The 55,390-nt window shown below is 69.8% G+C and carries 62 protein-coding genes, 1 pseudogene and 1 riboswitch (2 of these 64 cut by a window edge); of the genes and pseudogenes, 29 read left to right on the top strand and 34 right to left on the bottom strand.

What is annotated here, in order from left to right; all coding sequences use genetic code 11:
• The 5 genes from BN1701_RS02490 to BN1701_RS02470 form a co-directional block, all read right to left on the bottom strand.
• Window positions 1-280, bottom strand: partial view of a hypothetical protein gene (locus BN1701_RS02490; RefSeq protein WP_054045074.1) — the 5' portion only. Its footprint begins 260 nt before the window's first position; only the first 280 of its 540 coding nucleotides appear in the window; its start codon is at window positions 278-280; its stop codon lies off the left edge, out of view.
• Window positions 277-1,119 carry a transglutaminase family protein gene (locus BN1701_RS02485; RefSeq protein WP_054045072.1) on the bottom strand — a complete coding sequence of 281 codons (843 nt, stop codon included), beginning with the start codon at window positions 1,117-1,119 and terminating at the stop codon, window positions 277-279. Before BN1701_RS02485 ends, BN1701_RS02490 begins: the two co-directional genes overlap by 4 nt.
• Window positions 1,116-2,063 (bottom strand): alpha-E domain-containing protein, encoded by a 948-nt coding sequence (locus BN1701_RS02480; RefSeq protein ID WP_054045070.1) that lies wholly within the window; start codon window positions 2,061-2,063, stop codon window positions 1,116-1,118. Before BN1701_RS02480 ends, BN1701_RS02485 begins: the two co-directional genes overlap by 4 nt.
• Window positions 2,044-3,693 carry a circularly permuted type 2 ATP-grasp protein gene (locus tag BN1701_RS02475; protein ID WP_054045067.1) on the bottom strand — a complete coding sequence of 550 codons (1,650 nt, stop codon included), beginning with the start codon at window positions 3,691-3,693 and terminating at the stop codon, window positions 2,044-2,046. The genes BN1701_RS02480 and BN1701_RS02475 overlap by 20 nt, the downstream gene beginning before the upstream one ends.
• A gap of 221 nt (window positions 3,694-3,914) precedes the next feature.
• On the bottom strand, window positions 3,915-4,295 hold the full coding sequence (locus BN1701_RS02470; protein WP_054045065.1) for a VOC family protein: 381 nt from the start codon (window positions 4,293-4,295) through the stop codon (window positions 3,915-3,917).
• 215 nt (window positions 4,296-4,510) lie between these two features.
• On the opposite strand from BN1701_RS02470, the gene BN1701_RS02465 reads away from it, so the two are divergent.
• The 3 genes from BN1701_RS02465 to BN1701_RS02455 all read left to right on the top strand — a co-directional run bounded on the left by BN1701_RS02465 (window position 4,511) and on the right by BN1701_RS02455 (window position 6,165).
• Window positions 4,511-4,948 carry a type II toxin-antitoxin system PemK/MazF family toxin gene (locus BN1701_RS02465; RefSeq protein ID WP_054045062.1) on the top strand — a complete coding sequence of 146 codons (438 nt, stop codon included), beginning with the start codon at window positions 4,511-4,513 and terminating at the stop codon, window positions 4,946-4,948.
• A gap of 63 nt (window positions 4,949-5,011) precedes the next feature.
• On the top strand, window positions 5,012-5,965 hold the full coding sequence (locus tag BN1701_RS02460; protein WP_054045060.1) for an SPFH domain-containing protein: 954 nt from the start codon (window positions 5,012-5,014) through the stop codon (window positions 5,963-5,965).
• Window positions 5,965-6,165, top strand: coding sequence for a hypothetical protein (locus BN1701_RS02455; RefSeq protein WP_054045058.1), 201 nt, complete (start codon window positions 5,965-5,967; stop codon window positions 6,163-6,165). Before BN1701_RS02460 ends, BN1701_RS02455 begins: the two co-directional genes overlap by 1 nt.
• Before the next feature lies 1 nt (window position 6,166).
• Here the strand turns inward: BN1701_RS02455 and mscL are convergent, their stop codons facing one another.
• A complete protein-coding gene (gene mscL / locus BN1701_RS02450) occupies window positions 6,167-6,613 on the bottom strand; it encodes a large conductance mechanosensitive channel protein MscL (RefSeq protein WP_197672035.1) in 447 nt (148 codons plus the stop codon).
• A 232-nt stretch (window positions 6,614-6,845) separates the two neighbouring features.
• Here mscL and rpsT point away from each other — a divergent pair, with 232 nt between their 5' ends.
• Together rpsT and BN1701_RS02440 are read left to right on the top strand one after the other, a co-directional pair.
• Window positions 6,846-7,109: a 30S ribosomal protein S20 gene (gene rpsT, locus BN1701_RS02445; protein WP_054045054.1), complete on the top strand. Its 264-nt coding sequence runs from the start codon at window positions 6,846-6,848 to the stop codon at window positions 7,107-7,109.
• Window positions 7,110-7,182: 73 nt separating this feature from the next.
• On the top strand, window positions 7,183-7,677 hold the full coding sequence (locus tag BN1701_RS02440; protein ID WP_054055560.1) for an acyl-CoA thioesterase: 495 nt from the start codon (window positions 7,183-7,185) through the stop codon (window positions 7,675-7,677).
• Window positions 7,678-7,728: 51 nt separating this feature from the next.
• Here BN1701_RS02440 and BN1701_RS02435 read toward each other — a convergent pair whose 3' ends face one another.
• A complete protein-coding gene (locus tag BN1701_RS02435) occupies window positions 7,729-8,682 on the bottom strand; it encodes an alpha/beta hydrolase (RefSeq protein WP_054045053.1) in 954 nt (317 codons plus the stop codon).
• Between the two features lie 85 nt (window positions 8,683-8,767).
• Window positions 8,768-9,745: a DNA polymerase III subunit delta gene (gene holA / locus BN1701_RS02430; RefSeq protein ID WP_054045050.1), complete on the bottom strand. Its 978-nt coding sequence runs from the start codon at window positions 9,743-9,745 to the stop codon at window positions 8,768-8,770.
• Between the two features lie 108 nt (window positions 9,746-9,853).
• A riboswitch (SAM riboswitch) is annotated at window positions 9,854-9,984 on the top strand.
• Between the two features lie 11 nt (window positions 9,985-9,995).
• On the opposite strand from holA, the gene thrC reads away from it, so the two are divergent.
• A complete protein-coding gene (gene thrC, locus BN1701_RS02425; RefSeq protein WP_054045048.1) occupies window positions 9,996-11,264 on the top strand; it encodes a threonine synthase in 1,269 nt (422 codons plus the stop codon).
• Window positions 11,265-11,328: 64 nt separating this feature from the next.
• Here thrC and BN1701_RS02420 read toward each other — a convergent pair whose 3' ends face one another.
• From BN1701_RS02420 to nadD, 7 genes are all read right to left on the bottom strand, one after another.
• Window positions 11,329-13,614 carry a DNA internalization-related competence protein ComEC/Rec2 gene (locus BN1701_RS02420; RefSeq protein WP_157368376.1) on the bottom strand — a complete coding sequence of 762 codons (2,286 nt, stop codon included), beginning with the start codon at window positions 13,612-13,614 and terminating at the stop codon, window positions 11,329-11,331.
• Between the two features lie 71 nt (window positions 13,615-13,685).
• Entirely contained in the window at window positions 13,686-14,435 is a 750-nt protein-coding gene (locus BN1701_RS02415) for a ComEA family DNA-binding protein (protein WP_054045043.1), read from the bottom strand.
• 140 nt (window positions 14,436-14,575) lie between these two features.
• Complete coding sequence (locus BN1701_RS02410) at window positions 14,576-15,424, bottom strand: DegV family protein (RefSeq protein ID WP_054045041.1); 849 nt, start codon at window positions 15,422-15,424, stop codon at window positions 14,576-14,578.
• A 51-nt stretch (window positions 15,425-15,475) separates the two neighbouring features.
• Window positions 15,476-16,192: a diglucosylglycerate octanoyltransferase gene (gene octT / locus BN1701_RS02405; RefSeq protein WP_054045039.1), complete on the bottom strand. Its 717-nt coding sequence runs from the start codon at window positions 16,190-16,192 to the stop codon at window positions 15,476-15,478.
• Between the two features lie 3 nt (window positions 16,193-16,195).
• Window positions 16,196-16,810 (bottom strand): histidine phosphatase family protein, encoded by a 615-nt coding sequence (locus BN1701_RS02400; RefSeq protein ID WP_054045036.1) that lies wholly within the window; start codon window positions 16,808-16,810, stop codon window positions 16,196-16,198.
• Window positions 16,807-17,193, bottom strand: a complete 387-nt coding sequence (rsfS, locus tag BN1701_RS02395) for a ribosome silencing factor (RefSeq protein ID WP_054045034.1) — start codon at window positions 17,191-17,193, stop codon at window positions 16,807-16,809. Before rsfS ends, BN1701_RS02400 begins: the two co-directional genes overlap by 4 nt.
• 57 nt (window positions 17,194-17,250) lie before the next feature.
• The gene (nadD, locus tag BN1701_RS02390; protein WP_082859619.1) at window positions 17,251-17,841 is read right to left on the bottom strand and encodes a nicotinate-nucleotide adenylyltransferase; all 591 of its coding nucleotides are present in this window, start codon (window positions 17,839-17,841) and stop codon (window positions 17,251-17,253) included.
• A gap of 251 nt (window positions 17,842-18,092) precedes the next feature.
• Here nadD and BN1701_RS02385 point away from each other — a divergent pair, with 251 nt between their 5' ends.
• From BN1701_RS02385 to BN1701_RS02365, 5 genes are read left to right on the top strand one after another with little or no spacing between them, the layout of a single operon-like run.
• Window positions 18,093-18,776, top strand: a complete 684-nt coding sequence (locus BN1701_RS02385) for a nitroreductase family protein (RefSeq protein ID WP_054045030.1) — start codon at window positions 18,093-18,095, stop codon at window positions 18,774-18,776.
• 43 nt (window positions 18,777-18,819) lie between these two features.
• Window positions 18,820-19,488: a hypothetical protein gene (locus BN1701_RS02380; protein WP_054045028.1), complete on the top strand. Its 669-nt coding sequence runs from the start codon at window positions 18,820-18,822 to the stop codon at window positions 19,486-19,488.
• On the top strand, window positions 19,485-20,219 hold the full coding sequence (locus tag BN1701_RS02375) for an isocitrate lyase/phosphoenolpyruvate mutase family protein (RefSeq protein WP_054045026.1): 735 nt from the start codon (window positions 19,485-19,487) through the stop codon (window positions 20,217-20,219). Before BN1701_RS02380 ends, BN1701_RS02375 begins: the two co-directional genes overlap by 4 nt.
• Window positions 20,220-20,271: 52 nt before the next feature.
• Window positions 20,272-22,362, top strand: a complete 2,091-nt coding sequence (locus BN1701_RS02370; RefSeq protein WP_054045025.1) for a RecQ family ATP-dependent DNA helicase — start codon at window positions 20,272-20,274, stop codon at window positions 22,360-22,362.
• Window positions 22,363-22,381: 19 nt separating this feature from the next.
• A complete protein-coding gene (locus BN1701_RS02365; RefSeq protein WP_054045024.1) occupies window positions 22,382-23,116 on the top strand; it encodes a methyltransferase domain-containing protein in 735 nt (244 codons plus the stop codon).
• Window positions 23,117-23,166: 50 nt separating this feature from the next.
• Here the strand turns inward: BN1701_RS02365 and BN1701_RS35205 are convergent, their stop codons facing one another.
• The 7 genes from BN1701_RS35205 to BN1701_RS02335 all read right to left on the bottom strand — a co-directional run bounded on the left by BN1701_RS35205 (window position 23,167) and on the right by BN1701_RS02335 (window position 30,913).
• Window positions 23,167-23,553 (bottom strand): hypothetical protein, encoded by a 387-nt coding sequence (locus BN1701_RS35205; RefSeq protein WP_157367738.1) that lies wholly within the window; start codon window positions 23,551-23,553, stop codon window positions 23,167-23,169.
• 54 nt (window positions 23,554-23,607) lie between these two features.
• On the bottom strand, window positions 23,608-24,723 hold the full coding sequence (proB, locus tag BN1701_RS02360) for a glutamate 5-kinase (protein WP_054055559.1): 1,116 nt from the start codon (window positions 24,721-24,723) through the stop codon (window positions 23,608-23,610).
• A gap of 53 nt (window positions 24,724-24,776) precedes the next feature.
• A complete protein-coding gene (gene obgE / locus BN1701_RS02355) occupies window positions 24,777-26,225 on the bottom strand; it encodes a GTPase ObgE (RefSeq protein ID WP_054045022.1) in 1,449 nt (482 codons plus the stop codon).
• An 88-nt stretch (window positions 26,226-26,313) separates the two neighbouring features.
• On the bottom strand, window positions 26,314-26,577 hold the full coding sequence (rpmA, locus tag BN1701_RS02350; RefSeq protein WP_054045020.1) for a 50S ribosomal protein L27: 264 nt from the start codon (window positions 26,575-26,577) through the stop codon (window positions 26,314-26,316).
• Between the two features lie 14 nt (window positions 26,578-26,591).
• Window positions 26,592-26,903: a 50S ribosomal protein L21 gene (rplU, locus tag BN1701_RS02345; RefSeq protein WP_054045018.1), complete on the bottom strand. Its 312-nt coding sequence runs from the start codon at window positions 26,901-26,903 to the stop codon at window positions 26,592-26,594.
• Between the two features lie 177 nt (window positions 26,904-27,080).
• Window positions 27,081-29,978 carry a translation initiation factor IF-2 N-terminal domain-containing protein gene (locus tag BN1701_RS02340; protein ID WP_054045016.1) on the bottom strand — a complete coding sequence of 966 codons (2,898 nt, stop codon included), beginning with the start codon at window positions 29,976-29,978 and terminating at the stop codon, window positions 27,081-27,083.
• A gap of 179 nt (window positions 29,979-30,157) precedes the next feature.
• Window positions 30,158-30,913 (bottom strand): TIGR03936 family radical SAM-associated protein, encoded by a 756-nt coding sequence (locus tag BN1701_RS02335; RefSeq protein ID WP_054045014.1) that lies wholly within the window; start codon window positions 30,911-30,913, stop codon window positions 30,158-30,160.
• Between the two features lie 236 nt (window positions 30,914-31,149).
• Here BN1701_RS02335 and BN1701_RS02330 point away from each other — a divergent pair, with 236 nt between their 5' ends.
• Window positions 31,150-32,520: a S8 family serine peptidase gene (locus BN1701_RS02330; protein ID WP_231949461.1), complete on the top strand. Its 1,371-nt coding sequence runs from the start codon at window positions 31,150-31,152 to the stop codon at window positions 32,518-32,520.
• On the opposite strand, the gene BN1701_RS02325 is transcribed toward BN1701_RS02330, so the two are convergent.
• The 7 genes and pseudogenes from BN1701_RS02325 to BN1701_RS35195 all read right to left on the bottom strand — a co-directional run bounded on the left by BN1701_RS02325 (window position 32,517) and on the right by BN1701_RS35195 (window position 39,265).
• Complete coding sequence (locus BN1701_RS02325; RefSeq protein WP_054045012.1) at window positions 32,517-34,484, bottom strand: TIGR03960 family B12-binding radical SAM protein; 1,968 nt, start codon at window positions 34,482-34,484, stop codon at window positions 32,517-32,519. The genes BN1701_RS02330 and BN1701_RS02325 overlap by 4 nt on opposite strands.
• 242 nt (window positions 34,485-34,726) lie before the next feature.
• Window positions 34,727-35,566: an ABC transporter permease gene (locus tag BN1701_RS02320; protein WP_054045010.1), complete on the bottom strand. Its 840-nt coding sequence runs from the start codon at window positions 35,564-35,566 to the stop codon at window positions 34,727-34,729.
• Complete coding sequence (locus tag BN1701_RS02315; protein WP_054045008.1) at window positions 35,567-36,373, bottom strand: ABC transporter permease; 807 nt, start codon at window positions 36,371-36,373, stop codon at window positions 35,567-35,569.
• Entirely contained in the window at window positions 36,373-37,299 is a 927-nt protein-coding gene (locus tag BN1701_RS02310) for an ABC transporter ATP-binding protein (RefSeq protein ID WP_054045006.1), read from the bottom strand. Before BN1701_RS02310 ends, BN1701_RS02315 begins: the two co-directional genes overlap by 1 nt.
• A gap of 105 nt (window positions 37,300-37,404) precedes the next feature.
• A pseudogene (locus tag BN1701_RS02305) lies at window positions 37,405-37,659 on the bottom strand (nucleoside-diphosphate kinase); the annotation flags it as partial.
• Window positions 37,660-37,722: 63 nt separating this feature from the next.
• Window positions 37,723-38,133, bottom strand: a complete 411-nt coding sequence (ndk, locus tag BN1701_RS02300) for a nucleoside-diphosphate kinase (RefSeq protein ID WP_054045004.1) — start codon at window positions 38,131-38,133, stop codon at window positions 37,723-37,725.
• Between the two features lie 214 nt (window positions 38,134-38,347).
• Window positions 38,348-39,265, bottom strand: a complete 918-nt coding sequence (locus BN1701_RS35195; RefSeq protein ID WP_157367735.1) for a hypothetical protein — start codon at window positions 39,263-39,265, stop codon at window positions 38,348-38,350.
• Window positions 39,266-39,500: 235 nt separating this feature from the next.
• On the opposite strand from BN1701_RS35195, the gene BN1701_RS02290 reads away from it, so the two are divergent.
• Entirely contained in the window at window positions 39,501-40,352 is an 852-nt protein-coding gene (locus BN1701_RS02290; protein WP_054045000.1) for a phosphotransferase, read from the top strand.
• Here the strand turns inward: BN1701_RS02290 and BN1701_RS02285 are convergent.
• From BN1701_RS02285 to BN1701_RS02275, 5 genes are all read right to left on the bottom strand, one after another.
• Window positions 40,344-41,558 carry a JmjC domain-containing protein gene (locus BN1701_RS02285; RefSeq protein WP_054044998.1) on the bottom strand — a complete coding sequence of 405 codons (1,215 nt, stop codon included), beginning with the start codon at window positions 41,556-41,558 and terminating at the stop codon, window positions 40,344-40,346. The genes BN1701_RS02290 and BN1701_RS02285 overlap by 9 nt on opposite strands.
• Before the next feature lie 73 nt (window positions 41,559-41,631).
• On the bottom strand, window positions 41,632-41,790 hold the full coding sequence (locus BN1701_RS36295; protein ID WP_172803175.1) for a hypothetical protein: 159 nt from the start codon (window positions 41,788-41,790) through the stop codon (window positions 41,632-41,634).
• Window positions 41,791-41,905: 115 nt separating this feature from the next.
• Window positions 41,906-42,325: a hypothetical protein gene (locus tag BN1701_RS35190; RefSeq protein ID WP_157367734.1), complete on the bottom strand. Its 420-nt coding sequence runs from the start codon at window positions 42,323-42,325 to the stop codon at window positions 41,906-41,908.
• An 815-nt stretch (window positions 42,326-43,140) separates the two neighbouring features.
• A complete protein-coding gene (locus tag BN1701_RS02280) occupies window positions 43,141-44,352 on the bottom strand; it encodes a helix-turn-helix domain-containing protein (protein ID WP_054044995.1) in 1,212 nt (403 codons plus the stop codon).
• A gap of 633 nt (window positions 44,353-44,985) precedes the next feature.
• Window positions 44,986-45,360 (bottom strand): hypothetical protein, encoded by a 375-nt coding sequence (locus tag BN1701_RS02275; protein WP_054044993.1) that lies wholly within the window; start codon window positions 45,358-45,360, stop codon window positions 44,986-44,988.
• A gap of 511 nt (window positions 45,361-45,871) precedes the next feature.
• Here BN1701_RS02275 and BN1701_RS02270 point away from each other — a divergent pair.
• The 16 genes from BN1701_RS02270 to BN1701_RS02200 form a co-directional block, all read left to right on the top strand.
• Window positions 45,872-46,210, top strand: coding sequence for a hypothetical protein (locus BN1701_RS02270; RefSeq protein WP_157367732.1), 339 nt, complete (start codon window positions 45,872-45,874; stop codon window positions 46,208-46,210).
• The gene (locus BN1701_RS02265) at window positions 46,207-46,662 is read left to right on the top strand and encodes a hypothetical protein (protein ID WP_054044989.1); all 456 of its coding nucleotides are present in this window, start codon (window positions 46,207-46,209) and stop codon (window positions 46,660-46,662) included. The genes BN1701_RS02270 and BN1701_RS02265 overlap by 4 nt, the downstream gene beginning before the upstream one ends.
• Window positions 46,659-46,919, top strand: coding sequence for a hypothetical protein (locus BN1701_RS02260; RefSeq protein ID WP_054044987.1), 261 nt, complete (start codon window positions 46,659-46,661; stop codon window positions 46,917-46,919). Before BN1701_RS02265 ends, BN1701_RS02260 begins: the two co-directional genes overlap by 4 nt.
• A complete protein-coding gene (locus BN1701_RS02255) occupies window positions 46,909-48,135 on the top strand; it encodes a hypothetical protein (RefSeq protein ID WP_054044984.1) in 1,227 nt (408 codons plus the stop codon). The genes BN1701_RS02260 and BN1701_RS02255 overlap by 11 nt, the downstream gene beginning before the upstream one ends.
• The gene (locus BN1701_RS02250) at window positions 48,132-48,677 is read left to right on the top strand and encodes a hypothetical protein (protein WP_054044982.1); all 546 of its coding nucleotides are present in this window, start codon (window positions 48,132-48,134) and stop codon (window positions 48,675-48,677) included. Before BN1701_RS02255 ends, BN1701_RS02250 begins: the two co-directional genes overlap by 4 nt.
• The gene (locus BN1701_RS02245) at window positions 48,674-49,441 is read left to right on the top strand and encodes a hypothetical protein (RefSeq protein ID WP_054044980.1); all 768 of its coding nucleotides are present in this window, start codon (window positions 48,674-48,676) and stop codon (window positions 49,439-49,441) included. Before BN1701_RS02250 ends, BN1701_RS02245 begins: the two co-directional genes overlap by 4 nt.
• Window positions 49,442-49,929: 488 nt before the next feature.
• Window positions 49,930-50,394 (top strand): hypothetical protein, encoded by a 465-nt coding sequence (locus BN1701_RS35185; protein WP_054044978.1) that lies wholly within the window; start codon window positions 49,930-49,932, stop codon window positions 50,392-50,394.
• Entirely contained in the window at window positions 50,394-50,777 is a 384-nt protein-coding gene (locus tag BN1701_RS35180; protein ID WP_054044976.1) for a hypothetical protein, read from the top strand. The genes BN1701_RS35185 and BN1701_RS35180 overlap by 1 nt, the downstream gene beginning before the upstream one ends.
• On the top strand, window positions 50,774-51,064 hold the full coding sequence (locus tag BN1701_RS02230; RefSeq protein ID WP_054044973.1) for a hypothetical protein: 291 nt from the start codon (window positions 50,774-50,776) through the stop codon (window positions 51,062-51,064). Before BN1701_RS35180 ends, BN1701_RS02230 begins: the two co-directional genes overlap by 4 nt.
• Window positions 51,061-51,744, top strand: a complete 684-nt coding sequence (locus BN1701_RS02225) for a hypothetical protein (protein WP_054044971.1) — start codon at window positions 51,061-51,063, stop codon at window positions 51,742-51,744. The genes BN1701_RS02230 and BN1701_RS02225 overlap by 4 nt, the downstream gene beginning before the upstream one ends.
• Window positions 51,741-52,148 carry a hypothetical protein gene (locus tag BN1701_RS02220; RefSeq protein WP_054044969.1) on the top strand — a complete coding sequence of 136 codons (408 nt, stop codon included), beginning with the start codon at window positions 51,741-51,743 and terminating at the stop codon, window positions 52,146-52,148. The genes BN1701_RS02225 and BN1701_RS02220 overlap by 4 nt, the downstream gene beginning before the upstream one ends.
• Before the next feature lie 16 nt (window positions 52,149-52,164).
• Window positions 52,165-52,377, top strand: a complete 213-nt coding sequence (locus BN1701_RS02215) for a hypothetical protein (RefSeq protein WP_054044967.1) — start codon at window positions 52,165-52,167, stop codon at window positions 52,375-52,377.
• A 289-nt stretch (window positions 52,378-52,666) separates the two neighbouring features.
• Window positions 52,667-53,794: a DUF932 domain-containing protein gene (locus tag BN1701_RS02210; protein WP_082859614.1), complete on the top strand. Its 1,128-nt coding sequence runs from the start codon at window positions 52,667-52,669 to the stop codon at window positions 53,792-53,794.
• Window positions 53,794-53,949 (top strand): hypothetical protein, encoded by a 156-nt coding sequence (locus BN1701_RS35175; RefSeq protein ID WP_157367731.1) that lies wholly within the window; start codon window positions 53,794-53,796, stop codon window positions 53,947-53,949. The genes BN1701_RS02210 and BN1701_RS35175 overlap by 1 nt, the downstream gene beginning before the upstream one ends.
• Window positions 53,950-54,653: 704 nt before the next feature.
• The gene (locus tag BN1701_RS02205) at window positions 54,654-54,890 is read left to right on the top strand and encodes a hypothetical protein (protein ID WP_054044963.1); all 237 of its coding nucleotides are present in this window, start codon (window positions 54,654-54,656) and stop codon (window positions 54,888-54,890) included.
• Window positions 54,891-54,938: 48 nt separating this feature from the next.
• Window positions 54,939-55,390, top strand: the 5' portion of a protein-coding gene (locus BN1701_RS02200; RefSeq protein ID WP_197672034.1) for a hypothetical protein. 253 nt of this gene lie beyond the right edge of the window; only the first 452 of its 705 coding nucleotides appear in the window; its start codon is at window positions 54,939-54,941; its stop codon lies beyond the right edge, outside the window.

Raw genomic sequence — 55,390 nt, 5'->3', positions numbered from 1 at the left:
CATCGACGGCGTAACCGCCGAACGGGTCGCTCCACGCGGCTTCCATGACCGCTGAGACCTCCGCGGGATGCGTCGGCTGTCGGTAGATGAACTCCTGCCAGCCGTCGTCATAGAGGACATTTCTCGGCGCTACCAACCTGCCGGTGACGCAGGTGTCGGTCGCCGCGGCGTAGAACGGGCCGGGGACATTGCGCCAGTTGCACTCGTCCCACTTCCCTGCCAGGTTCGTCCCGTCGGACCACCGCGAAACCGCGGGCAGCGGGTTCCAGTAGGCACTCATGCCAGCCGGGTCACCGCCACCGACACCTCGATCGCCGATGCCGCTCCCCCGCTATAGGTCCCCTTCACCGGCGACACGTCCGAGTAGTCCCGTCCCGTCGCCACCCAGATATGCCGAGGTCCGATCTCGACATCGTTGGTCGGGTCGAACCCCCACCACCCACCCGTCCACGCCTCGATCCACGCGTGGCTCTCGCCCTGGACGGCCTCGCCGATCTTCGCCTCGGGTTTGGTGTGCAGGTATCCCGACACGTACCGCGCGGGCACCCCGATCGCCCGCAGCATGCTCAGCGTCAGGTGGGCGTAGTCCTGGCACACGCCCTCCCGCGCATCCCACGCGTCGACCGCCGAGCTGTGCACACCCGTGGTTCCCCGTCGATATGTCAGCCGGTCGTGCACCAGTTCCGACACCGCCAGCACCGCCTCGAACGGCTTCCTCCCCTTGCGCATCGATCGGGCCAGCTTCCCCAGCTCCCGGTGCCGCGGCACGTACCGCGTCCACTCCAGGAACTCCGCGTACCGGTCGAGCACGATCGGGTCGCGCAGGTCGGCCCAGGTCGCGGCGTCGACCGGCTCGACGGTGTCGCCGGTCTCGACCACCGACGACGCGACTATCTTCAGCTCGGTGTGCGGCGCGTGCAGGTCGAACGAGGTGACCTCGGTGCCCCAATAATCGGTGTACCGGTAGGACCGCGTCGGCGGCGTGGTCTCGATCCGGCTGACCACCAGGTTCTGCCTGCGGTCACTGCGCGGGGTCAGCCGGGCCTCGTTGAACGACTGCACGACCGGCGCCTCGTACTGGTAGCCGGTCGTGTGCACCACCCGGATCCGCCAGGTCACAGACTCACCTCCGCGTTGGTCCACGCCACCCACGGCACGGAGTGGAAATACTGCTGCGACACGGCCTCGCCGACGTCGCGGACCGTGGTCTGCAGGTCGAGGAGTCGGCCGGTCAGGTTCTCCAGCAGCTCGTCCGGCCGCAGGAACTCCAGGTCGCTGCGCGCCTTGCCGAGCAGCCGGATCGCCTCGGCCTTGGCGCCGACCCTGGTGACCGGCCGGTGGTCGAGCTGCTCCAGGCACGACTCGGCCTGCCGCAGCGCGTGGAACACCGAGCGCGGGAACAGCCGGTCGAGCAGCAGGAACTGCACGACCCGCCGCGCGTCCAGCGCGCCCCGATACGTCCGCAGGTACGTGTCGTGCGCACCGGCGGACCGCAGCACCGTCACCCAGCCAGGTGAGGACGGCTTGTCCCCCACCCGTGACATCAGCAGCCGCACGATCATGTCGACCCGCTCGACCGACCGGCCCAGCACGAGGAACCGCCAGCCGTCGTCGCGGCTCATGGTCGAGTCGGCCAGGCCCGCGAACATCGCCGCGCGTTCCTCGACGAAGGAGAAGAACGAATGCGGTCCGGTCCGCTTGGCCGCCTTCTGCCGGTCGGGCAGGGCGATCCACATCGCGTTGATGCACTCCCACAGCTCCGTCGACACCACCTCGCGCGCGACCCGGGTGTTCTCCCGTGCGCTGGTGATCGAGGAGACGATGGAACCCGCGTGCTCGCGGGAGAACGCCACCAGGTCGGTCAGCGGCCGCACGTCGAGCGTGGCGCCGTCGGGCGGGGTGATCCCCAGGACGGCGAGCAGCTGGCGGCTGGTGGCGTCGGCGTCGACCGTCGCGTCCTCCAGCAGGTGGTGGACGGAGACGTCGAGGATGCGGGCGGTGTCGTCGGCCCGCTCGACGTAGCGGCCGATCCAGTACAGCGACTCAGCGTTGCGCGCGAGCATCGGTGGCCTCCCTGGACTGTTGCTGCTGTTGTTGCTGCTGCGCCGAGCTCAGCTCGGGTCCGCGCTCCGGCGCGATGTCCTCGCGCGGCCCGCCGACGCCGAGCCCAGCGCCGCTCAGCTCGCTGTCCACAGTGGACGACCGGGCGGCGAGCACCCAGGTGTCCTTGGACCCGCCGCCCTGCGACGAGTTGACCACCAGCGACCCCTCCGGCAGCGCGACCCTGGTCAGGCCGCCGGGAAGCACGAACACGGACTTGCCGTCGTTGACCGCGAACGGCCGCAGGTCGACGTGGCGCGGCTTGAGCCGCTGCCCCACCTTCGTCGGCACCGTCGACAGTTGCACCACCGGCTGCGCGATCCACCCGCGCGGGTGCGCCCGCACCTTCGTCCGCAGCGACGCCAGCTCCTTGGCCGAGGCGTTGGGCCCGAACACGATCCCGTAGCCGCCCGACCCCTCCACCGGCTTGACCACCAGTTCGGCCATCCGGTCGAGCACCTGCTCCTGCTCGTCGGCCAGCCAGCAGCGGAAGGTGTCGACGTTGGGCAGCAGCGGGGTCTCGCCCAGGTAGTACTTCAGGATCTCCGGCAGGTAGGTGTAGACGAGCTTGTCGTCGCCGACCCCGTTGCCGACCGCGTTGGCGATCACCACGTTGCCCGCGCGGGCGGCGTTGAGCAGGCCCGCGACCCCGAGCACGGAGTCCGGCCGGAACTGCACCGGGTCGATGAACTCGTCGTCGATGCGCCGGTAGATGACGTCGACCTGCCGCTCGCCCTCGGTGGTCCGCAGGTAGATCACATTGTCGCGGCAGAACAGGTCACGGCCCTCGACCAGCTCGACGCCCATCTGCCTGGCCAGCAGCGAGTGCTCGAAGTACGCGGCGTTGTGCACGCCAGGGGTCAGCACGACCACGGTCGGGTCGGCCACGTTCGCCGCAGCGGCCGCGCGCAGCGAACGCAACAGGTGCACCGCGTAGTCGCCGACCGCGCGCACCCGGTGCTTGGCGAACAGGTCGGGGAACACACGCGCCATCGTGCGGCGGTTCTCCATCACATAGGACACCCCGGACGGGTTGCGGAGGTTGTCCTCCAGGACCCGGAAGGTGCCCTCCTCGTCGCGCACGACGTCGATCCCGGACACGTGGATGCGCACCCCGTTGGGCGGCACCAGGCCCGCGGCGTTGCGGTGGAAGTGGTCGCAGGAGGTGATCAGGCGCCGGGGCAGCACCCCGTCGCGGATGATCTGCTGGTCGCCGTAGATGTCGGCGAGGAAGGCCTCCAGCGCCCGCACCCGCTGCACGATGCCCTTCTCCAGTCGCGCCCACTCGGCCGCGGTGATGACCCGCGGCACCAGGTCCAGTGGGAAGGGGCGCTCCTGGCCGGACAGCGAGAACGTGATGCCCTGGTCGACCAGCGCGCGGTCCAGCGCCTCCGACCGCGCCTGCAGGTCGACCGCCTGCGACGCCGCGAGCTGCTCATGGAGCCTGCGATAGGCCTGACGGATCCCCGCGTCGACGGCGAACATCTCGTCGTAGGCACCGGCGTGCGGGCGCCTCGGGTCGAGGTAGCCGTCGAAGAGCCCGCCGAGGTCGGGACCGGCGGATCGGCGACGTGGCCTGGCTGAGCGCTCCATCCAGGAATCTTCGCTCACCGGACACTTCTTGGCACTAGACATCTGATCAAGCGACGCAGCAGATCACCCTCGGGGACGGACGCCGGCTGGACGTGGGCGGCCCCCAGGACAAGGACATGATGATCCGCGTCGCCGATGAGCTGCGGATAGCCCCGCTGGTCTCGATGCCCTGGATCGGAGAGTCCTGATTCGCGTGGCGCCGGGCACCTGGGTGCCCGGCGTCACGGCGTGCGGGGGTCCAGCCGCATCGGGTGCTCGGCTGGCACCTGCACAAGCACGATCCGCACGCCGTCCGGGTCGGCCAGCCACGCCTCGTGCAGGCCCCACGGCTCCAGCCGCGGCTCCCGGGTGATCTCGGCGCCACGCTCGCGCAGTTCGGCCACGCTCCCGGCCAGGTCGCGGACCTGGAGCCACAGGGCGAGGTCGGGACCGGCGCGCGTGCTGCCCTGGCTCGACACCTCCAGGTGTCCGCCGCCGAGGAAGAACACGGTGCCGCCGGGGAACTCACGGAACACCGCCAGGCCGAGCACGTCGCGGTAGAAGGCCAGCGACCGCGGCGGATCGACCGGATGGATGATCAGTCGGCTGCTCAGGAACTCCATCCCTCAAGTCCTACCGGCGATCGGGCCCGCGCGCGACTAGGGCGTGTCCTGTGGATCACGGTAGGCGGGATTCGTGATCCGCGTGGTTCCTGGCCGCGCCGCAGGGGCGGTCGCGTACTGGTTGTCCGTGGCCGTCCCTGCGGTGCGGCCAGGGGCCGCGCGGGCGCGGATAGCGCCTACCGTGATCCACAGGACACGCCCTAGGCTCGCCAGCCGTGCACGCCACTTCCGATGACCCACGCCCCGCCCGCGGCGCGGTGCGGCAGGTGCCCACCGCCGACCGCCCCGACGCCGTCGCCTACGCCCCTGACCTGGACGGCGCCGCCGATCCGGGCGAAATCGTGTGGGCCTGGGTGCCCTACGAGGACGACCCGGAGCGGGGCAAGGACCGCCCCCTTCTGGTCGTCGGCCGCCAGGCGACGACCCTGCGCGCGCTGATGCTGTCCAGCAAGAGTCCGCACGACCGCGAGCTGGACGACTGGCTCCCGCTCGGCTCCGGCACCTGGGACCGCGACGGCCGTGAGTCCTATCTGCGGCTGGACCGGCTGTTCGAACTCGGTGAGCGCGACATCCGCCGCGAGGGCGCGATCCTCGAGGCCGACCGCTTCGCACTGGTCGCCGCGGCGCTGCGGGAGCGCTTCGGCTGGCGGTGACTGGACTTCCACCCCGGAAAAGTGATATCACTTTGATAGGCAAGTGCTAACCGGGGAGGAACCATGGCCACACCGACGGCTTCCACTGACTTCGACCGACCGACGCTGCCCACGCCGCACGTCCGCGAGACCGAGGCGTTCTGCATGGCGGGCCTGCCCCTGGTGGGCGCCGCCGTGGTCCTGCTGCTCGCGGGGATCGCACTGATCGCGGTCGGGTTAGGCGGGCTGGCCGAGGGCATCGACATCAGCGTCGGGCTCGCGGTGACCGCGATCGTGCTCGGCTTCCTGGCCATCGTCGCCACCGTGCCCGCCGTCGCCGGGCTGACCATGGTCTCCCCCGGCGAGGTCAGGGTGCTGCAGTTCCTCGGCCGCTACACCGGCACGGTCCGGCTCGACGGGCTGCGCTGGGTCAACCCGTTCACCACCCGGCGCCGGGTGTCGACCAGGATCCGCAACCACGAGACCGCCGTGATGAAGGTCAACGACGCCGACGGCAACCCGATCGAGATCGCCGCCGTCGTCGTCTGGCAGGTCAAAGACACCGCGCGCGCGGTGTTCGAGGTCGACGACTTCATCGCCTTCGTGGGCATCCAGACCGAGACCGCGGTGCGCCACATCGCCAACACGTACCCGTACGACGCCCACGGCGAGGACCAGATGTCGCTGCGCGACAACGCCGAGGAGATCACCCACAAGCTGTCGACGGAGATCGCCGCGCGGGTCGAGGCGGCTGGGGTCAACGTGATCGAGTCGCGCATCACCCACCTCGCCTACGCCCCCGAGATCGCCCAGGCCATGCTGCGCCGCCAGCAGGCGGGCGCGGTGGTCGCGGCCCGGCAGCGGATCGTCGAGGGCGCGGTCGGCATGGTGGAGATGGCGCTGGAGCGACTGGCCGCCAACGACGTCGTCCACCTGGACGAGGAACGAAAGGCGGCGATGGTCAGCAACCTGCTGGTCGTCCTGTGCGGTGATCGCGACGCCCAGCCCGTGGTCAACACCGGGTCGCTCTACCACTGATGACCGAACGCAAGAAAGTCCTCTTGCGCCTGGACCCTGCCGTCCACGACGCGGTGGCCCGGTGGGCGAACGACGAGCTGCGCAGCACCAACGCGCAGATCGAGTTCATGCTCCGCCGGGCCCTCGCCGAGGCCGGACGGCTGCCGAACGGCGCGGGCGGCCTGCCCAAACGAGGCCGCCCGCCCAAGGACGCCGACTGACCTACTCGGCGACCTTGGTCCGCGACGCGACGATCGCCGCGTCCTCCTCCTCAAGCTGCGCGGGCTCGATGTCGGCGGTACACCATTTACACTTGAGCGCGTCGATGGGGACGAACTCCTTGCAGTAGGGACACTCGCGGCTGCCCTGCGCCCGGAAGTTGCCGAGGCCGGCCTTCTTCATCAGCTTGACCAGCGCGAACAGCACCAGCCCCAGCAGCAGGAAGTTCAGCAGCTCGGTCAGGAACGCGCCGTACCTGAGCTCGGCCCCGTTGACGGTGAACAGCAGGCCGCTGAAGTCCGGTTTGCCGAAGATCGCCGCCACGAGCTGCATCAGCACATTGCCCGCCAGACTCTCCACCAGCGCCGCGAACGCGGTGCCGATGATGAACCCGAGCGCGAGGTCGAACATGTTCCCGCCGAGCGCGAACGCCTTGAACTCACTCCACATCGCCTTCACGGTGTGTCCCCTTCCAGAGTCTTTTGGGTGACATTTCGCCCCTCCGGGCGTCCGCCCGCAACTCAGGGAGGCGATTCGGTCTCCCCCACACCCGCCTGTTAACCTTGCCGAGCGCGTCGTGCGGCACTCCGTCATGGAGGAGACCTGCACACGCAGGGCCACGCGACCCCGGTCGCATCCCACACGCGGCGCGCGATCCGGTTGACGATCGAGGAGTACACGCATGGCGAACATCAAGTCCCAGATGAAGCGGATCAAGACGAACGAGAAGGCGCGACTGCGCAACAAGTCCGTCAAGTCCTCGCTCAAGACCGCGATCCGCAAGTTCCGCGAGGCCGCCGACGCGGGCGACCAGGCCAAGGCCGCGGAGCTGCTCAAGGACGCCAGCCGCAAGCTGGACAAGGCCGCGGGCAAGGGCGTCATCCACGCCAACCAGGCCGCCAACAAGAAGTCGGCCATGGCGCAGGCGGTCAACAAGCTCGGCTGACCCAAGTCGTTTTCCGAAGGGGCCGTCCACTGTGGTGGGCGGCCCCTTCGACGTGTGCGGCAGACTGCGCGACATGGATCCGAAGCCCACGTCAGCCGCCCGCACCTCGCTGTCGCACATCATGACCGCCGTGGACACCAATCTCCTCGGCACCGTCCACGGCGGCGTCGTCATGAAGCTGGTCGACGACGTCGCGGGCGCGGTGGCGCAGCGCCACTCCGGCGGTCCCGCGGTCACCGCGGCGATGGACGGGATGACGTTCCTGCACCCCGTCCGGGTCGGTGACCTGGTCCACGCGCACGCGCAGGTCAACTGGGCGGGCCGCTCGTCGATGGAGGTCGGCGTCCGCGTGGTGGCCGAGCCGTGGGACCGAGCGGGCGTGCCGCCCACCCGAGTGGCCACCGCCTACCTGGTCTTCGTCGCGGTCGACGGCGACGGCAACCCCCGCCCCGTCCCACCCGTCGTCCCGGAGACCCCGGAGGACGAGCGCCGAGGCCGCGAAGCCGAGATCCGCCGCCACCACCGCCTGACCCGCCGCCACGAGATCCTGGCCAGCCGCACAACCTGAAAACGTTCACCCGCAGGCTGCCGTCCGCGCGATCAGGTCCGTCATCGCGGGTCAGGCGACTGAGCGGCTCGCCGTTCCCGCGACCATCTCGCGGGTGAACGCGGCGATCTCGTCCACCGCCTGCGCGCTCTGCGGCATGAACCCGGCCAGCACGGGGAACGCGTGCACCTGTCCGTCCCAGATCTGCAACTCCGTGGGCACCCCCGCGACCGCGAGCCGGTCGGCCATCCGCTCGGCGTCGCTGCGCAGGACTTCCGTGGCACACGCCAGGATCAGGCAGGGCGGCAGCTCCGCCAGCGCCCCGTTGATCGGCGACCGCAGCGGATCGATCGGGACCTCCCCCGGCAAGCACAGCGCGGTGAGCGCGGGCAGTCGGGCGGCCGGGATGAACGGGTCGCGGGACCGGTTGGGGTGCGCCAGACGCTCGGTGTCGTCGAAGTCGATCCACGGCGAGATCGCCGCGATCCCGGCGGGCACGGGAAGTCCTGCCCGCACCGCGCCCAGCGCGGTGGCGAACGCGAGGTGTCCGCCCGCCGAGTCCCCCGACAGCACCACCGACTCGACGCCCTCGGCGAGCAGCCATTCGTAGGCGGCCAAGCAGTCGGCCAGCGAGTCGGCAAGCACCGCCTTGGGCAGGTGGCGATAGTCGACGCTCAGCACGGTCAACCCGGTCAGCCGCGCGAGCCGCGCCGCGACGCGCCGGTGGCTGGCGAGTCCGCAGAACAGGAACGCGCCGCCGTGCAGGTACATCAGAGCGCCTTTGCCCGGCTCGCTTGCCTTGGCGCGCATCAGTTCCCCGCGCACGGCCGGGGTCGCGATCCGCTCGATCGTGACGTACCGGGGGCGCGGGATCAGCCTGCAGAACACGTCCACCAGCGGGACCGCGAGCGCCAACGGCCCCTTCAACGGCCACAGTCGCAGCGTGGGGTAGGCGAACAGGCGGGTCAGAACGTAGATCAGCCGACTGCGCAGGTTCTTGCCGCCCCGGTGTTCGACCTTCGCCATGCGCTGACCTTCGACGGACATGCGGCCTACCCCTCACGCTTGCCTACTTGAGAGTAAGTTAGCGCCGGCGCGAGAACGCGGTCAATCACTCCCTGCGGTGGGCCCGCGCGATCTTCAACACCGCCCGCTCCAGCGCGTAGTCGGGATCGGCGGCCACGCCCTTGACGTCGGCGTTGACGTCGGCGACCACCTTCATGGCCTCAGCGAGACCAGCGGGTTTCCAGCCGCGGCTCTGCGCCAGCGCCTTCTTGACCTTCCACGCGGGCATGCCCAACTCGCCCGCCAGCCGGAACGGGTCGGCCCGGCCCGCGCCCGCGACCCGCGCCACCGTCCGCACCGCGTCCGCGAGAGCGTCGGCGACCAGCACGTGGGCGACCCCGAGCTGCATCGCCCAGCGCAGCGCCTCGAGCGCCCCGGCCACGTCGCCGGTGACGGCCTTCTCCGCGACGGCGAACCCGGTCACGTCGGCCCGCCCCCGGTGGTAGCGCCGGACCGCTTCCTCGGTCACCGCGCCCGCCGCGTCGGCGACCAGCTGCGCCGACGCCGCCGCCAGCTCGCGCAGGTCCGAGCCGACCGAGTCGATGAGCGCGGCCACGGCAGCCGGATCGGTCTTGCCACCCGCGCGCCGGATCTCGTTGCGCACGAACGCCTCGCGCTCCGCGGGCTTGGTGATCTTCGCGCACTCGGTGACGGCCGCTCCACCCTTGCGCAGCGCGGCGACGATGTCCTTGCCCGCCTTGCGCCCGCCGCCGTTGTGCACCACAACAAGCACGATGCCTTCTGACGGCGACTTGGCGTAGGCGACCACCGGGGCGACGATGTCCTGCGTGGCGTCGTGCGCGGCGTCCAGAACGATCACCCGCGCCTCCGCGAACAGCGACGGCGAGACCAGTTCGGCCAGCTCAGGGCCTGTGAGCTCAGCCACGCGCACCCGCGTCAGGTCCGCACTGGCGTCGGCGAGCCGCGCGGTGTCGAGCGCGGCCCGGACGGCGCGCTCGACCAGCAGTTCCTCCTCCCCCAGGACGAGTTGCAACGGGGGTGGGGTGACCGCGGGCGAGTTCACGTCCAGAGATCCTGCCACGTCCTTGGGCGCGCAAGCCCTCTCGGATGCTGGACACGCGGTGGCATGCGCCGGACACCGTGCCGTAGCGTCGGTGCCACAACTTAATACCGCTCATCCAGAGGGGCAGAGGGAACGGCCCGACGAAGCCCCGGCAACCGGCGTGAGCGCATGTCCTCTTCGCGAGGCGCATGTGCGCGATCACGGTGCCAATTCCGACCCGCTCGCGGGACAGATGAGGAGATACCTCGCGATGACATCGACAGTTGACGCCCAGCGTTCGACCGCGCTCGACCTCGGACCGGCTCGCGCCCTGTCCTGTCGGGAATGCGGCCACCAGACGCCTCTCGCCCCGGAATTCGCCTGCGCCGAGTGTTTCGGCCCGCTCGAAGTCGCCTACGAGTTCGGCAACATCACTCGGGCCGACATCGAAGCGGGTCCCCGCTCCATCTGGCGCTACCGCGGCCTGCTGCCCGTCCCGGCCCACGTCGACGCCCACCCCAACACCGACCCCGGCCTGACCCGCCTGGTCAAGGCCGACCGCCTCGCCGCCGCGCTCGGCGTGCGCTCGCTGTGGGTCAAGGACGACACCGGCAACCCGACACACTCCTTCAAGGACCGCGTCGTCGCCGTGGCACTCGCCGCCGCCCGCGAGCTCGGCTTCAAGGTGCTGGCCTGCCCCTCCACCGGCAACTTGGCCAACGCCGTTGCCGCCGCGGCCGCCCGCGCGGGCTGGGATTCAGTTGTGCTGGTCCCCTCCTCTCTCGAAAAGGCCAAGATCCTCACCTCGGCCGTCTACGACGGCTCCCTGATCGCGATCGACGGCAACTACGACGACGTCAACCGCCTGGCCACCGAGCTCGCCGCCGAGCACGAGGACTGGGCGTTCGTCAACGTCAACGTCCGCCCGTACTACGCCGAGGGCTCCAAGACCCTGGGCTACGAGGTCGCCGAACAGCTCGGCTGGCGCCTACCGGAGCAGGTCGTCATCCCGGTCGCCTCCGGCTCGCAGCTGACCAAGGTGGACAAGGCCTTCCGCGAGTTCGGTGAGCTGGGCCTGGTCGAGGCCACCCCGTACCGGATCTTCGGCGCCCAGGCCACCGGCTGCTCCCCCGTCTCCGCCGCCTTCAAGGCGGGCAGCGACGTGATCGCCCCGGTCAAGCCCGACACGATCGCCCGCAGCCTGGCCATCGGCGCCCCCGCCGACGGCCCCTACGTCCTCGACGCCGTCCGCCGCACCGGCGGCGCGGTCGAGGACGTCACCGACGCCGAGGTCGTCGAAGGCATCCGCCTGCTGGCCCGCACCGAGGGCATCTTCGCCGAGACCGCGGGCGGCGTCACCGTCGCCACCGCGAAGAAGCTCTTCGAATCCGGCCAACTCGACCGCGACGCCGAAACCGTCCTCCTCATCACTGGCGACGGCCTCAAGACCCTCGACGCCGTCCAAGACCACGTCGGCCCCCTCGCCACGGTCCCCCCGACGGCCGCCGCCGTCCACGAGGCCCTGTCCCGCAAGAAGTAGCGCGCTCTCTGGGGGATCGACCGCATCCGATCCCCCAGAGCCCGCCCGCCGGCAAGCCTCGCCCTCAATCCGATGGCGAACCTCGTGAGCGAGCCGTCGGGCCGGGCAGGACCGCGCTGTCGCCGTCGGTGTCGGTGCGGACCACCTGGGTTCCGTTGTCCCGCAACGTAGTCATCGTCCGTGGGCTCGGGTGGCCATAGCGGTTCCTCGCACCCACACTCACCAGCGCGATCCGGGCTCCCACCGCGTCCAGAAACTCTGGGGACGTGGTCCGCGAGCCGTGGTGTGGCACCTTCACCACGTCCGCCGAGACGTCCACACCGGACGCGAGCAGATCGGCCTGGGCCGCCAGTTCGATGTCGCCGGTCAGCAGCACCCGCCCCGCGCTGGTCGAAGCGCGCAGCACTAGCGAGGTGTTGTTGATCGCGGTTCCGCTGTCGTCGTCAGTTACCTCCTTTCCGTTGGCGGCCAAGACTTCGATGTCCAGGCCGGGCCAGCTCAAGCGGGTGCCCACGCTCAACTCGGTCAGCGGGACCCCGACCCCGGCGGCCTCCTTGCGGACCTGTCGCCAGGCCCATTCCGGTGCCCGCCCCGCGCCGACCGCCACGGCACCGACCGAGCGGCCCGCGAGGACACCGGCAAGACCACCGACGTGGTCGGCGTGGAGGTGGCTCAGGATCACCACCGGGATCCGGTCCACCCCAAGCCGGTCGAGGCAGTCGTCCACCGGACCGGACTCGGGCCCGGTGTCGACCAGCACGGCACGCCCGGGCTCCGCTGTCGCCAGGACGGTGGCGTCGCCCTGTCCGACATCGCAGGCCACGGCTGCCCACCCGGGCGGCGGCCAGCCCGGTGCCAGGACCCGGACCGGGATCACCACGACCAGCACCGCGACCAGCGCCAGCGCGACCGCCGCCCGACCGCGCCGGAACCTCCAGGCCAACGTCGCCCCGATCACCGCGACCGCCAGCAGGAGCCCACCCCACCACCCGCTGGGCCAACCGATGGCCGCGCCTGGGACGTCCGCGGCGTGACGGCCCACCGCGATCACCCAGCTCAGCTCCGGACCGGCCAGCCGGACCAGCAGCTCGGCCAACCACGGCCAGACCGGCATCACGACCGCCGCCAACACACCCAGGACCGTGGCCGGTGCGACCACCGGCGCGGCGACCAGGTTCGCCAGGACCGCGACCAGGCTCACCTGTCCGTGCACACCCGCCACGACCGGCGCCGTGACCAAGTGCGCCGCGGCGGGCACTGCCAGTGCCTCGGCCACGCCCCTGGGCACCCCGCGCCGGGCAAGCGCGTCCGCCCACCGCGGAGCCAGGAGCACCAGAGCACCGGTCGCCAGCACCGACAGGACGAACCCGAGCGCCGTGGCCATCCCTGGGTCGACCGCCACCAGGACGACCACCGCCGTACCGAGCGCGGGTAACGCCGACCGCTCCCGACCGACCGCCAGCGCGACCAGCCCGACCGCGCCCATCACCCCGGCGCGCAGGACGCTGGGTTCCGGACCGGCCAGCACCACGAATCCGACCAGCCCGGCGAGCGCACCGGCCGCCGCCCCGCGCGGACCCACTCGCAGTGCCCGCAGCAGCATCAAGATCGCCACGCACACCACGGCGAGGTTCGCCCCGCTCACCGCCAGCAAGTGCGACAGGCCCGCTACCCGGAACTCGTCCACCACCGTCGGCGACAGGGCGTCCTTGTCGCCGACGACCACCGCGGGCAGGAGCCCGGCGGGCTCCGGGTCCAGGACACCCGACGCCCGTCGAAGCCCTTTCCGCAGCGAGTCGGCGACCGACTCCCAGACCGGCGCCGGACCGACGTCCAGTGGCGGGTCCCGGACCCGGACGACGGCGACGATCAGCTCATCCGACGTCGCGGGCGCGAGCTTCCCTCGCATCGTGACGGACTGCCCGGGCAGCAGCCGTGACCACTGATCGACCGGTGCGATCAACAGCACGGCGGACCCGTCGCCGACGGTGGCGGGGACGACCACCGAGCCGACCCCGGCGGGCATGGCACCGAATCCGGCGGTACGCACCGGCCTCGGCCGCTCCCGGATCTCCGCTCGCAGTTCCACAACCTCGCCGCGGGCGGCGGCTTCCCGCAGCGGGTCGGTGGCCGCGTCGTGGATCCGGGGTGCGACCGGCCAGAGCGCCAACAGGCCGCAGACCAGCACCGGCCAGGCCACCCGCGCTCCCGGCGGCCTTCGGGCGGGCCCGTCCCGGACCAGCGTCACGAGCGCGATACCGACCGCGGCGGCACCGATCGCGACTGTCAGTCCCCAGTGGACGAGCAGGCCCAGGAGCGCGGCCAGCCAGAGGACAAGAGCTCCGGTTATCAACCTCCAATCGTGCCTGGCGAACGAGTGGGTGAACGTGGCCGCGTGCACGGTGATCGTCGGGCAGCGGGCTATCTGACGGTCACCAGCTCACGCAGGGTCTCGAATCTCGATTGGCCAATACCTTCCACCTCCCTCAACTGGTCGATCTTGGTGAACCGGCCGTGTTTCGACCGCCACTCGACGATCCGTTGCGCGGTAACGGATCCCACGCCCGGCAGCGTGTCGAGTTGGATCAACGAGGCCGTGTTCAGGTCCATCGGGCCCGGCAGAGCGGTCTGGGCGACCGCTGCGGCAGGTATCGGAACGCCGACGTGGATCTGTTCACCGTCGGCCACCCGGCGGGCCAGGTTCAGCGTCGACAAGTCCGTTCCGGGGAGCGCGCCGCCGCCCGCGCGCAGGGCGTCGGCCACCCGAGCACCCTCGGGCAAGGTGAACAGTCCCGGCGCGGCCACCTTCCCCACCACCTCCACCACGACCCCGGGAGCCGCAGCGGAGCGTTGGGTCGTGGCGGCTACCGGGATGTCCGGCGGGATCTCGGGTACCGGGGGCCTGCCCGCGGTCAGGAGCCAGACCGCGACCAGCCCGGCGACGAGCACCGCGGCGACGAGGAGCGCGGGCCGGTCCAGGATCCGGCGTCGCCACCCCGGTGCGGCCTCCTGGTCGTCGCCGGATCTGATCCAGCGATGGAGGAAGTTTCGTTCGGACGGCGGCGTGTCCAGGCGGTGCTTGGGCGCGTCTTCGCTGTCCCACGGGCGTTTCGTGGCCGACGCGAGTCGGGCGAGAGCGTCGTCGATCTGTGCTGCGCGTGTGGTTGTCATGGCTTCGACGCTAGGCAGCATGACCGGCGGTGGCGAGGCGTCCGCGCGATCTGTGGATCAATTCGGGCTATGTGGACAGATTCATCCACAGTGGCCGGGAAACGCTGGAAATGTCGGGGAGATGTGGGATTCTCGAAGGTTTACAGCTTGCCCGGACACACCACGACACTGAGCACGCCCGGACCCGTGTGCGCACCGATCACCGCGCCCAGCTCCGACACGACACACCCGGACGACCTAGGGATCCGCTCATCGAGCCGGTTGGCCAGTTCCGCGGCTCGGTCCGGCGCCGCGAGGTGGTGCACCGCCAGTTCCACCGGCTGGTCCCCCGCCGCCTCGACAGCGAGGTCGACCAGCCGCGAAAGCGCCCGGCTCGTCGTGCGGACCTTCTCCAACGGCACGATCTGACCGTCGACGACGTGCAAGATCGGCTTGACCGCCAGCGCCGTCCCCAACAGTGCCGCGGCGGCCCCGATCCGCCCGCCTCGACGCAGATACTCCAGCGTCTCCACGATCAGGAAGCTCTTCGTCGCCCCCGCGGCCTCGACGGCCGCGGCCTCGACCTGCGCCCCGTCGCCGCCCTCGGCCGCGACCGCCGCCGCGCGCAGGGCGGCGAACCCGAGCCCCATCGCCGTGGTTCGGGAGTCGACCACCCGCACCCGGTCCGGTCCGACCTCCTCGGCGGCGAGTCGGGCGGACTCCCACGTCCCGGAGAGTTCGCTCGAAAGGTGGACCGACAGCACGCCAGAGGCGCCCTCGGCCAACAGCTCGCGATAGATCGCCGCGAACTCCGCCGGGCTGGGCCGCGAGGTGGTGACAGTGCGCCGTTCTTTGAGCGCCACGGCGAGTTCAGCGGGCCCGATGTCGATTCCGTCGCGGCCCTCGCGGTCGTCGATATGCACGAACAGCGGCACGATCCGGACCGCGTGCCGGTCGGCGAAGCCCTCCGGCAGATACGCGGTCGAGTCGGTGACTACGGCGAACGGCACGACACCGGAGCCTATCCGGACGAACGCCGCGAACCTACGACCACGCCGGAGTCAGGACTCGACTTTCAGCGACTTGATGAGCGCGCCCAACGCCTTGCCCGCGTCGTCGTGCCCGTCCCATCCCCAGTGGATCCCGTCGGGGTTGCCGTGCCCGTCGAGCACGTGCCGCTCCACGACCTCCCGCAGGTCGAGCAGGGTGACCTCGGACCGCGCGGCCCAGTCCCGAATGGCCCGTTCCGCCCCCGCGCGCGCGGTGTGCACAAGCCCGTAGGCGCGCGACCGGTGCACAGCGGGCAGGGTCGCGATCACCGGGATGTCCGGACGCAAAGCGCGGATGGCCACTACGGTCGCGTCCAGATACCTGACCGTCAGCGCCGCGGGCAGCGCCACCGGCCTGCCCTGGGTGAGCCGGGCCAGCCAGGGTTGCGCCGCGAGGTAACCCTTGCGCACGTGCCGCCTGAGACTGTCCGGTCGCAGGTAGCGGATGCCTTGGCGCAGATAGGTGGGCAGGGGCGACGGCAGCGTGTCCATCCCGCCGACCCCGAGCACGAGGACGTCGGCGTGCGGCAGCTGCGTCCACACCCGAGGGTCACCGGTCAGGGACCAATAGGCGTCGCGGGCGGTCCAGCCGAACCCGGCGAACAATTCGGTGTGCCCGCCGACCACCTCGGCGGCGATGTTCGGCCACAGCCGTGGGTCGTCGGCCGGATGCGGACCGTCCGGTCCGTGGAAGCACAGCGAGTCGCCGAACATCAACACGGTGGGCATGGGTTAACCGGTGATGCCCGCGTTATAGGCGATCAGGCGCCAGTTGAGACCACTGGACTGACGGCGTGCCAGCACCGTCCAGTGGCAGTTGGAGATTCCTCCGAGCTGCGACCAGTTCGTCACTGGCAGGTCTAACAGTCTGCCGGTGAGCGCGGTGATCAACCCGCCGTGAGCACAGAGGACGGCGGTCTCCTCGGTGCCGGTGTCGAGGTCGGCGACCACCTCGGCCGCCCGCGCGGCCACTTCGACCCGGGTCTCCCCCGCGGGTGGGGCGAGTGTCGCGTCGACCTGCCACTGGGCGCGCATACCCGGCCAGCCTTCGTCGACCTCGGCGCTCGTCTTGCCCTGCCATGCCCCCAGGTTCGTCTCACGCAGACGCTTATCGATGCGCAGAGGGACGCCCATTGCCTCGCTGAACACCGTCGCGGTGTCGGTCGCGCGACGCAGGTCGGAGGCGACGATCAAGTCCGGGGAGAACCGGGCCAGCGCGGGGACGGCGAACCGCGCCTGGTTCCACCCCACGTCGGTCAGGTACGAGTCGAGGTGTCCCTGCATCCGGCCTGACGCGTTGTAGTCGGTCTCTCCGTGCCGCCACAGCACGAGAGTCCGCAGACTCACGTGACGACGTCCTCGTTGACCGGTGGGGCCGCGTCGAACTCGATCCGGGGGCAGTCCTTCCACAGCCGCTCGAGACCGTAGAACACGCGCTCCTCGGTGTGCTGGATGTGCACGACGACGTCGACGAAGTCGAGCAGCACCCAGCGGCCCTCCCGGGCGCCTTCGCGGCGGACCGGCTTGGTGCCCGCCTCGCGCATCTTCTCTTCGACGTTCTCCACGATCGCGCCGACCTGCCGCTCGTTGGCCGCCGAGGCGATCACGAAGCAGTCGGTGATCACCAGTTGGGCGGAGACGTCCAGCACGATCACGTCACTGGCCTTCTTGTCCGCGGCCGCGCTGGCCGCGACCAGTGCCAATTCGCGTGCGCTCGGCGTGGCTGCCACGTCTCTCCTCAGGGTCGAACACCTAATGCAACCCGTCGAGGGTACCTGGGTGTCCGGTCAGCCTTCCGCCACATAGAGCCTGCGTTTCGAGATGTACTGCACGACACCGTCGGGAACGAGGTACCAGACCGGCTCGCCCGCGGCCACACGCACGCGGCAGTCGGTCGACGAGATGGCCATCGCGGGCACCTCGATGAGGCTCACCGAGCCTTCTGGCAGGTGAGTGTCCGCGAGGTGGTAGCCCGGTCGGGTGACGCCGACGAAGTGGGCAAGTTTGAACAGCTCGTCGGCCTGCCGCCAGGACAGGATCTGCTGCATCGCGTCGGCGCCGGTGATGAAGAACAACTCGTCCCGCGGGTACCTCGCGCGCAGGTCACGCAGGGTGTCGACGGTGAACGTGGCGCCTTGGCGATCGATGTCGACCCGGCTGACCGAGAACCTGGGATTGGACGCCGTGGCCACGACCGTCATCAGGTAGCGGTCCTCGGCGGCGCTGACCTCGCGTTCGCTCTTCTGCCAAGGCTGCCCGGTTGGGACGAAGATCACTTCGTCGAGCGCGAACCGCGACTGCACCTCGCTGGCGGCGACCAGGTGTCCGTGGTGGACCGGGTCGAATGTGCCGCCCATGATCCCGATACGACGTGACATAGCTGATCAGGGTACGTGGGGGTGCCGGTAGGGGGTGGATGTGTGGGCGGCGTCTCCCTGGGGGGATGGGGGGACACCGCCCACACACTCCTGCGGGGACCGGCAGGTATGGGGGGGTTACCCAACCGGGCACGACCCGCTCCCCTACGGCGGCCGTGCGGAGGGGGGACGCTGTGCCGATCGGGTCATGACGCGGAATAGATGGATATCAGGTATGACCTGGAGCACTGGGTGTCGGCGAGACTCGGGCCATGGCTTGGGCTCCGATACACGATCAGCCGTACCACCCGGTCCCCTACCGGCCGGTGCGGGTCAGTGCCGACGATTCACTTCGCACCGCCGCCGCGCTGCGGGAGAAGATGGACCAGCGGCGAACCGTGCGGGCGTTCTCCTCCGATCCTGTCCCCGAACAGGTCGTGGTCGACGCGATCGCGGTGGCCGCGACCGCCCCGTCCGGCGCTCATCAGCAGCCTTGGACCTTCGTCCTGGTCACCGATCCCGAGGTTCGCGCGCGAATTCGGGAGGCGGCCGAAGACGAAGAGCGCGTCTCCTACGAGGGCAGGCTGGGCGACCAGTGGCTGTCGGCGTTGCGCCCTCTGGGCACCGATATGCACAAACCGCACCTGACTGACGCGCCTTACTTGATCGTGGTGTTCGAGCAGCGGTTCTATCTGGACGGCGAAGAGCACCACAAGCACTACTACGTCGATGAGTCGGTCGGGATCGCGGTCGGCATGCTGCTCACCGCGCTGCACCTGGCCGGGCTCGCCGCGTTGACGCACACCCCGAGTCCGATGCGGTTCTTGTCGGACGTGTTGGGCAGGCCGCGCAACGAGAAGGCGTTCGCGGTCATCCCGGTGGGGTACCCGGCGGCGGACGCGATGGTCCCCGACTTGGTGCGCAAGGACCTCGATCAGGTGATCGTCCGGGTCTGACTGTTCGGCGCCGACCGAACGGATTCACCCTTAGCGTCGGGGTATGCGAGACACCTTGACGATCCTGGACACCGAGAGCGTCGCTGGTCCCTCGGGCCTGGTCGGCCGGATGGCGCGGTTCACCGATGGGCCCGAGCACGCCGGTCGCCGCGCCCAGGTCGAAGCCGTGCTGCCACCCGTCGATGGTCTACGGGCCGCGGCTGCCCAGCGAGCCGCCGCGATGGTGGGCGGCCCGACGTTCGACGTCATGCCTATCGCGACGGCCGTTCCGGTCGCTGTGCTGGCGGCGGCCTTGGGGGTTGCGGACCTGGACCTGGCGGTCCGGTTGACCGACGACCTGTGCGCGACGCGCGGCGATGACCCCGCCCAGGCTCTGTCGGCGCTCGTCGGCGGGCTCCCGGCCGCCAGTGTCCTGTTCCAAGCGCGGGACGCGACCGCCGCGCTCATCGCCGCATCGATAGTCGCGGGCGACATCGACAAGGGCGTTCTGGACCTGCCGGTCCGCTCGACACAGCGCAATGGGAACTGGGTATCGCTGGCGGACGTGGGGGCGTTCGGTGCCGGGCGCCACGCATGCCCTGGGGCCGAACTGGCGATAGCGCTGACACGGGGCGTGCTGGACGCGTTAACCGGCGTGCGGCTAGCAGGTCCAGTGCACTACGAGGCCCGTCCCAATCTCCGCCTGCCGATCCGACTGATGGTGACCCGATGACCTTCGCCGAACTGCATCACGGCCCGACTCCGTTCGTGCTCCCCAACGCCTGGGACGTCGCCTCCGCGCTCCTGCTGGCCGACGCGGGTTTCCCGGCGGTCGCCACGACCAGTCTCGGGGTGAGCGCCGCGGCCGGGGTCGCCGATGGCGCGAACGACGCGCTGGAGCCGACCATGGCCCTCGTCCGCGCCCTCGCGGGCAGGCTGCCGGTCCCGCTGACCGTCGACCTTGAGGGCGGGTACTCGGACAACCCGGCTGAGGTGGCCGCACTGGCCGTGGAACTGGCCGATCTGGGCGTCGCGGGGGTCAATCTCGAGGACGGACACCGCACGGCCGCCGAACACGCGTCGATCATCGAGGCGGTCGCGGCCGCGGCTCCAGATCTGTTCATCAACGCGCGGACTGACACGTACTGGCTTGGCAATGGCGGCGTTGATGAGACAGTGCGCCGGTTGACCGCGTATCGGGACGCGGGGGCGTCCGGGGTGTTCGTGCCCAGGCTCGCCGACGCCGACGACATCGCCTTGGTGGTCGACGCCGTTCGCCTTCCGCTGAACATCCTGTGGCAGCCCGTCATCCCCGCGGGGGTGGCTCGGGTGAGCACGGGATCAGCCCTCTACCGACACGCGCTGCGCACCGCGCTCACGGTGGCCGAACGCGCGCGTGACGGCCTACCGCCGACCGCCACGGCGATCGACTACGACGACCTGCAGGCCAAACTCACCCGCTGAGCCTGTGGACAACTTTGTGCTCCAGACGGGCCAATGGGGTAAGCAAGACAGTGTGGACGAACAAGCACTGCGAACTACGGCCGAAGAGCGCCTGCGCGCACTCGCGGGACCGGAAGCCAGACTGCGCGACGACCAGTGGACCGCGATCCGCGGCTTGGTCGCCGACCGCGGCCGGGCGCTGGTCGTGCAGAGAACCGGGTGGGGCAAGTCGGCGGTGTACTTCGTCGCGACCGCGCTGCTGCGTGAGCTGGGCGAAGGGCCGACGGTGATCGTCTCGCCGCTGCTGGCGCTGATGCGCAACCAGGTCGACGCGGCGGCCAGGGCGGGCGTGCACGCGGCGACGATCAACTCGGCCAACCTGCAGGAGTGGGACGAGGTCCATGAGGCCGTGGCCGACGGCACGGTGGATGTGCTGCTGGTGAGCCCGGAACGGCTCAACAACCCGGACTTCCGCGACACCGTGCTCCCGAAGCTCACCGCCTCGGCGGGGCTGCTGGTGGTCGACGAGGCGCACTGCATCTCGGACTGGGGACACGACTTCCGACCCGACTACCGGCGTTTGCGCACGCTCATCGCCGAGTTGCCCGAAGGCGTCCCGGTGCTCGCGACGACGGCGACGGCCAACGACCGCGTCGTGCGGGACGTGGCACAGCAACTCGGGCTGTCCGACGAGTCGATGGTGCTGCGCGGCGCCCTCGACCGGGAGAGCCTGCGGTTGGGTGTGCTGCGGCTGCCGACAGCCCAGGCCCGGCTGGCGTGGATCGCGGAGAACCTCGACCGGTTCACCGGCTCCGGGATCATCTACACCTTGACCGTCGCCGCCGCGGAGGAACTCGCCGCGTTCCTGCGCGACCGCGGGTTCGAGGTGGCGGCGTACACCGGCAAGACGGAGCAGGCCGACCGGCTGCAAGCCGAGGAAGACCTGCTCAACAATCGAGTGAAGGCGCTGGTCGCGACGTCAGCGCTGGGCATGGGGTTCGACAAGCCCGACCTGGGTTTCGTCGTTCACGTCGGGGCGCCGCAGTCGCCGATCTCGTACTATCAGCAGATCGGCCGCGCGGGGCGTGGCGTCAACCGGGCCGACGTGGTGCTGCTGCCGGGCCGCGAGGACCGCGACATCTGGTCGTACTTCGCCTCGCTGGCGTTCCCGGCCGAACGCGTCGTGCGCGAGGTGTTGGCGGCGCTCGACTCGGCGGGCCAGGCTCTGTCGACCCAGCGGCTCGAACCGCTGGTCGACCTGGCCAGGGGCAGGCTGGAGATGGTGCTCAAGGTCCTCGACGTCGACGGCGCGGTTCGGCGGGTGCGCGGCGGGTGGGAGTCCACTGGACAGCCGTGGGAGTACGACGCCGAACGCTACGAGCGGATCGCCACGGCCCGCGACTCCGAACAGCGCGCCATCGAGGCATACCAAGAGACCGAGGGCTGCCGGATGGAGTTCCTCCTGCGCCAGCTGGACGACCCGCACGCGGCGGCCTGTGGCCGGTGCGACAACTGCACAGGCGAGCGGTGGAGCGACGCGGTGTCGGGGGCGGGCGTCGAGGCGGCCCGGGAGCGGCTGCGCAGGCCGGGAGTCGACTTGCCGCCGAAGAAGCAATGGCCCACCGGGATGTCCACCTTAGGGGTGAAGCTCTCTGGGAAGATCAAGCCGGGCCAGGTCTCGGAGACCGGCCGAGCCCTGGGCAGGCTCACCGACATCGGCTGGGGCAACCGCTTGCGCGAGGTGTTCGCCGCCCCGGACGCCCCGATCCCGGACGACGTGTTCGACGCCTGTGTGAAGGTGCTCTCGGCCTGGGACTGGGAGCGGCGGCCGGTGGGCGTCGTGACGATCGCGTCGGGCAGCAGGCCGCAACTGGTGTCGAGCTTCGGGTCCCGCATCGCCGCCATCGGACGCCTTCCGCTCCTTGGCGAGGTGCGGACCGGCGAACGCGCGCCGCGAGCCAACAGCGCGCATCGGCTGGCGCAGCTGTGGGGTTCGGTCCGGGTGCCGGACGACCTGGCCGCCCGAGTGTCCGAAGTGGAGGGTCCAGTCCTGGTGATCGACGATCGGGTCGACACGGGCTGGACCATGACGGTCGCGGCGGCGATGCTGCGCGACGCGGGCGCGGAAGGGGTGATGCCCTTCGCACTGGCGACGACGAGTTGAGCGGTGCCATGGTGGAGCCGTGACGATCACCGAACTCGCCGCGTACTACGACCGCCTCGAAGCGCGCACCGGCATGCGCGAGACTCGGCAGCGGTCGTACGCCCTGCTCGACGCCCCACCCGGAGCCACGATCGTGGACGTCGGCTGCGGCGCCGGACACGCCGCGGCGGAACTGGCTGAACTCGGATACCAGGTGGTCGGGGTGGATGTGGCCCAGGACGCGCTGACACTCGCCCGGAAACGGTTGCCCGGGCACGACTTCCACCAGACCACCGCCGACGCCCTGCCGTTGGCGGACGGCACCGCGCAGGGGTATCGAGCGGTCCGGGTGCTGCACTACCTGGCCGACGCGGCGGCGGCCGTCCGGGAAGCACACCGGGTGCTGGCGTCAGGCAGCCGTGCGGTGCTCGTGGGCCACGACCACGGTATGGCGGTGGTCGACAGCGATCTCCCGCAGTCCGAGCGCATCATCCGGGAGGCGGAGACATACCCGGCCAGCGCGGGACGGCGGTACCGGGCGCTGCTGCTCGACGGGGGCTTCGACGACGTGACGGTGCGGATCCACACGGAGGTCCTGACCGACCACGCGGAGATGCTGACGTCACTGGGAAACATGGCCCGCGCCGCGGTGGCCGCGGACGCGTGCACCCAGGCGGAGGCCGACGAGTGGCTGGCCGAGCTGGCGGACCGGGGCAGGCGGGATCGTTTCCTGGTCGCGTGGCCGCTTGTGTTCGCGGTGGGCACCCGCCCGTAGCGAACACCCAGGCGGCAGGCTGGGAGAGGATCGGGCTCGGCGGGCGCGGATCAGCGGGACGTGCGGGCGACTCGCCAGCCGGGCAGCGAGGCGCCGGTCGGCGGGCGCGCGCGGAGCGGCTCGGCGGGCGGGCAGCGAGGCACCGGTCGGCGGGCGCGCGCGGAGCGGCTCGGCGGGCGGGCAGCGAGGCACCGGTCGGCGGGCGCGCGCGGAGCGGCTCGGCGGGCGGGCAGCGAGGCACCGGTCGGCGGGCGCGCGCGGAGCGGCTCGGCGGGCGGGCAGCGAGGCACCGGTCGGCGGGCGCGCGCGGAGCGGCTCGGCGGGCGGGCAGCGAGGCACCGGTCGGCGGGCGCGCGCGGAGCGGCTCGGCGGGCGGGCAGCGAGGCACCGGTCGGCGGGCGCGCGCGGAGCGGCTCGGCGGGCGGGCAGCGAGGCACCGGTCGGCGGCGTGCGCGGGGCGGCTCGGTGGACCGCAGGTACGCGGGCGCGGGTCAGTGGTGGAGGGGGACGAGGTCGTCAGCGTGGACGACTTCGCGGCGTTGGTCATCGGGGAGGTGGTGGCTGGAGCGGCCGATGAGGCTGGGGAGTTCGGCGGCGTCGAAGCCGACTACGCCGCGTGCGACGACTTTGCCGGTGGGATCGGCGAGTTCGACCACGTCGCCTGCGTCGAATTCGCCGGTTGTGGAGGTGATGCCCGCGGCCAGCAGGGAGCGGCGGCGGACGACGACGGCGGCGACCGCGCCGTCGTCGAGGGTGAGTCTGCCCGCTGCCTCGGCGGCGTAGGCGAGCCAGAAGCGGCGGGCGGACAAGCGGCGGCCCGCTGAGGCGAACGCCGTACCCACCGTGGCTGACGTCAGGGCCTGGGGCGCCTGGGCCGACGACGCCAGCAGTACAGGCACGCCCGCGGCTGAGGCGAGGCGGGCGGCGGCGAGTTTCGACGCCATGCCACCGGTTCCGAGGCCGGAGGCACCGACCGAGCCCGCGTCGACACCGTCCATATCGGACTTGCCGGTGACCTCATCGATGCGACGGGCGGCGCCGCGGCGGGGGTCGCCGTCGTAGAGGGCGTCCACATCGGACAATAGGACCAGCGCGTCGGCGCCGATGAGGTGGGCGACGAGGGCGGCTAGGCGGTCGTTGTCGCCGAAGCGGATCTCTTCGGTGGCCACCGTGTCGTTCTCGTTGACGACCGGGACGACGCCGAGGGCGAGCAGGCGCGACAAAGTCCGCTGGGCGTTGCGGTAGTGGGATCGGCGGACGACGTCGTCGGCGGTGAGCAGGACCTGGCCGACGGTCAGCGAGTATCGGGCGAACGACGCGACGTAGGCGTGGCCGAGCACGAGCTGACCGACGCTGGCCGACGCCTGTTGGGTGGCCAGGTCGCGTGGGCGGCGCGGGATGCCCAGCGGGGCCAGGCCCGCGGCGATGGCGCCTGACGAGACCAGGACCACCTGGCTGCCCGCCGCTCGGCGGGCGGCGACGGCGTCGACGAGCGCGTCGAGGCGGGCCGGGTCGAGCCCACCCTCGGCTGTCGTCAGGGACGAGGACCCGACCTTGACCACGACCAGTCGCGCCGAGGTGACCGCGTCGCGTGTGGGTGAGCGCAGCGCGCCGCCCGCCGCGGAGTTCGTGCCGCCACCGAGAGGCCGCGGCTGGACGGTCACTCGTCGTCCTCGGAGGAATCGGAGCCGTCTCGCCGGGCGAGCTTGGCCGCCTTGCGCTCAGTGGCGCCGATGCGGTCGGCCTGGTCGAGGCGGGGATCGCTGCCGCGGCCGTGCATCATCATCGCGACGCCCGCCGGGGTCGACGGCTCCCAGTCGAAGGTGATCGTCCCGATGGTCACCGGGCAGCCGGGGCGGGCGCCCGCCTTGGCCAGGGCCTCCTCGACGCCCAGGCGGGCGAGGCGGTCGCCCAGGTAGCCGATGGCCTCGGTGTTGGAGAAGTCGGTCTGCCGGACCCAGCGCCCCGGGCGCTCGCCGTGCACGATGAACCCGCCTTCCTCGTCCGGGTCGGCCTCGATGGTGAAGCCCGCGTCGTCGACGGCGGTGGGCCGCAGCACGACCCGGGTCGCCTCGGGGGCGGGCTTGCTGGCGCGGTCCTCCTCGATGACCTTGGCCAGCGCGAAGCTCAGCTCGCGCAGGCCCTCGCGGGAGGCGGTCGACACCTGGAACACCGGCAGGCCGCGGGCCTCGATGTCCGGGCGGACCAGCTCGGCGAGTTCGCGGGCCTCCGGCACGTCGATCTTGTTGAGCACGACCACGCGGGGACGGTCGGCCAGGTTGCCGCCCAGGGCCGGGGTGTAGAGGGCGAGTTCCTGCTCAAGGGCATCGATGTCGGAGAGCGGGTCTCGGTCGGGCTCGTAGGTGGCGCAGTCGATCACGTGGACGAGCACCGAGCAGCGCTCGATGTGGCGCAGGAAGTCCAGGCCGAGGCCCTTGCCCTGGCTGGCGCCGGGGATCAGGCCGGGGACGTCGGCGATCGTGTAGATCGACTCCCCCGCGGTGACGACGCCGAGGTTGGGCACGAGGGTGGTGAACGGGTAGTCGGCGATCTTCGGCTTGGCCGAGGACATGACCGAGATCAGCGACGACTTGCCCGCCGACGGGAAGCCGAGCAGTCCGGCGTCTGCGACCGAGCGCAGCTCCAGGACCAGGTCGCGGGTCTCCCCCGGCTCGCCGAGCAGGGCGAAGCCGGGCGCGCGGCGGGCCTTGGAGGCCAGCGAGGCGTTGCCGAGGCCGCCACGGCCGCCCTGGGCGGCCACGAAGCGGGTGCCGTGCCCGGTCAGGTCGGCGACGATCTCGCCGTCCGGGTTGAGCACGACGGTGCCGTCGGGCACCTTCCACTCGACGGTCTCGCCGGTCGCGCCGTCGCGGTTGGAGCCCTGGCCTTGCTTGCCGCTGCCCGCGTCGGCGTGCGGGCGGAAGTGGAAGTCGAGCAGGGTGTGGACGTTGCCGTCGACGACGAGGACGACGTCGCCGCCGTTGCCGCCGTTGCCGCCGTCCGGGCCGCCGAGAGGTTTGAACTTCTCCTTGTGCACCGACGAGCAGCCGTTGCCGCCGCTGCCCGCAGCGACGTGGATGACTACTCGGTCAACGAATCGGGACACCAGAATTTCCTCTCAACAACGAACAAAAGACGAGGGGTGAGCCGGATGCGATCCAGCCCACCCCTCGTCGGAGTCTTGCGGTCGGGACGACTTAGGCGGCCGTCACGACGGGGACGATGTTCACGGTCTTGCGGCCGCGCTTCTCGCCGAACTGGACCGCACCGGCGGCCAGAGCGAACAGCGTGTCGTCCTTGCCGCGGCCGACGTTCACACCGGGGTGGAACTTGGTGCCGCGCTGGCGGATCAGGATCTCGCCGGACTTGACGACCTGGCCGCCGTAGCGCTTCACGCCAAGGTACTGAGCGTTGGAGTCACGCCCGTTACGCGAGCTGGATGCACCTTTTTTGTGTGCCATGGCTGCTCAGGTCCTCACTTAACCTTGATGCCGGTGACCTCGACGCGGGTCAGCTTCTGACGGTGACCCTGACGCTTGTGGTAGCCGGTCTTGTTCTTGAACTTGTGGATACGGATCTTCGGGCCCTTGGTCTGCTCGACGACCTTGCCGGTCACCGAGACCTTCGCCAGGGCGTCCGAGTCGGTGGTGACGTCGGTGCCGTCGACGACGAGCACGGCCGCGAGGCTCAGCTCGGTGCCCGGCGCGCCCTCGAGCTTCTCGACCTCGACGACGTCGCCGACAGCCACCTTGTACTGCTTGCCGCCGGTCTTGACGATCGCGTACATCGGGAAGACTCCTGCAGTGCTAGACGATGGGGGTCATGGGTGCCCTGGTCCTCGAGAATCACCAGAGGCGGGCTTCGCACGACACAGCCCACCGAGCGGCGGGCCATGTCACAGGTTACGTGGCCGGTGGAATCGAGGTCAAACCGGGGTGGCCTAACGGTGCCGTGATTCCGGCCATCAGCCCTCCTGATCAGGGTTGACCGGCGGCCCCGCTGGTCGCGACGCCGCCCGACGGGCCCGGCGGCGCGGCGCCGCCGCGACCGGGGTGGGCTCGGCGGAATGACCGTTGGCCATGGCGTTCACCTGGCTGTCGGTCTCGCGGCGCGCGACAGGCCCGCTGGGGGCTTCCGCAGCGACCTCAGCGGGCTGCGCTGGGGCCACGACGATGGCCTCGGCAGGCCGGTCGGACGCGGGGCCCGCGGGCCTGCCCGCCGCCCGCCGGGAACGTCCGGACCGAGCGGGCTTGGCGGGCGCGGTCCGTTCCGTCCCGAACTCCTCGAACCGGTCGCTGTCGTCGACCTCGACCGGGGTGGAGACGGCCGCGGCTTCGGCGGGCGCGATCGAGTCGGCGGACTGTCCGTCGGTCGACTCGGCGGGCCGAGCGCTCTCGAACTGCGCGGCCTCGCTGCCTGCCGCGACGACCTGGCCGTCGTGCTCGTGGCCGTCGTGCTCGGCGACCTTCACCGTGGCCTTGGCGATGTTCTGCACGGCGCTGCGGGCGAAGTCGTCGCGCGGTGCCTCCTCGGCCGGGGCGGGCTGCTCCTTGCCGCGGTCGCGGTTGCGCCTGCGGCCGCCGCCCTGCTCGTGCTCCTTCGGCGCGGCGGGCTGCTGCTGCGGAGCGGGCGGCGACTTGGTCGCGGGCTCCGCGGCGACCACGACGCCGCGGCCCTTGCAGTGCTCACAGGTGGTGCTGAACGCCTCCAGCAGACCGGTGCCGACCCGCTTGCGGGTCATCTGCACCAGGCCGAGCGAGGTGACCTCGGCGACCTGGTGGCGGGTGCGGTCGCGACCGAGGCACTCGGTGAGCCGCCGCAGGACCAGGTCCCGGTTGGATTCGAGCACCATGTCGATGAAGTCGATCACGATGATGCCGCCGATGTCGCGCAGCCGCAGCTGGCGGACGATCTCCTCGGCCGACTCCAGGTTGTTGCGGGTGACCGTCTCCTCGAGGTTGCCACCCGATCCGGTGAACTTGCCCGTGTTGACGTCGATGACCGTCATCGCCTCGGTGCGGTCGATGATCAGGTAGCCGCCGGAGGGCAGCCAGACCTTGCGGTCGAGCGCCTTGAGCAGCTGCTCGTCGACCCGGTGCTCGTTGAACACGTCCTTCAGGCCGACGTGCTTGCGCACCCGCTCCAGCAGCTCGGGGGCCACGTGGCGGACGTAGGAGTCGATGGTCTCCCAGGCGGTGTCGCCCTGGACGGCCAGCGCGGAGAAGTCCTCGGTGAACAGGTCGCGCACGACCTTGACCAGCAGGTCGGGCTCCTCGTAGAGCAGCGACGGCGCGCCGGACTTCTTCACGCCGTTGGTGCCATCGGACTTGTCCTTGATGACCTGCCACTGCGCCTGCAGACGACGCACGTCGCGGCCCAGTTCCTCCTCGCTGATGCCCTCGGAGGCGGTGCGGATGATCACACCGGCGTCCTCGGGGACGATCCGCTTGAGGACGTCCTTGAGCCTGCGCCGCTCGTTCTCCGGCAGCTTGCGGGAGATGCCCGTGGCGCCGCCACCGGGCACGTAGACCAGGAAGCGGCCGGGCAGCGAGATCTGCGTGGTCAGCCGGGCGCCCTTGTGCCCGACCGGGTCCTTGGTGACCTGCACCAGCACGCTGTCGCCGGTGGACAGGGCCTGCTCGATCTTGCGGGCCTTGCCCTCCAGACCGGCGGCGTCCCAGTCGACCTCACCGGCGTAGAGCACGGCGTTGCGACCGCGGCCGATGTCGACGAAGGCGGCTTCCATGCTGGGCAGCACGTTCTGCACGCGGCCCAGGTAGACGTTGCCGACGAGCGACCCGGTCCCGGCCGAGGTGACGAAGTGCTCGACGAGCACGCCGTCCTCAAGCACGGCGATCTGGGTGCGGTCGGGGTTCTCGCGCACGATCATCGCGCGGTCGACGGCCTCGCGGCGGGCGAGGAACTCGGACTCGGTGAGGATCGGCGCGCGCCTGCGGCCCGCCTCGCGGCCGTCGCGGCGGCGCTGGCGCTTGGCCTCGAGCCGGGTCGAGCCGCGCACGCTGCGCACCTCGTTGCGGGCGTCGGCGGCCTCGGTCTTCTCGTCGCGCGCCTCGCGGACGTGCACGACCGTGTTGGGCGGGTCGTCGGTGGCGGCGGCGTCGCCGTCCTCGTCCCCGCCCTTGCGGCGGCGACGGCGGCGACGGCGGCGGCTGGCGGCGTCGGACGGCTCGTCGTCGGACTCCTCCGCCTCGGCCTCCTCGGCCTCGGTGGACTCGTCGTCGGCCTTGGGCTCGGTGTCGCCGTCCTCGGCTGCGCCCTTGCCGCGGCCACGGCCGCGGCGGCCGCGACGGCGGCGGCGGCTGCCGCTGTCGTCGTCATCGTCGGCCGGGGTCTCCTGAGCCGACTGGGGCTCCTCGACCTCGTCCTCGACCAGGTCCTCGGGCTCCTCGCGGTGCACCGGCTTGACCGGGGCGGCCTTGACCGGGGCCGCGACCGGCTCCGGCGGCAGGAACAGCGGCGACGCCGAGGCGAACACCGGCGTCGGCGGGGTTCGCCGCACCCGGACGGGCTCCGGCTCGGGTTCGGGCTCCGCCTCGACCTCGGGCACGGAGACCTCGGGCACCGCGACCTCAGGCGCCTCTGGCGTGGAGGCGGCGGCCTCGGGCGTGCCGATAAGGGCATCGGCGACCTTGAGCGCGACGTCGCGGCTGACGCTGGACTGCGCGCCGCGGACCTCCTCGCCCAGGTCGGACAGCGCACTGATGATGTCCTTGCTGCTCAGGTCGAGCAGCTTGGCCAGGGCGTGCACCCTGACCTTGGCGGGCAGATCAGCCAGCGCGGCGTGGGTAGGTGTGGTGGCAGCCCCGCCGGTGCTTCCGGCAGGGTTCGACGTATCCGACATGTAGCTCCTCCGCCCCCGGGCGCGTCCCTGCAGACGCGGCCGCTCAGGGGCCTAGTTGTGTTCCACCGCGCGAAGCGGCGGGAATCCTCGCCTTAAGCCGTCGGCCGGACCGGTCGTGGACCGGCGCCGGTTGACGGCAGGTCGTTCGACCACGGTGAGGCACTGCGGCTCCCGGCGGACTATCCGGCTGTCGCCGCCCTGTCGAGGGCCAGCGGGTCGGACAGAACGCCATCATCGTCAAGCCGTCCCTGGGCCATCCGCGTCGCCTTCGCGGGCACGGGCGGTTCCAGGGCGGCGACGACGCGCAACGCGCTCAGTACGTCGTCGGGTCGCACGGCTGGTGTTGTCTGCCGGACGACCGCGACCAGTATCCCATACGCCGGGGTGTCGGCTGACATGTCGATACCCACACCTACTGGCGAGTCGCGATCAACGTCGGCGGAATCGAGCACGTCGAGGGCGATAACCGCAGGTCGGGCGTCGATCAGCTTGCGCCCGTCCTTGGTGAGCCGCTCGACCTCGACGTGCTCGGCGGCCATGAGACTGGTCACCGCGGCGCGCAGGTCCGCGGTCGCGACGCCGACCAGTTCGATCCGCCAGCGGCTGGCCTCCATCCGCTCGGCGAGCCCGCCCGGTCCGGCCGTGACCGACTCCAGCACGTCCAGGCCCGGCGGCAGGGCCGCGTCGAGCGCGGCGGCCAGCTTGGCCGGGTCGACCCGCTCGACCACGGAGATCTCGACGTACTCGGCCTCGCTGGCCACGCCGGTGGGCGCCGCGCCGATCCACGAGATCTTCGGGTGCGGGCTGAACCCCTGGGAGTAGGCCATCGGCACGCCCGCCCGGCGCAGCGCACGCTCGAACTGGCGGGCCACGTCGCGGTGCGAGGTGAAACGGAGCCTGCCCCGCTTGGCGTAGCGCAGGCGCAGCTTCTGCACCGCCGCGGCCGAGGGGTTTGGCTGATCCTGGCGACTCAGGACTACTCCTTCTGGTGGCTGCTTTCTCTTCCGGTGGTGGTTCAACCGGCAGAATGGAACCGTACCGTCAGCGCCAATTCGAGCGTCGAGGTTGTTTCGCGGACCCGTCGTGGCTACCGTCCGCATCGAATGGCCTGTGCAGCCGAGGGCCGTAACGGAGGTAACCAGTGCCTCTGCCGCGCCGATCGAGGGCGACAGTGGTTGGTGTCGCGGTAGCCGCGACCATGCTCGGCTGGGCCGGGCAGGCCGCCGCCGTACCGCTGGAGCCGGGCGTCATCAACTGCGGTGAACATGGCCCTGACGTGCGGTTCGTCGTTCTTTTCGAGCCCTGGACCCCGGCCGTGGACGCCACGGCGGAGACCTCGTCCAAGTGCGGGACCACGGTGGCATACCACCCCCAGATCGGCGTCGGTGTCGTGCTGTCCAGCGACCGCCGTTTCCCCAACCTGATGGGCCGCGACCGGGTGTTCAGCGCCAAGGCCGCGGTCGGCAAGTCCAAGCGGCTCAGCGAGCCCCCCGCGGTGTCCGACCGCTCCCGAACCGACCGGACCGCCGAGCAGTCGGACATGGCGATGATCCGCGCCGACCAGGCGCACGCGGTGACTCTGGGTAGCGACTCGGTCGTCGTCGGTGTCCTCGACTCGGGGATCGACGCCACCCATCCGGAACTTTCCGCCGCGGTCGACCCGGCGCGGTCGGCGGGCTGCCTGACCGGCAAGGCCGACCCGGCGCCTGCGGCCTGGCGGCCGACGACCTCGGCACACGGGACCCACGTCGCGGGCGTCATCGCGGCCGCCGACGACGGCCACGGTGTCACCGGCGTGGCGCCGGGCGTGCGGCTGGCGTCGGTGAAGGTGGTCGACGACGCCGGGTTCGTCTTCCCCGAGGCCGTCGTGTGCGGGCTGATGTGGGCTGCGGCCAACCAGTTCGCGGTGGCCAACCACAGCTATTTCGTCGATCCGTGGCTGCAGACCTGTGACCGCGACGGCGAACGCGTCGTCGCCGAGTCCGTCCGCCGCGCGGTCGACTACGCCACCCGCCGCGGCGTGCTGTCGGTGGCGGCGGCGTCGAACGAGAACATCGACCTGGCCCGTCCCCGCGGCCAGGCTGTCGGCGCGAACGGCGAGCGCCGGACCCTGGACGCGAGTTGCAAGGTCCTGCCCGCGGGTCTGCGCGGGGTGGTCGCGGTGTCGGCGGTGGGCCCCGACCAACTCAAGACCGGGTACAGCGCCTACGGCCTCGGCGTCATCGACGTGACCGCCCCCGGCGGCGCGGGCGACGAGTGCGTGCTGTCGACCGTTCCCGGCGGCTACGGCCGCTTGTGCGGCACGTCGATGGCCGCGCCGCACGTGACCGGGGTCGTCGCGCTGCTGGCAGGCCGCCACCCCGGCGCGTCGCCGCAGTCACTGACCCGGCGGCTGACCACGCAGGCCGTCGCCGTGGCCTGCCCCGGCGACTACGACCTGGACGACGCGGGCGGGCAGGACGCGTACTGCTCCGGGTACGCGCCCTACAACAGCTTCTACGGCCACGGCCTCGTCGACGCCTTGGCCGCCGTCACCAGTTAGTTGGTCAGCGCGGGGTTGCGCACCGGGGAGCCGATGCCGACCGGGCTGATCGGCAGCAGCTTGCGGCCGGTCGGGCCGATCTCGATGTCGGTGCCCATGGCCGGGCACACGCCGCAGTCGAAGCACGGCGTCCAGCGGCAGTCGTCCTGCTCGCGGGCGTCGAGCGCGTCCATCCAGTCGTCCCACAGCCACTGCTTGTCGAGGCCGGAGTCGAGGTGGTCCCACGGCAGGACCTCGTCCTCGACGCGCTCGCGCGTGGTGAACCAGGCCAGATCGATCCCCAGCGGCGCCAGCTCGGCCGCGGCGGCGGAAGTCCAGCGCTCGTAGGAGAAGTGCTCGCTCCAGCCGTCGAACCGGCCACCCTCACGCCAGACGCGCTCGATGACCCGGCCGACGCGGCGGTCGCCGCGGGAGAGCAGGCCTTCGATGAGGCTGGGCTTGCCGTCGTGGTAGCGCATGCCGATGTTGCGGCCGAGGCTGCGGTCGCGGTCGGAGTTGACCGCCTCACGCAGCTTGCGCAGCCGACTGTCCACTGTGTCCGGATCGCACTGGGCGGCCCACTGGAACGGGGTGTGCGGCTTGGGGACGAACCCGCCGATGGAGATCGTGCAGCGGATGTCCTTGCGGCCACTGGCTTCCCGGCCCGCGCGGATGACGTTCTTCGCCATCTCGGCGATCTGCAGGACGTCCTCGTCGGTCTCGGTGGGCAGCCCGCACATGAAGTACAGCTTCACCTGCCGCCAGCCGTTGGCGTACGCGGCGCTGACGGTCTTGATGAGGTCCTCTTCGGACACCATCTTGTTGATGACGCGCCGGATGCGCTCGCTGCCGCCCTCGGGGGCGAAGGTCAGCCCGGAGCGACGGCCGTTGCGCGACAGCTCGTTGGCCAGGTCGATGTTGAACGCGTCGACCCGGGTGCTGGGCAGCGACAGGCCGGTGTTGGTGCCCTCGTAGCGATCGGCGAGCTGCTTGGTGATCTCGCCGATCTCGGAGTGGTCGGCGCTGGAGAGCGACAGCAGGCCGACTTCCTCGAACCCGCTGGCCGCGAGTCCGGTCTGGATCATCGCGCCGATGCCCTCGATGGAGCGCTCGCGCACCGGGCGGGTGATCATGCCCGCCTGGCAGAAGCGGCAGCCGCGGGTGCAGCCGCGGAAGATCTCGACGCTCATCCGCTCGTGCACGCTCTCGGCCAGCGGGACCAGCGGCTGCTTGGGGTAGGGCCACGCGTCGAGGTCCATGGTGGTGCGCTTGGCGACGGTCTCGGGGACGCGGTCGCGGTTGGGCACGGCAGGCCCGAGCGCGCCGTCGGCGGTGTAGGTGACGTCGTAGAAGCGCGGGATGTAGACGCCGCCGGTCTCGGCCATGCGGGTCAGCAGCTCGTCGCGGCCGCCGGGGCGGCCCTCGGCCTTCCACTGCCGGACGATGTTGGAGATTTCGAGGACAGCCTCTTCGCCGTCGCCCAGCACGGCGGCGTCGATGAAGTCCGCGATCGGCTCCGGGTTGAACGACGCGTGCCCGCCCGCGAGCACGACGGGGTGCTCCTCGGTCCGGTCCTTGGCGTGCAGCGGGATCTTGGCGAGATCGAGCGCGGTGAGCATGTTCGTGTAGCCCAGCTCGGTGGAGAAACTGACCCCGAGCACATCGAACGCGCCGAGCGGACGGTGGCCGTCGACGGTGAACTGGGGGACGTCGTGCTCGCGCATGAGCTTCTCGAGGTCCGGCCAGACCGCGTAGGTGCGCTCGGCCAGGACGTCGGGCTGCTCGTTGAGCACCTCGTAGAGGATCATGACGCCCTGGTTGGGCAACCCGACCTCATACGCGTCGGGGTACATCAGGGCCCAGCGGACATTGGCGCTGTCCCAGTCCTTGACGGTCGCGTTCAGCTCCCCGCCGACGTACTGGACGGGCTTGGAGACCCTGGGGAGCAGGGGCTCAAGCTGAGGGAAGACTGACTTGACGCTCACAGCGAACCAGAGTAGCCCGTCCGAGTTCGCCCGATTGAGCGGAGCGGGCGGTCACGCCCGTGGATAACGTGGAACGTGTGCCCAGACACGTGACGATGCGAGAATTCGTAACCAACAGCGAGGCCATCTTCAGCGCGATCGAGCAGGGCGAGCACCTTGTCATCACGCGCGATGGAGTCCCGATCGCCGAGGTGGTTCCCATTCGCCGTCAGGATCCAGATTCACTGGATTAAGAGCGATGTCTAGGAAAGCAGGAGTTTGCCCAGTCTTCGGGCCGAGACGACAACTCCCACCGCCACCATGACCGCGAAGTACGCGAGGTGGCCGAGCATCGAAGCGTCCACGAAACCCGTGCAGAGGCCGCGCATGAGTTCTATGGCGTGGTAGAGGGGGAAGCATTTCACGGCGAAGGCGATCGCCTCCGGGTAGACCGTGATCGGGAAGAACGTGGTCGAGAACAGGAACATCGGCAACAGCGCGAGCTGCACGTAGTCGAAGTCCTGCCACGACCGCATGTACGTCGTGCACGCCATCGCCACCGCGGCGAAACCGAACGAGATCAGGATCGCGGCGGGCAGTGCCAGCAAGGCCCACCACGACGTCAGCAGGCCCATTCCGAGCATCACCGCGAGGAATCCCCCGGCATACAGGGCACCGCGGATCAGGGCCCAGGTGATTTCGCCGATGGCGATGTCGAGGGGTCCCAGTGGGGTGGCGAGAACCGCGTCGTAGAGCTTTCGGTATTTGAACTTGAAGAAGAAATTGAAAGTCGCGTCGTAAACCGAGCCGTTCATCGCGGAGGCGGCCAACAAAGCTGGGGCGACGAACGCGACGTAGGTCATCGGTTGGCCGGTCGGGCCGACGACGTCGCCAACGAGTTTGCCGAAGCCGAAGCCCAGGCCGAACAGGAAGAACAGCGGCTCGAAGAACCCCGTGAATATCAGTAGCCACGTGCGGCGGTTGACGATGGCGGCGCGTTCGATCAGGACGCTCGCGCGGCCCGCGTACATGCCGGTGGGCAGCACGCGCAGGAGCAGGCCCACCGGTTCGGGCGGGGCGGGTGGCCGGTCCAGGACTGTCATCTAGACCGCCAGCTTTCGCTCGAAGACGCGTTTCCCCAGGTAGGCGCCGAGGGCGAGCAGGGCCACCAGATAAGCCGTGTGACCCAGTGCCGACCACAGCTCGACGGTGCCGAAAGTCAGGTCGCGCGACAGTTCCGTGCCGTGCCACAGTGGGGTGATCCACACCAGCGGGCGGACCCAGCCGGGCAGTTGGTCGACCGGGAAGAACGTGCCCGCGAACAGCGTCATCGGGATGATGATGAACCGGAACAGCACGTTGAAGCCCTGCCCCTCGGACTCCAGCGTCGCCGAGTAGGCCACGATCGGCGCGGCGACGGCGGTGCCGGTCAGCACCGCGACGACGACCGCGAGCACGATCGCGGGGCTCGTCACCGCCCCCAGGACTGCCGCGATCAGGGCGAACGCGACGGCGGAGAAGCCCAGGCGGGCGGCGATCCAGGCGAGTTGGCCGCCGAGGACCTGGGCTGGCGTGATCGGGGTGGCGGTGATCGCCAGGTAGGTCTGCTGCCAGCGGAAAGCCGACAGCACCGGGTAGGTCGACTCGAACGCCGCGATCTGCATCATCGACGCCACGAGCAGCGCGGGCGCCAGGTACTGCACGTACGGCAGACCGAGGGTGACCTCGCCGGGCCGCACCTGCGAGCCGAACCCGAACCCGAGCGCGACCAGGTACAGCACGGGCTGCAGGAAGCCCGACGTGACCGACGCGCGCCAGTTCTTGCGGTACCAGATCCAGAGGCTGTCGAACACGAGGAACGAGGCGCGCACCGGGGACAGCACGCGGCCGGTCGGCTGGACGGTCGTCATCAGTCGACCAGTGTTCGGCCGGTGAGCCGGAGGAAGACGTCCTCCAGCGAACTGCGGCGCACCAGGCTCGACACCGGCCGGATCCCGCGCTCGTGCGCGGCGGCCAGCGCGGCCTCGCCGTCGGCGGTGTAGAGCAGGAGCCGGTCGGGCAGCACCTCGACGCGGTCGGCGAGGTCGGCCACGCCGTCGGCCTTCTGCTCGCCCGGCGGGAACCGCAGTTCGAGCACCTCGCGGGTGGAGTAGCGGGCGATCAGCTCGGTGGGACTGCCTTCGGCGGCGATCCGGCCGCCGTCCATGACGACGAGACGATCGCAGAGCTGCTCGGCCTCATCCATGTAGTGCGTGGTGATGATCAGCGTGACGCCCTGCTGCTTGAGCCGGAACAGCCGGTCCCACAGCAGGTGACGGGCCTGCGGGTCCAGGCCCGTGGTCGGCTCGTCGAGCAGCAGCAGCTCAGGGTCGTTGATCAGCGAGCGCGCGATGGTCAGCCGCCGCTTCATGCCGCCGGAGAGGGGCTCGACCGGGTCGTCGGCACGCTCTGTGAGCTGGGCGAAGTCGAGCAACTCGACCGCCTTCGCGCGAACCTGCGCCTTGGGCATGCCGAAGAAGCGGCCGTAGATGTGCAGGTTCTGCCGAACCGAGAGTTCGGTGTCGAGGTTGTCCGCCTGCGGCACCACCCCGAGCCGGGCCCGGATGCTGGGCCCCTGCCGGAGCGGATCCATCCCGAGCACACTCAACTCGCCGCCGGTGCGCGGCGACACGCAGGCGATCATGCGCATCGTCGAGGACTTGCCCGCGCCGTTGGGCCCGAGGAACCCGAACGCCTCCCCCGGCCGCACCTCAAGATCGATGCCGTCGACCGCGGTGAAGTCGCCGAAGCGCTTCGTCAGCCCCTCCGCGCGCACCAGCGCGCCGTTGCCACCCACTCGGCCACCCTAGACAAGGGCACCGACAGTTCCGAGTGGATTTCGGCCTGAACGCGACGCCGCCGCCCCGAGGTTCTCGGAGCGGCGGCGCGGTCGGGGCAGAGCTCAGAGGTTCGGGAACCAGAGCTTGATCTCGCGCTCGGCGGACTCGGCCGAGTCGGAGCCGTGCACCAGGTTGTACTGCACCTCGAGGCCGAAGTCGCCGCGGATGGTGCCCGGGGTGGCCTTGTCGACCGGGTCGGTGCCGCCCGCGAGCTGGCGGAACGCCGAGACGGCGCGGGGGCCCTCGACGACGAGCGCCACGACCGGACCGGAGGTGATGAATTCGAGCAGGGACTCGAAGAACGGCTTAGTCAAGTGCCCACTAGGGACTAGTGGGCACTTGACTACATATCCGCAGTTCAGAGGCCCGCCAACGTCCGATCAGAGGTCAGGGAACCAGAGCTTGACCTCACGCTCGGCGGACTCGGGCGAGTCGGAGCCGTGCACGAGGTTGTACTGGACCTCTAGGCCGAAGTCTGCGCGGATGCTTCCGGGAGCTGCCTTCTCGACCGGGTCGGTACCGCCCGCGAGCTGGCGGAACGCCGCCGCCGCACGCGGGCCTTCGACCACGAGCGCCACGACCGGACCAGAGGTGATGAACTCCAGGAGGTCACCGAAGAACGGGCGCTCAGCGTGCTCCGCGTAATGCTGCTCGGCCAGCGAGCGGTCGACGTTGCGCAACTCAAGCGCGACGATCGTCAGCCCCTTCCGCTCGATACGCGAGATGACCTCGCCGACGAGACCACGGCTCACACCGTCCGGCTTAACCAGGACCAGGCTGCGCTCGCTCACGCTAGCTCCTCATACAGATCAGAATTGGTTGTTGCCTCGGGATCGACGAGGACGCGGTCAGCGTAGCTACCGGCCTCGCCCCGAACTCACACGGGAGCGTGGGATGGCATTGGGCACCTGCGGGCGACAGCAGGCTCCCGCACAGAGTGCAGTCGAAGGACCCAGGTGTCGAACGACAGCAAAGTGGATCAACATCGCAACAACCGACAGTCACCTAGGCGACAACGAGGCCCGCAAGCGCGGTTTGCACGTCAGGGTTCATGGCGATGCTGTTCAGGATTCGTCCGATGGCCCGGACGTTACGTCGGATTGCCCCCTCGTCAGGCTCGTCGCGCGCTACCTCGTCGAGCAACTCGCCAGCGATAGCTTTGACGTCGCTCTTGTCGTCATCATCGAGCTCCCAGCCTGAAACCTTGCCGAGGATCTCGCGGAGCGCATTTGCGAGTGGCTCATACTGCGGCATCACGACGGAATCATTCCGATTCTGCGCAATGTTCTGACCGACAGCAACCTGAGGACGGTCGCCATTCACTGCCACATTTACCGTGCCGCCAGCATTTACTGCTCGCAGATACTCAGCCACAGCTCCCCCAAAATCCGTTACACAGTCTCGACCATTATGTGTGAGCCTTGGCCGCAACATTCCAGGCCCGGACTGGTGAGAGCCACCACTTATTAGACCGACCCGAACGAGGTAATCCGCCTCACGAGCAACGTCGATGAGCCCGAAGGTCACGCCGTTGTGGCGGGCCGACGGACTGACAAGGAAGTCGTCCCAGTTCGTGACCGTCTCGGCTCTCCGCTCGTGATCGTCCAGCCAGCGAAGCATTATGCGTCGCAACGCACGTGTTCGCTCACCTGGATCGCCCGCGCGCTGCGCACGAATCTGTTGGACAAGATCCAGGCCGCGAGCGGTGATGCGGGCATCAGGCCCACCCAGCGTTGACCAGTCTTTCACCAAGTCGCGGCTCGCAAGATACTGAACGAGAAGATAACCGAGCTCGGCCCTCGCCGCGGCACGACTCTCGAAGAACTCGCCCACGCCCGGAGTATCAGCCCCGTCGTCATAGTGGTCGTACAACCACTCCAACAAGCTGTGACTCAACTCTGCAATATCCGGCGGCAAGGTCACCCCGTCCAACGTCACGGACTCCGCATCTGACTCAGTCGGACGCGGCAACTGTGACAGACATCGCCGCTCCCAGCCTGCGACGTTACACAAGGTGGCCGCAGCCACCGATCACCTCGCAGATCATTCGTGAGTCTACGTGTAACTATCCAGCAGTCGTCGCCCCCTGCTGTGACAAGGCAAGCACGGAGGGTGCATCATGTACTGCCCCCGTCTTGTCCAATCGAAGGGCGTCCTTGTGAGCGTCGCTCAGCCGTCCAGCGTCGTCCCAAACCCCGTCTTCGATGTGCGGGAACAACCGCACGACGACGTCCTCGACAGGGTCGAGCGCACCCTAGGGGTCACGCTTGAACGATCATCAGTCGTGTTCGGCATCTACGGTGCCACCGAGGGCTTCCGCACTGCCGCGGGAACGTGGGTGCGGGTCGAGCGCCGCCAGCGTTGGCGGATCAACAGCGCGGTGTGGGTCGGTCTGGAGGCCGCAGCGACCATCCGCGGCGTGCGCAAACCGGAGTGGTTCCAAGGGGCAACTTGGGTCGACCCCGAGCGCGATGTTGTCTGGCGCGCGGACGAGGTCGAACTAGTCAACGCCCCGATCGTGGATACCCCTGCTTCCGCCGTCACGCTGCCGGGCTCATGGTGGACGGAACTTCGGGACTCGCTCGCCGCGCTTGGATCGCACTCAACTGAGCGGGTCGGGATGAGTCAGGCTCATCTGACCAAGCGGATAACCGAGGTGTTCGGCGATCTGGACACATCCGTGGACGAGTGGGCGACCGCACACACGGACGTGCACTGGGGCAACCTCACCGTCGACGGCTACCTTCTCGACTGGGAAGACTGGGGCGCGGGGCCGCGTGGACTCGACGCGGCGTGCCTGTGGCAGGCGTCGTTGCACGATCCCGAACTGGCCGCTCGTGTTCAGCACGAGTTCTCGGCGGACATGACATCACGCTCGGGAAAGCTCGCTCAGCTATTGCAGTGTGCAAATGCTGTCCGCATCGCCGCCCGGCGCGGGGAGTCAACACCGCTGTCGGTGGCCGCGCAGGCGGCGGCGGACGTGCTGCTGGTGGAGCTGCGTTCAGTTTGACGCGCGCTGGCCCACCACGCCGACATAGCCGGTGGCGAGTTCATCGGTCAGTTCGACGCAGAGCCCCTCGTTGGTGAGAGCTTCTGCGATGACGCGTGCATCAATGCTGGTCGCGGTTGCGACAGCAGCGACGTTGGCGGGATTGCCCGACAGCAACAGCCGAACAGCGGGTTCGGCGGCAGCGGCGAATCGGATCGCCTTGCCTGCCGCGAGCACGTCGATGGTGTCGTCATTGGACTTGATGTGCGGTGGAAACTCGGTCACGCACACTATGTCCATCGGCGGGCCGAAGGTGCCGTGCGTGCGAACCGCTCGATGAGCCGGGCGCTCCAGTTCTCGGGTAGTGAGGTACTCCAGGGGTGGGTACTTCGCCAGCAGGCCGGGCACGAGCGCGCTGAGCGTGAGGTCTTGTGCCCGCTGCTCGGCAGGAAGTGCCCACCGTTTGAGGTCGGTGCGGAAGACTTCTTCCTCACGTGACCGATCTGCGATCCAGGCCAGCCAGTCAACGCCGGTTCGCTTCACGAACCCGAACGTGACGTGCAGGCTGTAGCCGTCGCCGCAGTCAGTGCGGGTGGCTTGGTGCCAATACCCGCGCGGGATGTGCATGACGTCGCCCGCGCGCATGGTGCCAGCCCAGACCACTTCGTCGCTGGACACCCGGTTGGGTTCAGCGTCGCGGTACATGGGCGCTGCGCGGGACGCACCCCTGACTTCCCAGGTCTTCTCCCCGCCGAGCTGAACGATCAGCACGTCATGGTCATCCCAGTGAAGGTCGAATCCCGAAGCCTCGTTCGTGGTCAAGTATGTGTTGACCTGCACCAGCTCCCGAGACCACCACTGCAACGCGCGGCACGCGACCTCCATCGTCGGGTCGAAGGTGTCGAACGAGTCGAGAACGACGGTACAGCCGGATCGGATGAGGTCGCCCAGCTTGTCCATGCGAGCCATCGGTGTGGTCTGGCCACGCCGTGTCACGGCGTTGGCCAGGTAGGCATCCGGGTGCAACTCCGCACCGCCTTGGAAGCAGCGCAATTGGGGCGAAGTCAGCGAGCGGCGCATGATCGCATCGAGCAATCGAGTCGGCGTGAGAAGCCGAGTGCAGAGTGCGGCATCCTCCATGGTCCCCTTGGCGAACCGTTGCCCTAACATCTGAGATCCGTTCCAGCCCAACGCTTTCTCGACGGCCTCGATCAGGTAGTGATCCACGTGTGTGCTCCTTAGCGAAGACAAGACAGCGGCGGACCGGCGCAACGCTGAGCCGATCCGCCGCCGTGGTCGGTTACTCCATGGATTCCGGGATGTTCAGGCCATCGCCGCCAGCGTCGCCGTGACCATCCCCACCGCCATCCTTCGACGGGTCGCCCTTGGCCACGTCGAAGCGGTCGCGCACGACGGACAGGTGCTGGACACCAACAACCAGGCCGGATTCATCGGTCATTTCATTCCCTCCCTTCGTTCCTCGTTGTTCAGGCTGGTGCGGATCAGGCGTCGGCGCCTACCACTTATCGGGTGATCCGCTCACCCGCGCGACAGAAGGCGACACAGGCCGACGCTCAGGATTGTTGGATGCCGAGATGGCCCGAATGGCGCATGGCGCCACGTCGGTCGCGCTCGTCTCGAAGATCTCCGAACACCTTGTCCACGACCGAATCCAGCTCACCGCTGGTCGACCACAGAGCCGCGTCTTCGGGCAGCGGATCCGCGGGATCGAACCGGTCACGCACTCGTGCTGCCACAGCGCAATCCGCCGATCGGATCACGATCGTGTCGATGTACCCGTTGGCGCTTGGGCGATACAGGTAGAGCCCGTCGACCTTGGCGAACAGGTTCGGTAGCGGAAGCGCCCGAAATCCGTTGCGGCATAGGCGCGCAACCTGGTCCCTAAGTACCTGCGCTGCCGCCGCATCCAGATGATTCCTCGCTGACACCCGATATGCGGACGGCTGATGTGTCGAACTTGCGACGCGCTTCATCAGACAACCCCGCCCATGCGCTCCGCGACCGAACGGCAGACCGCACAGATTTCCGCCGCGGTGTTTGGCATCGCGATTTCCCCAGCCCTGACCCATGTGCGGCAAACCGCGACCGCAACGTACCCGTACCGCTCGCCCCCATCCACCCTTCTAGGGCGACCATCGCTGGTACCCAACATGTGCACCGGCTGCGGCTCATGGACTCCACGGACCCAGATCGGTTCGGTTGCGATGACCCTCATCTGGAGACTCGCCCACCGAGCGTTCCGGCGGACCCGCACGGCGTCGCCCACGCCGCCGTGCCGGTCGGCCTGCGAGGCACGGTCGACAGCGAGTCAGCGGTCTCGCCACGCATTTCCTGCGCCTCGCCGGAATCGCACGGTGGCCGGAAACGCGACCCGGCAGAGGGGCGCCGCCTCTTCGCCGTGCGGCTGCTGGCGGGGGTATGCGCGGTGAGCGCATCCAGCAGCGGTGGAACACCCGACGGGCAGATGCGAGTCAGGAGTCCACTCCCACCCGTCGGGCTGACATAGGCAGGCGTGGACACGTCAGGCGTGGAAAGTGCACTCGCTCGGCCACGAACGATCGCCACGGCAACAGCCAACTCAGTCGCCCTACGGCGAGCGTCTCGACGGCGCTCCAACAGCACGGCCAAGCCATTCAGGCACAGGCCCACCACCGCCACCAACAAGAGTGCAGCGAAGTGGGTACCTGCGACCGCGAACACGATCACCATGTCGTCACCTCCTGTATCGGAGACGACGTTATGAGTGACCTAGATCAGTTTGTGCACCAGAAGTACACACGGGTCGAGTTCACCCGTTTGGCGCTACGCCCATGCGATAGGCCAAGCCCCGAAGTTCACGCCCACCCGACTCTCGCCGTGCACGGCGAAGCTGGTCGGAGACCGCCTCCCGAACGAAGACGTCATTGCGGATCCGTTGCGGCGCCAACTCTTCCGCTCGCAGCAACGCCGTAAGCCCCTGATCGCGCGACTTCGCGTCTTGGAACATCGCCCGGCCAAGGTCGGCCCAGAACTCCGCCTGCCGGCTTGGAGACGGAATCAGTTCGGGGTGAACGTCCCGCGCGATCTCCGCAACCTTCGGCCCGTCACCGAACTCGGTTGCCAATCCGACACGCCAGATTCCGACGTTGGTTCGCCCGAACCAGAGATGAGCGAACGAACCCACCTCGGCTTCCAACCTGGCAGCGATTCCCGCCGCCTCGGTGAGATGCAACTCGGCCGTGTCGCGGTCTGCACGGGCCGCCGCGGCGAGCGCGGCGCTGAGCTGCAACATCCCGTATGCCTGCGCCACGTCTGCGTCGTCCAATGCTCCCGAGAGTTGGTCGGCCATGCTGACACAGCGCCGATACTGCATGTCGCGGCTTAGCTGCCCGGTGGCATCGCCGCGGAGCCACGTCGCGTAGCCGATCCACGCTGGCAGGCCAAGTTCTTCGGCGCACTCTTGTGCCAATCGCGCCGCGATAGTCGGAAGTCCACGGCCGCCCAAGCGTTTTGTTGTCCAACATGCCGAGCTGTAGCAGTGGATGAGCGCGAGAAGCACATCGGCGCGGCGTTCGGGGAGACGCACGTAGGCCGCGTGCAGCTCAGCGAGCAGGCGCGGAACGAGCGCACCTTGCGCCGCATAGTCCGCATGAACGTGAGTCAGGTCCATGAGCTGAGCGATGTCGGAGGCAAGCTCCGGCCACGGCCTCAGCTCGACACCGGGATCATGTCCGCGCTCGTACACCTCCAAGGCCGTCTCGACGTCGGCAACGGTCGCGAGCGCGGCCTTCCCTTTCGTGTCAACCGGCGCCCATGGCTGGCCGGTCAACTGCGACGGATCGACCCTCAGCGCGAATGCAATCGCTTCGAGGACGTTGCGGCTGTTCACCGGCTTCTCGCCGCGCTCGATCTGCGCCAAGTAGCCATACGAGAATCCAGCGAGATCCGCGGCCGTGCGCAGCGCCATCCCACGCCACGAGCGCACCTCGCGAATCCGCCGACCGATCTCGTTCTCGTCCATGCCGGTACCTGCCCTGTCTCGGCGACGTCCGTACCTCAGACTAACCAGACGAGCCACCAGTGCCGAGTGCCCTAATACCGGTTGGAGCGAACTTAACCAGCGCTCTCTGGGGTAATCTTCCCGGTCGCGTGGCATGTGCACCCGCACGCCGGGTTGCCGCAGGACCGCGGTAGCCCCTTGGTATTGACGAGAAGCCCGGCTCGGCTGAGGGCTGCGAGCACCGAGCCGTTGGACGGGCAAGCCCTTCCGCGTGCAGGCTCGACTCGGTCTTCGGAGAGGCTGTTCAGCGTCTCGGCGACGGCCCCGATCTTCACGTGGGGCCCGGACATGAGCATGTAGTGGCCGCTACCGTCCGGGGTGATAGTGGCCTTGCACCCGAGTTCTTCCCGTATGTCGATCAACGGACGTTGCGACACGAGCGTCAACTCCCCAGTCCGCCCCCGTCTCACCGCGGGCGTTGTCGTTCGTCGGTGATGTCCAGGCACCTCCCCAGGCCCTGGTGAACGTCGTTGTCCGATCCATGGCGTCACCGCTGGCGCGCATGGCCACTCAACAGTGCCATGATCGGCGGGCGTCTGCCGCATGTTTTGCCCGATGAAACGTGATGATCGTCTCAGCAGGCAGGAGTGCGGTCTACCTCGTCTCGGCCGTCTGGTCGTCGACGAGGGCCTGGATCATGCGGTCGGCGATGCGTCGTCGGGTCGGGTCGAGGCCGAGGTATTGCTCGGTGAGCCTGACCGCGCGCGGCGGCAGGGGTTCGCCTCCGTCCATGGCGGCCCCGGCGTCTGCGAAGAAGGCCGAGGAGACTTCCCGAAGCGGCGCGTCGAGTGCGGCGACGAATCTCATCAGCACCTCGAACTTGGGTGCGCCGCCGCGCTGCGAGGGTTTGAGGTGGTGGCCGAGCGCACCTGCGGTCAGCCCGTTCTCGCGCTCGATCTCGGCGATGGACCGCCCGTTGGCGTACTTGCTGATGAGCAGGTCGACATGTGTTGGTTCGATGTCGCCCATGGCGTCCCCCTTCCGCTCCCGGCCATGACGGCCTGGGGTGTCACGACCCCGATTCGCGACACTCCCGCACGTTAGCGGAGCCATGCCGCACCGATGCGAGCCTGCCCGACCAGCGAACCCTCGCCGTCAAGCTCGCCCCCGTCCTGCCAGCCCTGCGGATTCCGTCCAGCACGTCAGATTCCAGGTAACACCGTTTCCGTCCAAATTCTACGTCCGACACACGTGGTGTGTGTTCTTGACAGACTGGCGGATCTTGGACAACCTGGGTTCGGGCCGCCTTGCGGGGGCGGCGCCGGGCTCGATCGTCGGGCCTGGCCGAGCACTGGGGGTGCTGTGCGTTCATTCCGGCGAAGACGTGCGTCCTCGGCCAGCGTGGTTGCCGCGCTGTTGGCCGTCTATCTGTCACTGAGAAGGCTTGCGCCGCAACGGCTTTGACCGTCCTGCCTGGCGCGCGCCGCATCTGTCGCATGTACTCACCAGATCTTGACGCCGTCAGGGAGGCGGCTTCGCCGTGCCCGAAAACGTTCTGAGCACACACGTCCCGACCGATGCCACGTCCACTTCGGACGCTGTGGCGTTGGATGCCATCGCCGAGCAGATCGCGCTGCTGCGCAAGACCGGCGAGAAGATCGCGAAGTTCACCAAGATCCAGTCCGAGCTCCAGCGCGCGGTGAAGGCACGCCTGGGGGCGGTGGAGGTCGGCACGATCGACGGTCGGCCGGTGGTGACGTGGAAGACGACGCTGCGGGTCGCGGTGTCGCAGAAGATCCTCAAGGAGCGCTACCCCGACCTCGTCGGGGAGGTCTCCGACATCACCGAGGTCCGCACGTTCAAGGTGTTGGACCAATGAGCGTGCCCGCCACGAACGACGGCGGGGTGCGGGAGCTAGTCACCAAGATCGCGCGCCGCGCGGTCGCGGCCGCCCCGGCCGGGGGCGACCCCGTGGCCGGGGTGGCCGCCCTGCTCGCGGTCGACCCGCGCAACGCCGACCACGTCCAGGCGGTGGCCACGGTGATCGTGTGCGACGCGTTGGCAGACCCGTTCCGGGAGACGACCGCGAACCGGTGGCGGCCGCTGCTGCCGCCCTGGGTTCGCCCGCCCGTGGTCGGGGCGACCGTGCAGCGGCTGCTCGCGGCCGGGGTGCTGGTCCCGACCGGCCGCTACGTGCGCTGCACCGACCGCACGGGCCGCAACCGCGGCAAGCCGCAGCCGGTCTACAGCCTCGACGTCGCGTCCGGCGACCCACCGTTGCCGCTGGCCCGGCTGGACGACCTGGGGCCGATCACCCCGTCCCGGTCGTGACCGCGGTCGACCAACACGCCGACGCCGAGGCCGCCCGGCGCTGCCTGGACGGCGATCTCGTCGCCGAGGAGCTGTCCCCGCGCGCCCGCGAACTCGCCGTCACATGGATGCACCGACGTGGCTGCACCGATGCCGAGACGGCCGCCGTGTTGCGGCTGTCCACCTACACCGCTGCCCGCATCCGGGCGCGACTTCGTCTTCCAGCGCGCCGTGGGCGTGCTCTTCATCGTTCTGGGGAGGAACACCATGGCGCGTGATCACGCCCGCCTGAGTCTGCACATCTGGACCGACACCGACTTCCAGCCGCTCTCGACGCCCGCGAAGCTGCTCTACCTGTTCCTGGTCTCGCAACCCAAGCTGTCCTACGCCGGGGTCCTCGACCTCGCGGTGAAGCGGTGGGCACGCGCCCACCCCGACCTCGGGTTCGACGGGGTGCGCGCGGCGCTCGGCGAGCTGGACGCCGCCGAGTTCGTCGTGATCGACCACGACCACGAGGAACTGCTCGTTCGCTCATTCGTCCGCAACGACGAGCTGTGGAAGCAGCCCAACGTGCTGCGCGCGGCGCTGCGGGTCGCGTTCGACATCGAGTCGACGATGCTGCGCCGCGCCCTCGCCGCCGAGCTGCGCCGCCTGCCGGTCGAGGTGACCGGCCCTGCCCCGACTGTCGCCGCCGACGAACTCGAAGCGGGTGCCCGCGAGCTGCCGCCGTCGGTGAAGGCCGCGTTCACCGTGCGGGGCAGCGCCCGCGCCGTGGTCGACCACCCGGCCCCGCCGACGCCGCCGCTCGCCACCGGGCCCGCCGATGCCCTGACCTCCGAGACGGTCGAGGCCGAGCGTTCGCCCTGGTCGGAGCCCCCACCGACCCCTTCCGGGAACCCTTCGCCGATCCCTTCGGCGATGGACCTGGGAGAAGGGAGTAGGGAGCGGGGTACTTCTCGTGGTCCTGTTCCTGTTGATCGAAAAGTGGGTGTTCCCGCGCCCGCGAGCCCGCCCGCCCGCGAGGGCACGCACGCGTGCGAGGCGCCCGGCTCCCGGCGCGCAGTTCGGCGGGTTGAGGCGGATCGGCTGGTCGCGGTGCACGTCCCGGCCCTGCCCGGTCGGGTGCTGGCCCGGTTGCGCGGTGAGGTGATCGGGCTGCTCGCCGAGCAGGTCCCGGCCGCGGCCGTCGCGGCGGGGCTGCGGGAGTGGTCGGGCAAGCGGCTGCCGGTGACCTGGCTGCCCGAGCTGGTCGGAGAGCACCAGCGCGCCGCGCTCACCACGGCCCCGGCCGCCGAACGCCGCCGTGCCGTGGTCGCGGCCGAGGGGTTCGAGCGGCTGCGCGCCGACGCGGTCGCCGACGACGACCGGTCACCGGTCGGGCTCGCGGTGCGCGGCGAGCTGCCCACACATGCCACCCCGGCCGACCTGGACGCGCTGCTCGTCGCCGCCCTCGACCAAGCCGCCCAGGGCGAGCTGGTGGGGGTGGGCGCGTGAGCCGCGAGCACCAGCCGCCGCTGACCCGCGCCGAGGTCAACGCGCTGCTCACCCACTACCGGCTCGTCCCCACCCCGGTCACCGACGTGCACATCACCCGGTGGCTGCGGGAGCTGCGCGGCTACAGCGCCGGGGAATGCCACGCCGCCCTGGCCGCCATGGCCGGGCATGGGGCGGCACCGACCGCGGTCGAGATCACCGGGCGCATCGACGCCGCCCGAACCAACCCGGTCCGCCGCCCGCAGGACACGCCCGTGCCCCGACCGCGCCGGGACCGGGCCGCCGAAAACAACCAGGCGGCTCGGGCCGGTGCCCGCGGCATCCGCCTCGTCTACGCGGCGATGGGCTGGAAGCGGCACCCGGACCGCGACCTGGCGCTGGAAGTCGCGTGCCGGTTCTGCGGTGCCCGACGAAGGCAGGTGTGCGCGCCGCTAGTGCGCAACCGCGCCGGACTGCGCGAGGAACGCGACCCTGCCAGCGGCATGCACCCCAGCCGCGTCGCCGACGCCCGCGCCGCCCAGGACTCGGCGGTGGCCCGATGACCCGCACCCTGCACAGGCTCGACCTGGACGACGGGTACGGGGTGCACGACCGGCTCGTCGAGGACCAGGCCGTCCCCGCGACCATGCCGCCGGTCGACCCTGTGGCGGCGCGGTTGGCGTTCGACGCCGCTGTCGACCAGCTCACCTCGCCCGGGGTCGGCACCATCACCCGTGAGTCCGGCGCGGTCGAACGGGCGGTGGCCCCGTGTCTGCTGGACCAGCTGGTGGAGGCGACTCGCCCCGGCGGGGACCGCGGCGGCGCGGGCGGGGGCACGACGGGGTCCAGGCCCCCTGCCGCGCTCAACGCCCTGGCGGTCGTCGCCGACATTGGCACCGAGATGCGCTCCGCGCTCGCGGCGTTGGGGCACAACGTGTTCGGCCCCGGCCCGCGCACCCGACTGTCCACACAGGTCCACACCTGGGCGTCGCACGCCGAACACTGGCAACTCCACGACGTGGACTACCTCGCCTACGCCGCCACCCGCGCCCAGCACTGGGCCGACGCCGCCCGCGCCGTGCTCGACCCGCCCCCGCGCTACCGGCTGCGCGGCAACGCCTGCCCCGTCTGCCGGGAGACCACCGTGCTGGTGTGGTCGACCGAGGAAGCCGACTGGGTCCGGCAGGCCGCACTGTTCATCGACCCCGACCGCGCCGAGGCCGTGTGCGCCGCCTGCGACACCCGCTGGGGACTCGACACCTGGACCCACCTCGGCGCCCTCATCGCCCAACAGCAGAAAGAGGTCCTGGCGATCGACTGCGAATAGATCCGGTGATGTGTTGACAGGATGATCGCCGCCACCGCATACTGGTCGGGCTCGGCGGAGCTGTGCCTATCGCCCGTCGAGACCAACAACCCCCAGGAGCCCTCGTCGCGACCGCGGCGAGGCTTCGTCGTGCGGGCGGCCCGGCGCGCGCTGCCGAGCGAGCCGCCACCCTCCCCAACTCACCGGCTACGACTCGCCGCCGCCGAGTCGCCCGCACACCATGCGAAACGTCGCCCAAAATCCGGCATCAAGAAATGGCGTCACGCCAAGAATTGCCAAATAGAGGAATGCCGCGGATTTCATTCGTCGAACGGTGATGTGTATTGCATTAATAATGCTTGCCCATTTCCGAATTCCTGACACAGCATGGAGAGGCAAATTCCCCTACCGAATGGCTCTTGAATGGGCCGTAGGGGACCCGTCTCTCACTGGGAGGAAATTCCCTCATGCTGGGCATCTGGAGAAGACACCGGGGCATTCCGCCTCACATGCCGCCGCGGTTGGCGGAATCGGACGCGAACACGACGGTCGGCGCGAACTACGCCGAGACCGAGCACCTGAGTGTGCCGGGGCTGGCGCGGCTGCTGATGGACGAGCTGCCCGAGCAGTTCGGGTTGCTGTTCTCCGCGACGGTGTACCGCTACGAGATCGCCGCGCCGTGGATCATCGACGTCAACGTCCACGGACTCCCGCCGGCGGACCTGGAAAGCGCCGAGAGCACCAACGAGCTGATCGCCTACGTCACCGACTGGATCGACCGGTACAACCTGCACCGGCCCTGCGTCTCCCGGTTCGTCGGCCCGAACGTGATCATCCTGCGAGAGTTCGAGCGCAACACCCACACCCCCGGCAAAGTCAGCGTCCGCCGCTACCACCTGCGCCACCCGATCACCCGCCGCCTGCGCCGCCTCGGCGAGAAGCTGAACGGCCTGTTCGCCCGGGTGGTGCTGTGATGGCCGAGACGACGCCGAGCGTGTTGGAGACCGCCACCGCGGCCCACGAGGCGCTGCTGGCCGCCCGCACGGACGGGCACATGCCCGAGGACATCGTGGTGATCACGTGCGCGATCGAGCCCGACACGGTGACCGTGTCGATCGGTGGTCTCACCGACGAGCACCTCTTCGGCCCCGGTGGCGGCACCGATGAGAGCCCGGAGTCGATCCGGTTCCGCGACACCGTGAGCGCGCTGATGCGTCGACACATGCCGCGCAAGGACTCGGGCGAGCTGTGGCACCGGTACCGGGTGGTCCTTCTCCCCGAGGACGTCTGGCGTGCCCCGTACTGCCCTCCCGAGGGCGTCATCCATCACCCGCTCCGAGCGAAGGCAGGCCAGTGAACGCGCAGATCACCTGTAGCAACGACGACACGCCGGCCGTGGCGGTCCTGGTCCACCTGGGCCAGGTCGAGACGGTCGGGGACGGGATCTGCGAGTCCTGCGCCTCCTGCACCGACACCGCGTGCGGGGAGATCGGCACGATCCTCGACGCCGAGTACCAGGAGCCCTGGTGTGACCGGCACGCCGAGCTGTACTCCGGCGGGGAGGGTGTCCGCGGCCCCGACATCGTGCCGATCGACTCCAACCGTGCCCGCGACCTGATCGCCGAACACGGCGGCCAACGATGACCGAGCCCACGCCTCTGCCCGTGATCATCTGCCAGGTGTGCGACCGGTCGCTGCACCGGATGGCCACCGCATCCGGGGTCTCCTTCGCCCACAGCCCCATCGACCCCGACGACCACCCGGTGGCCCCAGTCGAGGCACCGCCGCACTGGCGGGGCCGCTGCGACTTCTGCACCACCGCGACCGCCCAGTTCATCGTGCCCGCAAGCGACTTCACCGCCCCCAACACACCCGCAGCCCACAGCCTCGGCGACTGGGCCGCCTGCCCAACCTGCGCGCTGATGATCGGCGCCAACAGGTGGAACATCCTGCTGCGCCGCTCCCTGAGCGCCCACGAACACCTCCACGGCACCACCGCCACCGCCAAGCAGGAACACAACCTGCGCGCCGTGCACCGCACGCTCCGCGCCGCCATCAACGGCCCCATCCGCCCCATCCCACCCGCGCCCATCCCGCCCGACGAGCCCGCGATGAGGTTCGAGCAGGCCAGAATCGTGGTCCACCAACGCCTCTACGGCACAGAGCCGCCGCCCTACCGCGAACCCGGCTCCGAGCTGGGCGCGCAACGGCTGGAGCGTGACTGCCTGCGCCTGGCCGCCATGCCGCCCGAGGAGTTCGCCGCCGACCCCGATGCGGTCGCGACCGCGCTGGAGATCGCCGAACAACTCCGGTGGGACTCATGACCACGCACCCGCCCACCCACCGGGACTGTCAGGTGTTCCACTTCGCCGCGTTCCGCTGGTGCATCACCCGGGCAGCCGAGCTGATCGCCGCCGACCCCTCGGCCGCCGACTTCACCCCGGCGGCCGGAATCGTCGGCCTGGAGCAGTTCCTGCCGCTCACGCCCGACCCGCCCGACACAATCCGCCTCATCCGGGTCCTGGTCGACACCGAGTACGCCATGACCACCGACCTGTCCCGACCCGTGCTGGTCGCCTCCCTGGAACACCACGGCGACCAGCTCGGCGCCGTAGTCATCGACGGCTGGCACCGGGTCTACCGCGCCCTACGCGAAGGCCGCACCCACCTACCCGCCCTGGTGCTGCGCGCCGACACCGAACGCGCCGCCCGGATCCCCTACCCCTGACCGGGAGGACCACGCCATGCTCATCGAGATCCCCGACGCCGACGTCCCCGCCATCCAATGGGTACTCACCACCGCAGCCGCCGTCGCCACCCGCCACGTGATCGCACTGGGCAGCACCGACGCCGAGAGCGAACTCGGTCGCCAGCGCCTCACGGCGATCACCCGCCTCACCGCCGAACTCGACCCCGACGACGACCTCGACACCATCGGGACCGACCCGGCACACTGAGGACGACCCTTTCGGTTGCGGTTGGCGCTGAAATCGAATGGATCAGCAAGCGGGCTCGGCGACAGCCGAGCCCGCTTTGCATTTCCACGACACCCCGAATTCGGGTCAGCGAAATACACGCGGCTGATCAATAGTGAATCGATAGACTATTCGTGTGAACCGCCGAATTGCCTTCCAAAAATGGTGGACAAGGGCAGTCAGACCGGTAGATTGGGTGTTGCCAACCGCAACACTCACAGCCCCCGGAATCACCGGATGGGCACCCCCGATTGGAAGGGTTTCTACCGTCATGGCTCATGAACTTGAGATTGGGCAGGATGGGACTGCCGCCTTTGTGTCCGCCAATACCCCCGCCTGGCACCGGTTGGGCACCGTGGCCGATGGGCCGATGTCCGTAGCCGATGCCCTGTCCATGGCCAAGCTGGACAACTGGGATGTCCGCATGGTGCCGCTCATGGCCGCCGTTCCCGGTACCCAGTGCCGTGACTGTGCCGTGGACCTGGGCAAGCCGCATGATGACCTGTGCCCGACCGGCATGGAGGATGGGGAGACCACCGACGCGGGCCGCGTGGTCGACGCGTTCGACACCGAGATCCCGCTCGGGGTGCCGCACCACCGGGCCGTGGTCCGCACCTCCCCCTTCACCGGGAAGCCGGAAGTCCTCTCCGCCGGGGGGCTCGACTACACCCCGATCAGCAATGAGCTGATGGGTGAGACCCTGGCCGCCATCCTCGACCAGTCCGGGGCGATCATCGACACCGCCGGATCGTTGCGGGGCGGGCTGGACACCTTCATCACCGCCCGCCTGCCCAAGGGCATCCTCGTCGGTGGGGTCGATCAGATCGAGCTGAACCTGGCGGGGCTGAACTACTTCCAACCGGGCCGGTCCAGTGAGTTCCTGGTGACACCGGTCCGGGTGGTGTGTGCCAACACCCAAGCCGCCGCACTGGGACACCACCAGTCCCGGTGGGCATTCCGCCACTCCCCGTCCGCCCCGGCCCGGGTGGCCGAGGCCCGGGAAGCCCTCAAGATCACCTTCGACTACGCCGACGCGTTCCACGCCGAAGCCGAGAAGATGATCAAAGAGACGCTGGCGATCAAAAAGTTCGAGGCACTGTGCCGAGAGATCTGGCCCAAACCCGCCGACGACGCGCGCGGTGACGTCAAAGACCGCGACGACCAGTTGACCACGGAGCTGCTGTCCATCTTCAAGGGGGACACCAACTCCAACATCCGCAAGGGCAACCGGGGAAACCACTGGACCGGATTCCAGACCATCGCCGAGTACGTCGACCACTTCGCCCCGGTCCGGGGAGAGGCCCCCGATGCCGCCCGCATCCGCGCCGAACGGGCCATGCTGGGCCGGGGCCGAGACGTCAAGCACCAGGCGTTCAAGCTCTTTCAGGTGGCCGGCTGATGGACCCGAACGCCGCACTCACCCAGATCCGGGACCTGTGCAAAGACAACCCGGACGAGGACTTCCACGAATTCGACATGCTCAAAGAGCTGATCACCGGCCTTGACCGGTGGCTGTCCTCCGGTGGATTCCTGCCCGAACCGTGGACCCGCTGAACACCGACCGCCGCACAGCCCCCGCACCGACCGGTGTGGGGGCTGTGCCCATGCCCGGATGCCTGCCGAGGATGCCGAGGTGGTCCGCTGTGCCTGCCCGTGCCGCCCGTCCGTGCTCGCGCCCGGGGTGCCCGAACCTGACCCGCACCGGCCGGTGTCCGGCCTGCCGTGGCCGCGCCCGCCGCGCCGGGGGCACCTCCGCAGACCGGGGCTACACCGGCCATCACCGATCCCGCTTCCGTCCCGCTGTGCTGGACCGTGACCCGGGGTGCCGCTGTGACCTCACCGACTGCCCCCACCACCCGGACAACCCGTGTACCGATCCGTCCACTGTGGCCGATCACTGGCCGCTCACCCGCCGTGAACTGGTGGCCCAAGGGCTTGACCCCGATCACCCGGCGCGCGGTCGCGGGCTGTGTGGCCGCTGCCATTCCCGGGTCACCGCCACCGACCGCCGCACCCGGGGAGGATGGAACCACCCGTGACCCCTGCCCGTGCCGTGCCGCTGTCCACCGCCATGGCCACCCGTGAGCCTGCCCCCGGAGCCCTCACCCCGCCCGGGGTGACCGATCCGCAGAGGACCACTCAGCCGACCCCAGGGGGGTCACCCCTCAGCCGCCCAGGAGTGCACAAGCCACTGAGGGCCGGATGTGTCCCGCCAAGTTTCCGACCCGCCCGATCCCACGCCGCCCCGGGAGGCCCCGGTGACCGATCCGATCACCGCCCGGGACCACGACCTGCACGCGGTCCTGGCCGACCTGGACCAGGCCGACGACCAGTACCTGGCGTGGCGCGGCGAGCGGGAATCCCTGATACGGCAAGCGAAAGCGCTCGGCGCCTCACATCGCCGCATCGCCGACCACACGTCGCTGTCTCACACCGGGGTCGGGCGGCTTATCCGCCGCACCGACCCGTCAGCGCCCACCGCGACCACACGGTGACTCGCGCACCATCCGGTGCCCGGGTGTCCACTTCTACGGGAGGCGCCTATGCCGATCGTCATTGACGGGATCACACCCTCGGAGCAGATCCGCGCCGACATCGCCGCCGAGGGGAAACCGGTTCTGCTCGGCTTCTCCCGCGGCAAGGACTCCCTGGCCGCGTGGCTGGCGATGCGCGAGGCCGGGATCACCGTCGTGCCGTATCACCTGTACCTGGTGCCGGGACTGCGCTTCGTGGCCGACTCACTGAAGTTCTACGAGGACTTCTTCGGCCAGCGGATCATCAACCTGCCACACCCGTCGCTGATCCGCTGGCTCAACCGATTCGTATTCCAACCCCCGGAACGGTGCGCGGTCATCGAAGCCGCACAGTTCCCCGAATTCGCCTACGAGGAACTGGCCGACATGCTCCGCGACGTGCTCGACCTGCCCGGGGCGTGGAACGCCGACGGGGTGCGCGCCGCTGACTCGCCGAACCGGCGGATGGCCCTGGTCACCCA

The organism is Alloactinosynnema sp. L-07 (assembly GCF_900070365.1).
Lineage (GTDB): Bacteria > Actinomycetota > Actinomycetes > Mycobacteriales > Pseudonocardiaceae > Actinokineospora.
This window is presented reverse-complemented; position numbering and strand designations above follow the sequence as displayed.

Bases quoted from the DNA above. Each gene is read 5' to 3' on its own strand.
- rpmA (WP_054045020.1), bottom strand. From the start codon at position 26,577: ATGGCACACAAAAAAGGTGCATCCAGCTCGCGTAACGGGCGTGACTCC.
- BN1701_RS36295 (WP_172803175.1), bottom strand. From the start codon at position 41,790: ATGACCGATGAATCCGGCCTGGTTGTTGGTGTCCAGCACCTGTCCGTC.
- rplU (WP_054045018.1), bottom strand. From the start codon at position 26,903: ATGTACGCGATCGTCAAGACCGGCGGCAAGCAGTACAAGGTGGCTGTC.
- BN1701_RS02340 (WP_054045016.1), bottom strand. From the start codon at position 29,978: ATGTCGGATACGTCGAACCCTGCCGGAAGCACCGGCGGGGCTGCCACC.
- BN1701_RS02415 (WP_054045043.1), bottom strand. From the start codon at position 14,435: ATGACAACCACACGCGCAGCACAGATCGACGACGCTCTCGCCCGACTC.
- BN1701_RS02315 (WP_054045008.1), bottom strand. From the start codon at position 36,373: ATGACGACCGTCCAGCCGACCGGCCGCGTGCTGTCCCCGGTGCGCGCC.
- BN1701_RS02225 (WP_054044971.1), top strand. From the start codon at position 51,061: ATGACCGAGCCCACGCCTCTGCCCGTGATCATCTGCCAGGTGTGCGAC.
- BN1701_RS02435 (WP_054045053.1), bottom strand. From the start codon at position 8,682: ATGGCGAAGGTCGAACACCGGGGCGGCAAGAACCTGCGCAGTCGGCTG.
- BN1701_RS02265 (WP_054044989.1), top strand. From the start codon at position 46,207: ATGAGCGTGCCCGCCACGAACGACGGCGGGGTGCGGGAGCTAGTCACC.
- BN1701_RS02280 (WP_054044995.1), bottom strand. From the start codon at position 44,352: ATGGACGAGAACGAGATCGGTCGGCGGATTCGCGAGGTGCGCTCGTGG.
- BN1701_RS02375 (WP_054045026.1), top strand. From the start codon at position 19,485: ATGACCTTCGCCGAACTGCATCACGGCCCGACTCCGTTCGTGCTCCCC.
- BN1701_RS02380 (WP_054045028.1), top strand. From the start codon at position 18,820: ATGCGAGACACCTTGACGATCCTGGACACCGAGAGCGTCGCTGGTCCC.
- BN1701_RS02475 (WP_054045067.1), bottom strand. From the start codon at position 3,693: ATGGAGCGCTCAGCCAGGCCACGTCGCCGATCCGCCGGTCCCGACCTC.
- BN1701_RS02275 (WP_054044993.1), bottom strand. From the start codon at position 45,360: ATGGGCGACATCGAACCAACACATGTCGACCTGCTCATCAGCAAGTAC.
- BN1701_RS02385 (WP_054045030.1), top strand. From the start codon at position 18,093: ATGGCTTGGGCTCCGATACACGATCAGCCGTACCACCCGGTCCCCTAC.
- BN1701_RS02255 (WP_054044984.1), top strand. From the start codon at position 46,909: ATGGCGCGTGATCACGCCCGCCTGAGTCTGCACATCTGGACCGACACC.
- rpsT (WP_054045054.1), top strand. From the start codon at position 6,846: ATGGCGAACATCAAGTCCCAGATGAAGCGGATCAAGACGAACGAGAAG.
- BN1701_RS02210 (WP_082859614.1), top strand. From the start codon at position 52,667: ATGGCTCATGAACTTGAGATTGGGCAGGATGGGACTGCCGCCTTTGTG.
- BN1701_RS35175 (WP_157367731.1), top strand. From the start codon at position 53,794: ATGGACCCGAACGCCGCACTCACCCAGATCCGGGACCTGTGCAAAGAC.
- mscL (WP_197672035.1), bottom strand. From the start codon at position 6,613: ATGTGGAGTGAGTTCAAGGCGTTCGCGCTCGGCGGGAACATGTTCGAC.
- BN1701_RS02440 (WP_054055560.1), top strand. From the start codon at position 7,183: ATGGATCCGAAGCCCACGTCAGCCGCCCGCACCTCGCTGTCGCACATC.
- BN1701_RS02455 (WP_054045058.1), top strand. From the start codon at position 5,965: ATGACCGAACGCAAGAAAGTCCTCTTGCGCCTGGACCCTGCCGTCCAC.
- BN1701_RS02220 (WP_054044969.1), top strand. From the start codon at position 51,741: ATGACCACGCACCCGCCCACCCACCGGGACTGTCAGGTGTTCCACTTC.
- BN1701_RS02245 (WP_054044980.1), top strand. From the start codon at position 48,674: ATGACCCGCACCCTGCACAGGCTCGACCTGGACGACGGGTACGGGGTG.
- BN1701_RS02460 (WP_054045060.1), top strand. From the start codon at position 5,012: ATGGCCACACCGACGGCTTCCACTGACTTCGACCGACCGACGCTGCCC.
- BN1701_RS35185 (WP_054044978.1), top strand. From the start codon at position 49,930: ATGCCGCCGCGGTTGGCGGAATCGGACGCGAACACGACGGTCGGCGCG.
- nadD (WP_082859619.1), bottom strand. From the start codon at position 17,841: ATGTCACGTCGTATCGGGATCATGGGCGGCACATTCGACCCGGTCCAC.
- thrC (WP_054045048.1), top strand. From the start codon at position 9,996: ATGACATCGACAGTTGACGCCCAGCGTTCGACCGCGCTCGACCTCGGA.
- BN1701_RS02320 (WP_054045010.1), bottom strand. From the start codon at position 35,566: ATGACAGTCCTGGACCGGCCACCCGCCCCGCCCGAACCGGTGGGCCTG.
- BN1701_RS02480 (WP_054045070.1), bottom strand. From the start codon at position 2,063: ATGCTCGCGCGCAACGCTGAGTCGCTGTACTGGATCGGCCGCTACGTC.
- BN1701_RS02215 (WP_054044967.1), top strand. From the start codon at position 52,165: ATGCTCATCGAGATCCCCGACGCCGACGTCCCCGCCATCCAATGGGTA.
- BN1701_RS35180 (WP_054044976.1), top strand. From the start codon at position 50,394: ATGGCCGAGACGACGCCGAGCGTGTTGGAGACCGCCACCGCGGCCCAC.
- octT (WP_054045039.1), bottom strand. From the start codon at position 16,192: ATGCCCACCGTGTTGATGTTCGGCGACTCGCTGTGCTTCCACGGACCG.
- BN1701_RS02470 (WP_054045065.1), bottom strand. From the start codon at position 4,295: ATGGAGTTCCTGAGCAGCCGACTGATCATCCATCCGGTCGATCCGCCG.
- BN1701_RS35190 (WP_157367734.1), bottom strand. From the start codon at position 42,325: ATGAAGCGCGTCGCAAGTTCGACACATCAGCCGTCCGCATATCGGGTG.